At 69.2% G+C, this 55,182-nt stretch carries 59 protein-coding genes, 1 tRNA gene and 1 riboswitch (2 of these 61 cut by a window edge); of the genes, 37 read left to right on the top strand and 23 right to left on the bottom strand.

The window, feature by feature from the left end:
• Positions 1-116: the 3' portion of a YafY family protein gene (locus HQ308_RS14065; protein ID WP_222646774.1), read on the top strand. Its footprint begins 829 nt before the window's first position; only the last 116 of its 945 coding nucleotides appear in the window; its start codon lies off the left edge, out of view; its stop codon occupies positions 114-116.
• A 32-nt stretch (positions 117-148) separates the two neighbouring features.
• A complete protein-coding gene (locus tag HQ308_RS14060) occupies positions 149-1,681 on the top strand; it encodes an HNH endonuclease signature motif containing protein (RefSeq protein ID WP_222646772.1) in 1,533 nt (510 codons plus the stop codon).
• Positions 1,682-1,699: 18 nt separating this feature from the next.
• On the opposite strand, the gene HQ308_RS14055 is transcribed toward HQ308_RS14060, so the two are convergent.
• Positions 1,700-3,106 carry an amino acid permease gene (locus HQ308_RS14055; protein WP_027506428.1) on the bottom strand — a complete coding sequence of 469 codons (1,407 nt, stop codon included), beginning with the start codon at positions 3,104-3,106 and terminating at the stop codon, positions 1,700-1,702.
• A gap of 118 nt (positions 3,107-3,224) precedes the next feature.
• Here HQ308_RS14055 and HQ308_RS14050 point away from each other — a divergent pair, with 118 nt between their 5' ends.
• Complete coding sequence (locus tag HQ308_RS14050; RefSeq protein ID WP_222646770.1) at positions 3,225-4,094, top strand: hypothetical protein; 870 nt, start codon at positions 3,225-3,227, stop codon at positions 4,092-4,094.
• Between the two features lie 82 nt (positions 4,095-4,176).
• Here the strand turns inward: HQ308_RS14050 and HQ308_RS14045 are convergent, their stop codons facing one another.
• Positions 4,177-9,645, bottom strand: coding sequence for a carboxyl transferase domain-containing protein (locus HQ308_RS14045; RefSeq protein ID WP_222646768.1), 5,469 nt, complete (start codon positions 9,643-9,645; stop codon positions 4,177-4,179).
• 214 nt (positions 9,646-9,859) lie between these two features.
• Here HQ308_RS14045 and HQ308_RS14040 point away from each other — a divergent pair, with 214 nt between their 5' ends.
• From HQ308_RS14040 to pyrE, 4 genes are all read left to right on the top strand, one after another.
• Positions 9,860-10,489, top strand: a complete 630-nt coding sequence (locus HQ308_RS14040) for a hypothetical protein (RefSeq protein ID WP_056444305.1) — start codon at positions 9,860-9,862, stop codon at positions 10,487-10,489.
• A 55-nt stretch (positions 10,490-10,544) separates the two neighbouring features.
• Positions 10,545-11,333, top strand: a complete 789-nt coding sequence (locus tag HQ308_RS14035) for an SDR family oxidoreductase (protein WP_222646766.1) — start codon at positions 10,545-10,547, stop codon at positions 11,331-11,333.
• A gap of 69 nt (positions 11,334-11,402) precedes the next feature.
• Positions 11,403-11,969, top strand: coding sequence for a hypothetical protein (locus tag HQ308_RS14030; protein ID WP_222646764.1), 567 nt, complete (start codon positions 11,403-11,405; stop codon positions 11,967-11,969).
• Positions 11,970-11,993: 24 nt separating this feature from the next.
• Positions 11,994-12,530 carry an orotate phosphoribosyltransferase gene (gene pyrE, locus HQ308_RS14025; protein WP_037186299.1) on the top strand — a complete coding sequence of 179 codons (537 nt, stop codon included), beginning with the start codon at positions 11,994-11,996 and terminating at the stop codon, positions 12,528-12,530.
• A 3-nt stretch (positions 12,531-12,533) separates the two neighbouring features.
• Here the strand turns inward: pyrE and thiD are convergent, their stop codons facing one another.
• From thiD to HQ308_RS14005, 4 genes are all read right to left on the bottom strand, one after another.
• A complete protein-coding gene (gene thiD / locus HQ308_RS14020) occupies positions 12,534-13,322 on the bottom strand; it encodes a bifunctional hydroxymethylpyrimidine kinase/phosphomethylpyrimidine kinase (RefSeq protein WP_222646762.1) in 789 nt (262 codons plus the stop codon).
• Positions 13,323-13,397: 75 nt separating this feature from the next.
• The gene (locus HQ308_RS14015; protein ID WP_222646760.1) at positions 13,398-14,873 is read right to left on the bottom strand and encodes a hypothetical protein; all 1,476 of its coding nucleotides are present in this window, start codon (positions 14,871-14,873) and stop codon (positions 13,398-13,400) included.
• A 205-nt stretch (positions 14,874-15,078) separates the two neighbouring features.
• Positions 15,079-16,320 (bottom strand): MFS transporter, encoded by a 1,242-nt coding sequence (locus tag HQ308_RS14010; protein ID WP_222638856.1) that lies wholly within the window; start codon positions 16,318-16,320, stop codon positions 15,079-15,081.
• Positions 16,317-16,763, bottom strand: a complete 447-nt coding sequence (locus HQ308_RS14005) for a MarR family winged helix-turn-helix transcriptional regulator (RefSeq protein WP_056444311.1) — start codon at positions 16,761-16,763, stop codon at positions 16,317-16,319. Before HQ308_RS14005 ends, HQ308_RS14010 begins: the two co-directional genes overlap by 4 nt.
• A gap of 76 nt (positions 16,764-16,839) precedes the next feature.
• On the opposite strand from HQ308_RS14005, the gene HQ308_RS14000 reads away from it, so the two are divergent.
• Positions 16,840-17,538 carry a lysoplasmalogenase gene (locus HQ308_RS14000; protein WP_222646758.1) on the top strand — a complete coding sequence of 233 codons (699 nt, stop codon included), beginning with the start codon at positions 16,840-16,842 and terminating at the stop codon, positions 17,536-17,538.
• Here the strand turns inward: HQ308_RS14000 and HQ308_RS13995 are convergent.
• The gene (locus tag HQ308_RS13995; RefSeq protein ID WP_222646756.1) at positions 17,459-17,965 is read right to left on the bottom strand and encodes a methylated-DNA--[protein]-cysteine S-methyltransferase; all 507 of its coding nucleotides are present in this window, start codon (positions 17,963-17,965) and stop codon (positions 17,459-17,461) included. The genes HQ308_RS14000 and HQ308_RS13995 overlap by 80 nt on opposite strands.
• Positions 17,962-18,372: a hypothetical protein gene (locus HQ308_RS13990; protein ID WP_222646754.1), complete on the bottom strand. Its 411-nt coding sequence runs from the start codon at positions 18,370-18,372 to the stop codon at positions 17,962-17,964. The genes HQ308_RS13995 and HQ308_RS13990 overlap by 4 nt, the downstream gene beginning before the upstream one ends.
• A 110-nt stretch (positions 18,373-18,482) precedes the next feature.
• Between HQ308_RS13990 and HQ308_RS13985 the strand changes: the two genes are divergently transcribed.
• Genes HQ308_RS13985 through HQ308_RS13975 form a run of 3 tightly spaced genes read left to right on the top strand, consistent with a single transcriptional unit; the run spans position 18,483 to position 21,092 of the window.
• Entirely contained in the window at positions 18,483-19,271 is a 789-nt protein-coding gene (locus HQ308_RS13985; RefSeq protein WP_027506419.1) for an SDR family oxidoreductase, read from the top strand.
• A gap of 1 nt (position 19,272) precedes the next feature.
• Positions 19,273-19,947: an RNA methyltransferase gene (locus HQ308_RS13980; protein ID WP_056443675.1), complete on the top strand. Its 675-nt coding sequence runs from the start codon at positions 19,273-19,275 to the stop codon at positions 19,945-19,947.
• A 47-nt stretch (positions 19,948-19,994) separates the two neighbouring features.
• A complete protein-coding gene (locus tag HQ308_RS13975; RefSeq protein ID WP_222638853.1) occupies positions 19,995-21,092 on the top strand; it encodes a glycoside hydrolase family 76 protein in 1,098 nt (365 codons plus the stop codon).
• A gap of 26 nt (positions 21,093-21,118) precedes the next feature.
• Here the strand turns inward: HQ308_RS13975 and HQ308_RS13970 are convergent, their stop codons facing one another.
• Positions 21,119-21,796, bottom strand: coding sequence for a DedA family protein (locus tag HQ308_RS13970; protein ID WP_051613508.1), 678 nt, complete (start codon positions 21,794-21,796; stop codon positions 21,119-21,121).
• A 15-nt stretch (positions 21,797-21,811) separates the two neighbouring features.
• Complete coding sequence (locus HQ308_RS13965; RefSeq protein ID WP_231476412.1) at positions 21,812-22,645, bottom strand: DedA family protein; 834 nt, start codon at positions 22,643-22,645, stop codon at positions 21,812-21,814.
• A 191-nt stretch (positions 22,646-22,836) separates the two neighbouring features.
• Here HQ308_RS13965 and fbaA point away from each other — a divergent pair, with 191 nt between their 5' ends.
• Complete coding sequence (gene fbaA, locus HQ308_RS13960; protein WP_027506415.1) at positions 22,837-23,877, top strand: class II fructose-bisphosphate aldolase; 1,041 nt, start codon at positions 22,837-22,839, stop codon at positions 23,875-23,877.
• Positions 23,878-23,928: 51 nt separating this feature from the next.
• On the opposite strand, the gene HQ308_RS13955 is transcribed toward fbaA, so the two are convergent.
• Positions 23,929-24,456 carry a hypothetical protein gene (locus HQ308_RS13955; protein WP_222633146.1) on the bottom strand — a complete coding sequence of 176 codons (528 nt, stop codon included), beginning with the start codon at positions 24,454-24,456 and terminating at the stop codon, positions 23,929-23,931.
• A 57-nt stretch (positions 24,457-24,513) separates the two neighbouring features.
• On the opposite strand from HQ308_RS13955, the gene HQ308_RS13950 reads away from it, so the two are divergent.
• The 8 genes from HQ308_RS13950 to HQ308_RS13915 all read left to right on the top strand — a co-directional run bounded on the left by HQ308_RS13950 (position 24,514) and on the right by HQ308_RS13915 (position 30,987).
• Entirely contained in the window at positions 24,514-24,930 is a 417-nt protein-coding gene (locus HQ308_RS13950) for a DUF3151 domain-containing protein (RefSeq protein WP_027506413.1), read from the top strand.
• Between the two features lie 10 nt (positions 24,931-24,940).
• Positions 24,941-26,113 (top strand): aromatic acid exporter family protein, encoded by a 1,173-nt coding sequence (locus HQ308_RS13945; RefSeq protein WP_204869801.1) that lies wholly within the window; start codon positions 24,941-24,943, stop codon positions 26,111-26,113.
• Between the two features lie 559 nt (positions 26,114-26,672).
• On the top strand, positions 26,673-27,140 hold the full coding sequence (locus HQ308_RS13940; RefSeq protein WP_222646752.1) for a hypothetical protein: 468 nt from the start codon (positions 26,673-26,675) through the stop codon (positions 27,138-27,140).
• A gap of 129 nt (positions 27,141-27,269) precedes the next feature.
• Positions 27,270-28,184, top strand: coding sequence for a cation diffusion facilitator family transporter (locus HQ308_RS13935; protein ID WP_222633144.1), 915 nt, complete (start codon positions 27,270-27,272; stop codon positions 28,182-28,184).
• 42 nt (positions 28,185-28,226) lie between these two features.
• Positions 28,227-28,356, top strand: a riboswitch (cobalamin riboswitch).
• A gap of 33 nt (positions 28,357-28,389) precedes the next feature.
• Complete coding sequence (locus HQ308_RS13930; protein ID WP_204869804.1) at positions 28,390-29,073, top strand: energy-coupling factor ABC transporter permease; 684 nt, start codon at positions 28,390-28,392, stop codon at positions 29,071-29,073.
• Positions 29,066-29,392, top strand: a complete 327-nt coding sequence (locus HQ308_RS13925; protein WP_027506409.1) for an energy-coupling factor ABC transporter substrate-binding protein — start codon at positions 29,066-29,068, stop codon at positions 29,390-29,392. The genes HQ308_RS13930 and HQ308_RS13925 overlap by 8 nt, the downstream gene beginning before the upstream one ends.
• The gene (gene cbiQ, locus HQ308_RS13920) at positions 29,393-30,148 is read left to right on the top strand and encodes a cobalt ECF transporter T component CbiQ (protein ID WP_027506408.1); all 756 of its coding nucleotides are present in this window, start codon (positions 29,393-29,395) and stop codon (positions 30,146-30,148) included.
• Positions 30,145-30,987: an energy-coupling factor ABC transporter ATP-binding protein gene (locus HQ308_RS13915; protein WP_222646750.1), complete on the top strand. Its 843-nt coding sequence runs from the start codon at positions 30,145-30,147 to the stop codon at positions 30,985-30,987. Before cbiQ ends, HQ308_RS13915 begins: the two co-directional genes overlap by 4 nt.
• Here the strand turns inward: HQ308_RS13915 and HQ308_RS13910 are convergent.
• The gene (locus HQ308_RS13910; RefSeq protein ID WP_027506407.1) at positions 30,984-31,646 is read right to left on the bottom strand and encodes a hypothetical protein; all 663 of its coding nucleotides are present in this window, start codon (positions 31,644-31,646) and stop codon (positions 30,984-30,986) included. The two genes, HQ308_RS13915 and HQ308_RS13910, sit on opposite strands and share 4 nt — an antisense overlap.
• Positions 31,647-31,938: 292 nt before the next feature.
• Here HQ308_RS13910 and HQ308_RS13905 point away from each other — a divergent pair, with 292 nt between their 5' ends.
• The 3 genes from HQ308_RS13905 to HQ308_RS13895 all read left to right on the top strand — a co-directional run bounded on the left by HQ308_RS13905 (position 31,939) and on the right by HQ308_RS13895 (position 35,226).
• Complete coding sequence (locus HQ308_RS13905) at positions 31,939-33,228, top strand: adenylosuccinate synthase (RefSeq protein ID WP_027506406.1); 1,290 nt, start codon at positions 31,939-31,941, stop codon at positions 33,226-33,228.
• 127 nt (positions 33,229-33,355) lie between these two features.
• Entirely contained in the window at positions 33,356-33,718 is a 363-nt protein-coding gene (locus tag HQ308_RS13900) for an LGFP repeat-containing protein (protein WP_056443694.1), read from the top strand.
• A gap of 44 nt (positions 33,719-33,762) precedes the next feature.
• Positions 33,763-35,226: a PLP-dependent aminotransferase family protein gene (locus HQ308_RS13895; RefSeq protein ID WP_222638846.1), complete on the top strand. Its 1,464-nt coding sequence runs from the start codon at positions 33,763-33,765 to the stop codon at positions 35,224-35,226.
• 32 nt (positions 35,227-35,258) lie between these two features.
• On the opposite strand, the gene HQ308_RS13890 is transcribed toward HQ308_RS13895, so the two are convergent.
• Positions 35,259-35,420 (bottom strand): hypothetical protein, encoded by a 162-nt coding sequence (locus HQ308_RS13890; protein WP_155957078.1) that lies wholly within the window; start codon positions 35,418-35,420, stop codon positions 35,259-35,261.
• Positions 35,421-35,587: 167 nt separating this feature from the next.
• Between HQ308_RS13890 and HQ308_RS13885 the strand changes: the two genes are divergently transcribed.
• Positions 35,588-35,821: a DUF3072 domain-containing protein gene (locus HQ308_RS13885; RefSeq protein WP_027506404.1), complete on the top strand. Its 234-nt coding sequence runs from the start codon at positions 35,588-35,590 to the stop codon at positions 35,819-35,821.
• Here HQ308_RS13885 and HQ308_RS13880 read toward each other — a convergent pair.
• Complete coding sequence (locus HQ308_RS13880) at positions 35,818-36,216, bottom strand: helix-turn-helix domain-containing protein (RefSeq protein WP_222646749.1); 399 nt, start codon at positions 36,214-36,216, stop codon at positions 35,818-35,820. The genes HQ308_RS13885 and HQ308_RS13880 overlap by 4 nt on opposite strands.
• Before the next feature lie 144 nt (positions 36,217-36,360).
• Here HQ308_RS13880 and HQ308_RS13875 point away from each other — a divergent pair, with 144 nt between their 5' ends.
• Positions 36,361-37,218, top strand: coding sequence for an NmrA family NAD(P)-binding protein (locus tag HQ308_RS13875; protein WP_222646747.1), 858 nt, complete (start codon positions 36,361-36,363; stop codon positions 37,216-37,218).
• Positions 37,219-37,227: 9 nt separating this feature from the next.
• On the opposite strand, the gene HQ308_RS13870 is transcribed toward HQ308_RS13875, so the two are convergent.
• On the bottom strand, positions 37,228-39,162 hold the full coding sequence (locus tag HQ308_RS13870; protein ID WP_222646746.1) for an acetoacetate--CoA ligase: 1,935 nt from the start codon (positions 39,160-39,162) through the stop codon (positions 37,228-37,230).
• 207 nt (positions 39,163-39,369) lie between these two features.
• Here HQ308_RS13870 and HQ308_RS13865 point away from each other — a divergent pair, with 207 nt between their 5' ends.
• Complete coding sequence (locus HQ308_RS13865) at positions 39,370-39,732, top strand: STAS domain-containing protein (RefSeq protein WP_222646745.1); 363 nt, start codon at positions 39,370-39,372, stop codon at positions 39,730-39,732.
• 8 nt (positions 39,733-39,740) lie between these two features.
• Here the strand turns inward: HQ308_RS13865 and HQ308_RS13860 are convergent, their stop codons facing one another.
• From HQ308_RS13860 to HQ308_RS13850, 3 genes are read right to left on the bottom strand one after another with little or no spacing between them, the layout of a single operon-like run.
• The gene (locus HQ308_RS13860) at positions 39,741-40,922 is read right to left on the bottom strand and encodes a zinc-dependent alcohol dehydrogenase (protein ID WP_027506400.1); all 1,182 of its coding nucleotides are present in this window, start codon (positions 40,920-40,922) and stop codon (positions 39,741-39,743) included.
• A 35-nt stretch (positions 40,923-40,957) separates the two neighbouring features.
• Complete coding sequence (locus tag HQ308_RS13855) at positions 40,958-41,872, bottom strand: SDR family oxidoreductase (RefSeq protein ID WP_222646744.1); 915 nt, start codon at positions 41,870-41,872, stop codon at positions 40,958-40,960.
• Between the two features lie 45 nt (positions 41,873-41,917).
• Positions 41,918-42,979, bottom strand: coding sequence for an NAD(P)H-binding protein (locus tag HQ308_RS13850; protein ID WP_222638843.1), 1,062 nt, complete (start codon positions 42,977-42,979; stop codon positions 41,918-41,920).
• A gap of 95 nt (positions 42,980-43,074) precedes the next feature.
• On the opposite strand from HQ308_RS13850, the gene HQ308_RS13845 reads away from it, so the two are divergent.
• Entirely contained in the window at positions 43,075-43,779 is a 705-nt protein-coding gene (locus HQ308_RS13845; protein WP_222646743.1) for a GAF and ANTAR domain-containing protein, read from the top strand.
• A 9-nt stretch (positions 43,780-43,788) separates the two neighbouring features.
• Here HQ308_RS13845 and HQ308_RS13840 read toward each other — a convergent pair whose 3' ends face one another.
• Positions 43,789-44,703 carry a DAPG hydrolase family protein gene (locus tag HQ308_RS13840; protein WP_222646742.1) on the bottom strand — a complete coding sequence of 305 codons (915 nt, stop codon included), beginning with the start codon at positions 44,701-44,703 and terminating at the stop codon, positions 43,789-43,791.
• A gap of 227 nt (positions 44,704-44,930) precedes the next feature.
• Here HQ308_RS13840 and HQ308_RS13835 point away from each other — a divergent pair, with 227 nt between their 5' ends.
• From HQ308_RS13835 to HQ308_RS13810, 6 genes are all read left to right on the top strand, one after another.
• Entirely contained in the window at positions 44,931-45,515 is a 585-nt protein-coding gene (locus HQ308_RS13835; protein WP_027506396.1) for a TetR/AcrR family transcriptional regulator, read from the top strand.
• Positions 45,516-45,616: 101 nt separating this feature from the next.
• Positions 45,617-46,294, top strand: coding sequence for a methyltransferase (locus tag HQ308_RS13830; RefSeq protein ID WP_308115782.1), 678 nt, complete (start codon positions 45,617-45,619; stop codon positions 46,292-46,294).
• A gap of 49 nt (positions 46,295-46,343) precedes the next feature.
• Positions 46,344-46,517 (top strand): CDGSH iron-sulfur domain-containing protein, encoded by a 174-nt coding sequence (locus HQ308_RS13825; RefSeq protein WP_082544411.1) that lies wholly within the window; start codon positions 46,344-46,346, stop codon positions 46,515-46,517.
• Between the two features lie 46 nt (positions 46,518-46,563).
• Positions 46,564-47,022 carry a Fur family transcriptional regulator gene (locus HQ308_RS13820; protein WP_222646741.1) on the top strand — a complete coding sequence of 153 codons (459 nt, stop codon included), beginning with the start codon at positions 46,564-46,566 and terminating at the stop codon, positions 47,020-47,022.
• Complete coding sequence (locus HQ308_RS13815) at positions 47,019-47,456, top strand: hypothetical protein (protein ID WP_222646740.1); 438 nt, start codon at positions 47,019-47,021, stop codon at positions 47,454-47,456. Before HQ308_RS13820 ends, HQ308_RS13815 begins: the two co-directional genes overlap by 4 nt.
• A gap of 16 nt (positions 47,457-47,472) precedes the next feature.
• Complete coding sequence (locus tag HQ308_RS13810; RefSeq protein WP_027506392.1) at positions 47,473-47,697, top strand: hypothetical protein; 225 nt, start codon at positions 47,473-47,475, stop codon at positions 47,695-47,697.
• 110 nt (positions 47,698-47,807) lie between these two features.
• Here the strand turns inward: HQ308_RS13810 and HQ308_RS13805 are convergent, their stop codons facing one another.
• From HQ308_RS13805 to HQ308_RS13795, 3 genes are all read right to left on the bottom strand, one after another.
• Positions 47,808-49,136, bottom strand: coding sequence for a lipase family protein (locus HQ308_RS13805; RefSeq protein WP_222646739.1), 1,329 nt, complete (start codon positions 49,134-49,136; stop codon positions 47,808-47,810).
• Positions 49,137-49,209: 73 nt separating this feature from the next.
• Positions 49,210-50,016 carry a transglutaminase family protein gene (locus HQ308_RS13800; RefSeq protein WP_027506389.1) on the bottom strand — a complete coding sequence of 269 codons (807 nt, stop codon included), beginning with the start codon at positions 50,014-50,016 and terminating at the stop codon, positions 49,210-49,212.
• A 172-nt stretch (positions 50,017-50,188) separates the two neighbouring features.
• Positions 50,189-50,262 (bottom strand) — tRNA-Gly (locus HQ308_RS13795).
• A 71-nt stretch (positions 50,263-50,333) separates the two neighbouring features.
• On the opposite strand from HQ308_RS13795, the gene dcd reads away from it, so the two are divergent.
• The 4 genes from dcd (at position 50,334) to HQ308_RS13775 (ending at position 54,798) form a co-directional block, all read left to right on the top strand.
• Entirely contained in the window at positions 50,334-50,900 is a 567-nt protein-coding gene (gene dcd / locus HQ308_RS13790) for a dCTP deaminase (RefSeq protein WP_027506388.1), read from the top strand.
• 98 nt (positions 50,901-50,998) lie between these two features.
• Positions 50,999-52,552, top strand: a complete 1,554-nt coding sequence (locus HQ308_RS13785; protein ID WP_222646738.1) for an Hsp70 family protein — start codon at positions 50,999-51,001, stop codon at positions 52,550-52,552.
• 63 nt (positions 52,553-52,615) lie between these two features.
• Positions 52,616-53,740, top strand: coding sequence for a hypothetical protein (locus tag HQ308_RS13780; RefSeq protein ID WP_222646737.1), 1,125 nt, complete (start codon positions 52,616-52,618; stop codon positions 53,738-53,740).
• 113 nt (positions 53,741-53,853) lie between these two features.
• Positions 53,854-54,798 carry an Hsp70 family protein gene (locus tag HQ308_RS13775; RefSeq protein WP_156380600.1) on the top strand — a complete coding sequence of 315 codons (945 nt, stop codon included), beginning with the start codon at positions 53,854-53,856 and terminating at the stop codon, positions 54,796-54,798.
• Between the two features lie 3 nt (positions 54,799-54,801).
• On the opposite strand, the gene HQ308_RS13770 is transcribed toward HQ308_RS13775, so the two are convergent.
• Positions 54,802-55,182, bottom strand: partial view of an ATP-binding protein gene (locus HQ308_RS13770; RefSeq protein WP_222646735.1) — the 3' portion only. The gene runs 63 nt beyond the window's last position; only the last 381 of its 444 coding nucleotides appear in the window; the start codon falls outside the window, past its right edge; the stop codon is at positions 54,802-54,804.

Below are 55,182 nucleotides of genomic sequence, written 5' to 3'. Positions count from 1 at the left end.
TCGAGGGGGTACGGCAACTGCTGCAGTTCGCCGATCACCTCGAGGTGGTGGAGCCGCACGAGGCGCGGACACGCATCGCGGAACTGGCGGCAGACCTCGCTCGTCGACATTTCTGACGGTGTCGGTGGCTCCTGTTATCTTCGCACACATGTTCGAGTCGGGGTGGGCGCAGCAGAATCCGGAGGCCATGGGCCTTCCGGTGGCGCTGACCGATGCGTCGATCGAGGAGGCTCTGGACACCGTCGTTCACGCGACCGCCGGCCTCGGCTTCCTGGAGTGGACTCGCTACCGGGCGGCCGCGCACCTCCACGCCCTGATCGTCGCGCCGGTCGAGGCCTCGGACCGCCGACGCCTGGACGCGGCGACGCAGTGCGCCGCCCGCATCGCCACCGTGCTGTCCGTCAGTCAGGGTGCCGCCGACGGCATTCTCTTTCGCGCCCTCGTGTTGCGCGATCGCCTGCCGCGTGTCGCAGAGTGCCTGCGGGACGGGCTGCTCGCGCCGAAACACCTGCACACCATCGTCACTCGTACCGATCTGGTGGACGGCCGCGACTACGCCGACGAGGTCGACGCCGAGATCGCTGCCGCCCTTCGGCGTCGCCGTTCGTGGTCCGACACCCGGCTGCGGGACATGGTCGACTGCATCGTTCATCGTCATGATCCTGATGCGGTGCGCGAGAGGCGCATCAAGGCCAAGGAGAATCGCTCCTTCTGGGTCGAGAACGCTCCCGACGGCATGGCGGCCGTCGGTGCCACCCTGGCGGCCGAGGACGCGCTGCTCGTCGCAACCCGTGTCGAGGCTCTTGCTGCGAACGTCTGCTCGCGCGATCCGCGCAGCCGCAACGCTCGCGCGTCCGACGCACTGTTCGCACTCGTCACCGGCACCGGATTCGGTTGTCAGTGCGGCGATCCCACGTGCACACACACGGAGACCGACCCCGACTCGATCAGCGCGACCACCGTCGTCGTGCACGTGGTCGGTGACGCGGCCACCCTGGATGCGGCCACCCCAGCTGCAACGAGCCCGGAAGGTGCAGCCCCCGACACCTCCGGCCGCTCCGGCTTCCTGCACGGTCACGGTGTCATCTCGCCCGACCACCTGCGGGATCTGGCGAACCGTTCCGATGCCGTGCGTCGACGGATGGACGCGACGCCCGCAGCCCATCAGCCGGCCGACCCGTACCGGCCCAGCGCGGCACTCGAGACGTTCGTCCGTGCCCGCGACCAGTACTGCACGTGGCCTGGATGCAACAACCCGGCGGTGACGGCGGACCTCGACCACGTCACCGAGTACGACCACGACGACCCGGCCGCCGGTGGACAGACCACGGCGGTGAATCTCAACGGCAAGTGCCGCTTTCACCACACTCTGAAGACGTTCACCGACTTTCTCGACGATCAGTACCCCGATCCGGAGCTACCCGGCAGAGTCCTCTCGACCGTCACCACCCCGGAGGGTCGCACCGTTCCCGGTCCGGCTCACAACGGATACGACCTCCACCCGGAACTGGCCGACGTCACCTTCGGCGACCCAGTGGTGCACCCGCCGCCCGGGACCGAGTCGCCACCGACGAGACGACGCACTCGCCTTGCGGCCGTTCATGCGCGGCGACGCGCCGAACGGGCACGCAACCGCCGAGCTCGAGAAGCCGCAGCGATCGACGACCCGCCACCGTTCTGAACGACGGTGGCGGGGCTGTCAGACGCGCGCGGATTCGGCGGCGGTCACGCGTCGCTGACGCAGGACACCGGCCACGACGGTGACCGCTGCCAGCACCGCGGAGAAGCCGATGGCCGTCCGCTGCTCCGGCATGATCACCATCATGACGAGGACGACGACGATGAAGCCGATCGCCAGATACGTCAGCCACGGATACAGCCACATGCGCACTGGAGGTCGGCGACCCTCCCGGTCGAGCGTGCGCCGCAACACCAACTGGCTGGCCGCGATGGCGAGGTACACGAAGAGAGCCACGGCGCCGGTGGTCGCGAGCAGGTACCCGAACAGTTTCTCCGGCAGCGCGTAGTTGCCGACGACGGCCACGAATCCTAGTGCGGTGGAGGCCAGTACGGCGACGTAGGGCACGCCGCGGCTCGATACCTTTCGTACCGCCGCGGGGGCGTCGCCACGCTCGGACAGCGAGAACAACATGCGGCTCGCCGTGTACAGCGCGGAGTTCAGGCACGAGGCGACGGCGGTGAGGATGACGACGTCCATGATGCGGTCCGCGTGCGGAATGTTCATCTGCCCCAACACGAACTGGTACGAGCCGGTCTCGGCGTCGAGCTCCGCGGCCGGCACCAGGGCGACGACGATGAAGATCGAGCCGAGGTAGAAGATCATGATGCGCCAGATCACCGAGTTGACCGCGCGGGTGATGCCCTTCTTCGGATCGGGCGACTCCGCGGCGGCGATAGTGACGATCTCGGTGCCCATGAACGAGAACATCGTCGTGAGCATGGCGGCGATGACGGCACCGAAACCGAAGGGCATGAACCCGCCGTCCGACCACAGGTGCGATACCCCGCTGACGTCGCTGCCCGGCAGCAGACCCAGGATCGCGAGCACGCCGAGCGCGATGAACCCGATGATCGCGACCACCTTGATGAGCGCGAACCAGAACTCGAACTCGCCGTAGTTGCCCACGCTCAGCAGGTTGGTGACGGTGAGGATCAGCGTGATGGCGAGCGCCCAGATCCACTGGTCACCGCCGATCCACGACGACATGATCAGCGCACCGGCCGTGGCCTCGACCGGGATGACCAGCACCCAGAACCACCAGTAGAGCCACCCGACGGAGAACCCGGCCCAGTGGCCGAGCGCGCGGGTCGCATACGTGGAGAACGATCCGGTGTCGGGGTTGGCGGTCGCCATCTCCCCGAGCATGCGCATCACCAGGACGACGAGGATGCCGGCGAACAGATACGACAACAGCACGGCGGGGCCGGCCAGGTTGATCGCGGTCGCGGATCCGACGAACAGTCCGGCGCCGATGACACCGGCGATCGAGATCATGGTGATGTGGCGTGGTTTCAGGCTGGTTCCCAGAGCGCCGGGTTGTCCGGTCGCGCTGACTGGGTCCGCGTCCTTGTTGTCGATCGACATGGCAGTTCTCCTCGTGAGATGCGAACCTTCCGAGTCGATCACAACGGTCGGTTCGGTGCCCGGCGCACGGCACATCTCGTCCGATTTGCCCGGTCTTTTCGGGGACTATCCTGAGGTCATGACGACGCCGACCGGACCGCGCGACAACGACGACTCGGCTCGCGACCGCGACCGCGACCAGCCGACGGAGTACTTCGGCACTCCCGGTCACACGTCGGATCCGGGCCAGGCCTACGGGCAGTCCGGCTACAACCCGACCGAGGCGCTCCCGGCAGGCGACTGGTACGCCCAGCAACCGCCGTACGAGCAGGGCTACCCCCAGCAGCAGCAGTATCCGACTCAGGGCTACCCGACTCAGGGCTACCCGACACAGCAGGGTCATCCGCAGCAGCAGGGCTACCCGGCACAGCAGGGCTACCCGACGCAGGGCTATTCCCCGTACCAGCAGCCCCCGTACCAGCAGAACCAGTACGGCGAAGCGCCCTTCCTCGAGAACGGCGACAGCAAGCCCCCGCGCGGTCCGAAGACCGCACTCATCGTCGTGGCGGCGCTCGTCGTGATCGCACTCATCGGCACCGGGGCCTATCTGCTGTACGACTCGACGTCGTCCTCGCGCACCGCGGCGCCGGCCATCACGCCGCGCTCCGCCCCGCCCACGACCACGGCGCCGCCGTCGACGAGCGTCCCGCCGCTGGGCTCGCTGCCGGGTCTGGAGCAGATTCCCGGGGGAGTGGGGGAGGCGCTGGGGTCCCAGGGGGCCTCCGTGGGCACGATCATCTCGAACGACGGCACCACCATCGTCATGGACGGGATCGGCGGGTCCACCGTCACCGTGGTGACGAACGCGAACACGCAGATCCTCGCGCTCGGCGCCGCCACGGTGGCGGACCTCGCGCCCGGTACCTCGATCGTGGTGCAGGGCACCCCGCTGGCCGACGGGTCCATCACCGCCGAGGTCATCGTCAGCGCCGGTATCGGCTTCAACTGACGCCGGGGCGTCGACCGACACCACCGAACGAGAGACACCCTCCCCCGCACACGCGGGGGAGGGTGTCTCTCTGTCGATCAGGTCAGGCCTGGCGGGCCATTCCGCGCTCGATCGCCGCGACGATCTGCGGGCGCAGTTCGGCGGCCGCCACGATGTGGTGCACCGAACCGACGGTCCGCGCTCGCTCGATGTTGTGCACCGCCTCGAACTCGGACGCCACCTCACCGAGCTTCTCCGAGCGCACCGCGGTGCGGGTGGCCGACAGCTCCACCTGCAACCGGGCCCGCTCCGTGTCGTCCTCGGAGGAGTTCATGCGTGCCTCCAGATCGCGGACGGACGGGTCGGATGCGGTGCGCTTGTTGACGTCTCGCGTGAAGACCACTGCTGCGGCCGGTGCACCACCGAGGACGGACGCGAACGATCCCTCGACGGCCAGCACCTCCATGTTCTCGTTGAGCGCTCCGGAGAACACCACGAACGCGCCGCCGTGATACCGGGAGACCACGCAGAACACGATCGGTCCGTCGAAGTTGACGATGGCACGGCCGATCTCGGCGCCGTACTCGAGCTGCAGGTTGCGCAGCGACTCCGGTGACCCGTCGAAGCCGGACAGGTTGGCCAGCACCACCAGCGGGCGGTTGCCGCTGGCGGCGTTGATCGCACGGGCCGTCTTCTTGGACGAGCGGGGGAACAGCGTTCCCGACGTCCACTGGTCGGGGCCGTCGGACGGGAACCATCCCTTGCGCGAGATGGCACGCGATTCGATGCCGATCACCGACACCGGGTAACCGGCGAGGTGGGCGTCGAAGACGACGGACGTGTCCGCGTCGGCCATGTCGGCCCACCGCTCGAGCACGGCGTGGTCCTGATCGACCACGGCGCGCATGACGGTGCGGATGTCGAACGGCTTCTTGCGCTCGGGGTTGGTGGCCGAGGAGAAGATGTCGCCGACGGTCTTGAAGTCGCTCGACGGGTGGACGTGCGGGTAGGTCCGCACGTCGCGGTCGACCGGGTCGACGGTCGTCGTGCGGCGCGGGAAGCGTTCTCCCGGTGCGCGATACGCGTGATCGTAGTGCGCGAAGAGGACGTCGCACGCAGCTCCGAGGTTCGGAGCCCAGTACTGCGCCTGCCCGTTGGGGCCCATGACGCGGTCGTAGCCACCGATGCCGAAGTTGTCCTCCGCGGAGACGCCACCGGAGTAGTCCAGGGACTGCTTGCCGGTGAGCACCATCGCGCTCTCCGGCGTCATCACCAGGATGCCCTTGGTGTGCATGAGCATCGTGGCCTCGGCGTTCCAGTACGGCTGCGCGCCGACGTTGATGCCCGCGACGATCACGTTGATCTCGTGACCGGCCTGCGTGAAGGTGATGATGCGGCGCAGAGCCCGCGACACCCAGTCCATGTTCTCCGTGCCGCTGCCCATGGAGATGGTCGCGCCGGAGGAGAGCGCGAACCACTCGACAGGGACGTTCATCTCCTCGGCCAGGTCGATCGCGGCGACGACGCGCGCACACTCGGCCTCGGCCACCGTGCCCAACGCCTTGGTCGGATCGCCGAACAGGGCGACGCGGGTCATGCCCTCCGGGTACAGCGCCGTCGGCGTGGACACCAGGCCCACCATGATGCCCGCGGTGTTCTGACCGTACGGCCGCGAGATGGGTTGCAGCGCACCGGACTCGTCCAGGTCGTACTCGACGAAGGAACCGTCGCGCTTGGTCAGCACGGGGATCAGCTCGTACGGGTACACGGTGCCGCGTGCCTGCGAGCGCTGCACGTTCTGGGTGTACGTGTCCAGCGGGCGCATGGGCTCGGTGGGCGGGTCGGTGATCTTGGTGACCACTCCGGTACCGGGTCGGTACGAGAAGCGCAGGGCCTGCATGGTGGGCTCCGCGCCGGGGCGCACCACGACGCGGGCCATCATGGTGATCTCCTCGAGACCGGCGGCCACGGTGAGCGGCGCGAGATGCCGGGCCACGATGCGCAGCTTGTCGAGCGGCAGGTTCAGCACCGGCCACACGTAGAGGACGACGCGATTGTGGTCGAGGCGGCGGTTGCCGCGGCGAGCCTGGGCGCGGCGGATGCCGTCGAGGCACGCGGAGAGCGTGCGCTCGATGGCGGGAACCGAGACCACGTTGCCCTGGGCGTCGAACTGCACTGCGGCGTCGCGGATCTCGGCCAGGGCGACCAGTCGCTCGTCCTTGGGGTTGTCCTTCGCCACCAGATCGAACAGGTACGTGCCGGGTGCGGAGGGGATGCGGGTGCCGTCGAAGTTCTTGAGGCGCCACAGGTCCAGTCGCTGACCGGTGAGCGGATGCAGGTCGCGGAGCGAGACGTCCTCTGTCAGAACGCCTGCCTGCGGCCGGAACGTCACCTGGCGCGAGATGCCGGTGCCGCGTCCGAAGACGGTGACCGTGACGCGACGCCACGACGTGGTCGCCGGGTGTGCGGCGATCTCGGTGCGCAGCTCCTCGACCACCTGGTCGCCGTCCTCGGGAGCTGTCGGCCACGAGAGGTACAGATCCACCGCGAGGTTCTCGGGTGCCGGCCCCGCGGTCTCGGTGAGCGCCACCAGCGTCGACGAGAGGCCCGCGCGATCGGTCATCGTCGAGAGCAGGTTGACCTTGCCGCCGACGAGGGTGAAGGTGCCCGAGACATAGTGCTGCCCTTCGCGATCGAAGGCCTTCACGTCCTCGAAGTCACGGATCTCGTAGTACTGGCGGGTGATCACCTCGAGCAGGGCACCCGGATCGGACATGCGCTGGGAGAGCAGCTCCACGAGCGGCTCCTCCGTGGCGACCAGGGCGTCGATGCGCTCCTGGTGATCGTCGGCGTCGGGCCGCTCGGCCAGGTACTGCAGACTCCCGCGGACACCGTCGTAGACCTGCTCGCGCGCCTTGCGGATCTGCGGCTCGTCGAACAACTGGAAGCGGAGGTTGCGGGCGACGTCGCCGATCACCGGGTACCGCACCTGGGTCGCGACGACGAGGCGGTCAAGCACCTCACCGACGGCGCTGTCCGCGTCGGGGGCGACCGACGGGTCGGCGATCCACCGATCGAGGAGTGCCGCGATGGCCGGGACCTGGTTCTCGATGCGCTGCTGCGCCAGGAAGAGTCGGTAGACGGCCTCCTCGAGATCGGTGCCGCGATCGAGATCGTTCTTGTCGTAGTGCCGCAGTGCGCGAGCCAGCTTGTCGCGGAACTCGTCCGGCAGGCCCTGGACGTCGGCGTCGAGCGACTGCAGGAACGCGTGGAAGTGCTCGCGCGGACTGTGGACGCGCTCGTCGGTGCCCTCCTCGTCCATGGTCGGACGGTTACGCGTCAGCTCGCACATGTCGGCGAAGGTGGTGAGCAGGTCCAGCTCGGCGCGGACCAGCTCGCCGTCCTTGCGCGGGAGCGCTCCGCGCAGGGCGTCGTACTCGGCGATGGTGGCGAGCGCACGGGACGCGCTGACGTCGAATCCGCTGAGGAGAGCGCGCAGTTCGTCGAGACGGGCCAGTGCGTCGATGCGGTCGTCGCGGTCGGCGTCGCCGCACGGTGAGCGGAACTCGACCCGGGCGGTGGTGGAGGCGGCGGCCGTCTCACCGATCGGGTCGACGCGCAGCAACGCCGCGCCGTTGTCGACCTGTGCGTTGACGACGGCGAGCACCTCGCTCACCCGGCCGGCCGAGGCGGCGCGCACCGCGGTCTCCATCTTCATGGCCTCGAGGACCACGAGCGTCTGTCCCGCCTCGACCTCGTCGCCCACGGCGACCGGCACGGCGACGACGACAGCGGGGGCAGGTGCGCGCACCAGGCCGGCCTCGTCCTGGCTGATCTGGTGGCTCACGCCGTCGACCTCGACGAGATACCCGGCGGGGCCGGGCACGGTGACGACGGAGTAGCGGGTGCCGTCGATCTCGGCGCGACGCTCGAAGGTGCCGAGCCGCTCGATGTCGATGGTGATCTCGTGGTCGTCGACCGCGACCAGGTAGCGGTGCGGTCCCACCTGGCCGACGGTCAGGCGGTAGCCCTGGCCCTGGTAGTTGAGCTCGACCGTGCGGCCGATGTCGTGGCTGGCGCGGGGACGGCCGCCGCGGGCGGACAGCAGGAACTTGGCGCGCTCACGGGCCTCGTCCGCGTCGTAGGCGTCGACGGCCGCGGCGATCAGTGCGACGTCGGCGACGCGGGTGGGGCCCTCCGCGGTGCCCGCGCCGGTGCGGTCGAGCCAGCCGGTGTCGGCAGTGGCGTCGATGAGCTCCTCGCGGTCGAGCAGGTCGAGCAGGAACGACTTCGTGGTGGTGCCGCCGTCGATGACGACTGTGGTCTCGCGGAGCGCGGTGCGCAGCCGGGCGAGGGCCTCGGAACGGTCACGGCCCCAGGCGATCACCTTCGCGACCATGGAGTCGTAGTCGGGCGGGATGACGTCGCCCTGGGCGATGCCCGTGTCGACGCGCAGGCCCGATCCGAGCGGGAACTTCAGCAACCGGACGGTGCCGGGCGCCGGTGCGAAACCGTTGTCGGCGTCCTCGGCGTTGAGTCGTGCCTCGACGGCGTGACCGAACTCGGTCGGGCAGTCGCCCTCGAGCACGTGGCCGCCCGCGACGAGGATCTGCAGCTTGACCAGGTCGAGGCCCGTCGTCACCTCGGTGATGGGGTGCTCGACCTGCAGGCGCGTGTTGACCTCGAGGAACGTGAAGATCTTCTGCTCGGGCTGGTAGAGGTACTCCACCGTGCCGGCGCCGTGATACCCGGCGGCGCGGACCAGCTCCGCGGAGGCGGCGCGGAGCTCGTCGGCCTGCTCCCGGGTCAGGACGGCCGAACTGGACTCCTCGATGACCTTCTGGTTGCGACGCTGGATCGAGCAGTCGCGGACGCCGGGTGCCCACACGTTGCCGTGGGTGTCGGCGATGACCTGGACCTCGACATGGCGCGCCTCGGTGACGAGCCGCTCGAGGAAGACGACAGGGTCGCCGAACGAGCGCTCGGCCTCACCCTGGGTGCGCTCGAGTGCGAGCTCGAGCTCGTCCTCGGCGAAGACCTTGCGGATACCGCGACCGCCACCGCCGCTGCGCGCCTTGATGATCAGGGGATAACCGATGGCGGCGGCGTGCCGACGTGCATCGGCGCGGGTCTCGACGGGACCACCGCTCCACGGCGCGACCGGGACGCCCACCTTCTCGGCGAGGATCTTGGCCTCGACCTTGTCGCCGAGCAGGCGCATCGAGGCAGCGGACGGGCCGATGAACGTGATGCCCAGGCGAGCGCAGATGTCGGCGAAGGTCGGGTCCTCGGCGACGAAGCCCCAGCCGACCCACACGGCGTCGGCGCGGGCCTCGACGAGTGCGCGCTCGAGTTCGACGTAGTCGAGGTAGGGGTTCTGCACGCCCGTCTTGCGGAGCGTGACGGCCTCGTCGGCCTGGCGGACGAACATCGCCTTCCGCTCGGCGTCGGTGTGCAGAGCGATGACGCGCAGAGGCTCGGCGGACCGCGATTCGTTGTTCAGCTCGCGTACCGCTCGGATGAGGCGAACAGCTGCTTCGCCTCGGTTGACTACTGCTATGCGTGTGAACATGCGCTCCGCCGTCTCGAAGGGAAAGTGTCTTCCGAGCCAGTGTGACGGTCCACGAGCGTACTGGCGAGTACATCTCACCAACGCCCGAAAGGGTCGTGATCGGTCACTGACCTGTGGCGATGCGCTACCCACGGGTATACCGGCGGGTAATGACACGATGGGCCGACGACGGCGCCGTGCCCCGGGAAAAGTACAGTGGAGAGCGATGACAGCGATGTGGTTCGGCCTTGCTCTGATCGCACTCCTCGGTGCGGTGGCACTGCTGTACATCGATCGCGCCCGCCGCGGACAGCAGGGCCGGGTGCGTCAGATCTGGGCGAAAGCGCAGGGCTACCACTACGTTCCCGCCGATCCCGACCTGCCGTCGACCTTCTCGCGCGCGGCCATGGCGAACCAGGAGTTCCTCGGTGCCGTCGACGTGGTCGAGGGTGTGCGACGCGGCGAGGAGTTCGTCCTGTTCGACCTCGAGGACGCCGCGACCGTCGTGGCGGTGCGCCGCGAGGTGGGATCCGACGTCGACCTCGATCTGCGGTCCCGCACGACGCCGCCGCCCAAGGAGGCCGACATGCAGCTCCTCGGCTCGCTGGGTCCGCGCATCATCTTCGCGACCGACCTCGACGTGGCACGGCGAGTCTGTGACCAGCGCATGGTCGCATTCACGCACTCGGTGCCCGATGTGGTGCAGCTGCTGTGGAGCGAGGGTCCGTGGACGCTGGGCACCGTTCCGGTGGGCAGTTCGGGACGCGACTGGGACGCCGCGATCGACGCCGTCACCCGCCTGTCCGGCCTTCTGCACGTGTTGCCGCCCTCGCGGCGCCGCGCAGCACCCGGACGCGACGACTGATCGTTTCATCAGCCACGTGCTGCCGTGAGGAACCTCACCCGTTAGTCTCGTGCGCATGTCGACTCCAACACCGCGGCCCATCGCACTCGTCACCGGTCCGACGTCCGGCATCGGCGGCGGGTTCGCCCGCCGTCTCGCCGCCAGTGGCCACGACCTCGTCCTGGTCGCCCGCGACACCGTCAGGCTCGAGGCACTGGCCGACGAGCTACGCGCGTCGTACGGCACCTCGTCGGAGATCCTGGGCGCGGACCTCGCGACCGAGGAGGGCCGCGCTGCCGTGGTCGCCCGACTGCAGGAGGGCGTGCAGGTCCTGATCAACAACGCCGGCTTCGGCACGTCCGGCGAGTTCTGGACGGCGGATCCCGCGCTGCTGCAGTCGCAGCTCGACGTCAACGTCACCGCCGTCATGCAGTTCACCCGCGCGGCGCTGCCGTCGATGATCGCGGGTGCGGAGGGCTCGGTGATCAACGTGGCCAGCGTCGCCGGCCTGATGTCGGGTCGCGGCTCCACGTACTCCGCGTCGAAGGCGTACGTCGTCTCGTTCAGCGAGGGTCTCGCGGGCGGTCTCGCCGGCACCGGCGTCCGCATCCAGGCTCTGTGCCCGGGCTTCGTGCGGACCGAGTTCCACGAGCGCGCCGGCATCGAGATGTCGTCGATTCCGTCGTTCATGTACCTCTCCGTGGACCAGGTCGTCGACGCCTCGCTCGCCGACCTGGAGAAGAACACCGTGCTGAGTGTGCCTGGGCTTCAGTACAAGTCACTGACTTCGGTATCGCGTCTGGTGCCCCGTACCATCGCTCGCCGCGTGGTCTCCCTGGTCGGCAGCGCGCGCGGTCGCACGTAGGCTCCGGCGGCCGGGGCGAACCCTCGACCTCGGGTCGACGTTCATACTCGACGGCGCTATGTTTCTGGTGTGACTGTTGTGGCCCTGGTGGCGTTCGTGATGATCATCGGTATCGGCTGGATCGTGTCGGTCGTCCGGCGGACACGTCGGTCGGCCGACTCCGTCGCTGCCGGACTGAACCTGCTCGAGATCGAGCTCGATCGACGACGGGCCGTGATCCCCGATCTCGTGCGCGCTGCCGTCGACGCCGATCTCGACCGCGCCGCCGTGAACCAACTCGTCGGAGCGCGGTCGCTGTCGGCCATGATGCGGGATCGGCGCGCCGAGCTCGGCGCCCGGGCCGGCGCCGAGAACGCGGTGTCGGTCGCGCTGCACGAGGTGCTCTTCGACGGTCGGGCCAGTGGGCCTCTCGGGTGGGACTTCAGCTCGCCCGCAACGGAACTCGATCGCATCGAGCATCGCGTCGCCGGGGCCGTCCGCGTGTACAACACGCAGGCCTCGTCGTTGGCCTCGCTCGCCGACTCGCCGCTGTCCGGACCCGTCGTCCGGCTGCTGGGCGTCCGGGCGCCCGAGGTGTTCGCCGAGACCGCGGACGCCGACACGGCGTGGTTGCGGGCGCCGCAGCACGCCGCCTGAGCGCACCCGATAGATTCACTGCTCGTGGCAGCTACCGAGAAGTCCGAACTGGCAGAACTGGTCCGCGAGTTGGCCGTCGTGCACGGGAAGGTGACGCTGTCGTCGGGCACGGAAGCCGACTACTACGTCGACCTCCGCCGTGCGACGCTGCACCACCGCGCCGGTGCCCTCATCGGGCAGCTCATGCGAGAACTGGTGTCGGACTGGGATTTCGACGCCGTGGGCGGACTCACCATGGGTGCCGACCCCGTCGCCTTGGCGGTCATGCACGCGCCGGGCCGTCCCATCGACGCGTTCGTCGTCCGCAAGGCGGCCAAGGCCCACGGCATGCAGCGTCAGATCGAGGGCCCGGACATCGTGGGCAAACGGGTCCTGGTCGTCGAGGACACCACCACCACCGGCAACTCCCCGCTCACGGCCGTCGCGGCTCTGCGTGACGCCGGTGCCGTCGTGGTGGGCGTCGCGACGGTGGTGGACCGCGCCACCGGCGCCGACGCGGTCATCGCGGCCGAGGGTCTCGAGTACCGGTCCCTCCTCGGTCTGGGCGACCTGAACCTCTGAGCTCTACTGCCAGCCGACGGCGGTGAAGGGCGCGTTCGTCGTCACGCGGCTGACGATGCCGGCGTGCGCGAAGTCCTTGGCCGTGGCCACTGCGTCCTGGACCGAGGAACCCTTCGCCAGCTCGGCGGTGATGGCGGCGGCAAAGATGCAGCCGGCTCCGGAGACGCGCTCCTCGCCGATCTTCGGCGCACGGAACACCGAGACGTCGGTGCCGTCGAACAGGACGTCGACGGCCTCGTCGCCGGGCAGACCCGCGCCGCCCTTGACCACCACGTAGCGCGGTCCGAGGTCCGCGATGCGGCGGGCGGCCTCCGACAGATCGTCGACGGACTCGATCGAGTCCATTCCCGACAAGGTCTGCGCCTCGAAGAGATTGGGCGTGACGACGGTCGCGAGCGGGAGGATCTCGGCGCGCAGGGCGTTGTCCGTGTCCAGCGCCGCGCCCGGCTCCTGGCCCTTGCAGATGAGGACGGGATCCACGACGACGTGTCGCCACGGCTGCTGACGGAGCGACTCGGCGACGGTGGCAACGGTCTCGGGTGTGCCGAGCATGCCGATCTTCACGACGTCCAGTGAGTGGGCAGCCGTCGCCGCCTCGATCTGGTCGGCGATCACCGGTCCCGCGATGGGGACGAAACGGTGGCCCCACCCGGCCTTCGGATCGAACGAGACGATGCAGGTGATGGTGCCGACGCCGTAGACCCCGAGCCGCTCGAACGTCTTGAGGTCGGCCTGCAGGCCGGCGCCTCCCGTGGCTTCGGATCCGGCGATGACGTAGGCGAGTGTCGGCATGTCTTCATCATCCCAAAACGCCGAGAGCGCGTGGGTGCGGGGCCGAGAGAGCCCCCGCACCCACGCGCTCGGTCGTCAGGAGCGAGTGCCCTTGCGACGCGAGAGTGCGAACGCACCGACACCCGCGACGGCGACGACGGCCACGCCGGTGCCGATCGCGGCGACGGGCAGTCCGCCCTCGTCGTTCGAGGCACTCGCCTGATCCGACCCCGCGAGGCTCGACTCGGACGACACGAGACCGATCTCCGGCAGTTCGCCGGCGACGATGACGTTGCCCTCCTCGTCGTCGGTGAAGTAGTCGACCACCTTGAACGTGCGCGTCGGGCCGTCGACGTAGAAGCCGATGAGACGGATTCCGGAGGCGGTGACCTCGACCGTGGTGGAGTCGATGGTCGCGACCTCGACGTCCTCCTTCTTCTCGTCGCCGACCTCGACCGTGACGGTCTCCTCGGCGGCGTTCTCCGCGGCAGCCTCGTCGGCGGCCTTCTTGTCCGCGGCATCCTTCGCAGCTGCGTCGGCCTCGGCCTTCGCTGCTGCGGCGGCCTCGGCTGCTGCTGCCGCCTCGGCGTCACCGGCTGCTTCGAGCCGCTTCGCGTTCTCCTCGGCGACCGTGGCGGCCACCTGCGTCGTCGCTGCCTTGACGACAGCGGCGAAGAGCGTCGACGCCTTCGCATACGCGGCCTGGATCGCCGTGGTGACCTTGGCGGCGTCGAGCGTCGCGAACGCGTCACCGACGGCCTTCAACGACTCCTCGGCAGCCTTCGTGGCCTCCTCCGCGGCGGTGCGCGCGGCGGCTGCGGCCTCGGCCTTCGCCTCGGCGTCCGCACGCGCGGCCTCTGCCTCGGTCGGATCCGCGGCAGCGTCGCCCTCGAGCTCGTCGGCCTTGTCCTTCGCAGCGTCGGCCTCGGCCTGAGCGGCGTCCGCCTTGCTCTTCTCCTCGTCCGCTGCAGCCTTGGCGGCGTCCGCCTCTTCCTGCGCCTTGGCGGCGACACCGGCGGCGACGATGCTCTCCTGCTCGGCGACCGACGCCGATTCCTCGGCCTTGGATGCCTCGAGCTCGGCCTTCGCTTCGTCGACCTCGGCCTCGGCAGCGGCGTCGCCGCCCTGCGCTGCGGCGATGGCGTCGTCGAGGAATGCCTGCGCCTTCTTGATGGCGTCGACGGCGGCCTTGGTAGCGTCCTTGGCCACCTGCAGTGCCTTCTTCTCGTCCTCGGTCAGCTTCGCGTCGATGTCGACCTTGATGGAGGAGTTGCCCTCGTCGTCGACCACGACGGAACCGGTGACCTGCGGCAGCGGCCGGGCCGGGGGAGCGGTGGTGGGCACGGTGGTGACCGGCGGCGCATCCGTCGCCGAGGGTGCCTGCTCGGTGCTCGACGTGGCGGGAGCCTCGGTGGTGGTACTCGAGGAGGACTCGCTGCTCTCCGAGCTGTCCGGCTGATCCTGCTGGGCGACGGCCACGGCGGGTGCGGCGACAGCCAGCGACACGGCGAGCACGGCGCCTGCTGCAGCGAGCCGCGTCCTGCGGGCACGGGTGATGGACTTGTCCGACATGAATGGCCTTTCGATACCGAAGACGGCATTCCTGCCGTATCCGAGAAGCGGTGAAGAATGGTGTACGCGTCCCCCGACCGAACAGAACGTACCTTCCGGTCCGCCTAGACCTTTACTTCAGAGTTACTTCGTCATCGAAGTGTGACCTTTGGTGCAGATGGTGTTCATGCGGTGAATGTGACTGGTGTGATTCGGTTTTCCCTGGTCAGTCGCCGACGGTGAGCGCTGTCGCCTCGTCGACGCTGTGCGGTGCCGGGTCGTGATCGTCGACGTGTGCGAGGACCTTCCGGCCGGTCGCGAGAACGCCGATGGCCAGGAAGGTGCAGGCGGCGCCCACCCAGAACGGCACGTGCACATTGGATTCACCGAGCTTGCCGGCGAGGTACGGGGCGGCAGCGCCGCCGGCGAACCGCACGAAGCTGTAGGCCGCCGAGGCGGTCGACCGTTCGACCGGCGCCGAGATCATGACGGTCTCGGTGATGAGGGTGTTGTTGACGCCGAGGAACAGTCCGGCAAGGACGACGCACACGATCAGAACCGGCTTGCTCTCCGTGAACAGAGCCATCGCGGCGAGGTCGGCGGCGAAGAGGAGCAGCGCGAGCATCATCATGTTCAGCGTCCCGAACCGGCGCTGCAGGCGCGGTGCGAGGAACACCGAGGCCACCGCGAGCGCGAGTCCCCAGCCGAAGAAGATGAAGCCGATCGCGTAGGTGCCGAGGTCGAGCGGGAACGGCGTGTAGGCGAGCAGGGTGAAGAATCCGTAGTTGTACAGCAGTGCCGTGATGCCGACCGTGAGCAGCCCGCGGTGCCGCAGTGCGCGGAAGGGGTCCGCGAGAGAGGTTCGGTGCGTGGGCTTCTCGCCCTCCGGCAGCATGACGACGAGCAGCACGACGGCCACGGCCATCAGGACGGCGACGCCGAAGAACGGGCCCCGCCAGCTGATGCTGCCCAGGACGCCGCCGACCAGCGGGCCGGTGGCGATGCCGATGCCCAGTGCGGCCTCGTACAAGATGATGGCCCGCGCGACGCCACCGCTCGCGGCGCCGACGATCGTCGCCAGGGCGGTCGCGATGAAGAGTGCGTTGCCCAGTCCCCAGCCGGCGCGGAACCCGACGATCTGGGTGATGGTGCTCGACGAGCCTGCGAGCGCGGCGAACACGATGATGATCGCGAGACCGGCCAGCAGTGTCTTCTTCGGGCCGAAGCGCGACGAGACGACGCCCGTGACGAGCATCGCCACGCCCGTCACCAGCATGTAGGACGTGAACAGAAGAGACACCTGCGACGGTGTCGCGTTCAACTGTTCGCCGATGGGCTTGAGAATGGGATCGACGAGGCCGATCCCCATGAAGGCGATGACACTGGCGAACGCCACTGCCCACACGGCCTTCGGTTGCTGCAGAAGGCTCGGCTGGGACGCGTCCTTCTTCTCCTCGATCGTCGTCACGGGTGTTCCTTTCGTGCTGTGTTCTTGAGTACCGAGCGCAGGTCGTCGAGGCCCTCGACGATGCGTCGGAGTTGGTCGGGATCGGGCTCGCCCAGGTGGCGGAGCAGTCCGTCGCCGATGGCGCGACGCGAGTCGGCGAGCCAAGTGCGTCCGTGGTCCGAGATCGACACGACCACGGCGCGGGAGTCGGTCGGATCCGTCATGCGGTCGACGAGACCGTTCTCGTGGAGCGTGCGCAGCAGGGCCGTCGCCGAGGGTTGCGAGCATCGGTCGAGGCGGGCGAACTCGCTGATCCGGATCGCGCCGTACTCGTCGAGCAGGGAGAGCGCGCGCGACCACGTACGGGGATGCTCCGCGGGCGCGACCGAGGCCGCGAGCCGGGTGAAACGCGAGGTCGTGGTGACCAGTTCGGACAGCAGTGTCCGCAGTTCGTCGGTTCGCATCGCCGTGGTCTGCACTCCCTTAACGTTACATAAGCTAACTATCGAAATCCAGTGTGGGGTCGGTTACGGTGTCCGCATGCCGTCCGGGTCGTCCGCCACGCTGGTCCGCAGGGCCACGACCCTGGCCTACGCCGTCGCTGCGGCGGGCACCATCGTCGGTGCCGCCACGCATCGACCCGTCGTGCAGGCGGTGTGCAAGCCGCTCCTCATGCCGATTCTCGCGGTGCGGTCCGGCGCCCACCGCTCGCCACTGCTGGCTGCGGGGCTCTCGGCGGCGACGCTCGGCGACGTCGCGATGATCGATCCGGACGACGATCGCCGGTTCACTGCGGGGGCGTCGTCGTTCGGCGTCATGCAGGGGTGCTGGTCGGTACTGTTGCATCGCAACGGTTCTCGCGTGCGGCCGCACCATGCTCTGCTTCGAGCGGCGGGATGGGCGGGCGGCGCCGTGCTGGCCACGAGACACGCCCCGACCATTGCACCGATCTCCATGGCCTACGGCGTTGCCCTCGGTGCCATGTCCGTTCTCGGTGCGGACGGCGACACCCGTGCCGTCGTCGGATCGACGCTGTTCACCGTCTCCGACGGCATGGTGCTCGTGCGGCGGACCACGGCCGACGCGCGCCTGCGCGACGTCCTCGAGGTCGCGGTGCTCGCGACCTACATCGGCGCTCAGTACGCGCTCGTCGACTCCCTCACGGGAACAGCGTCGGGGTTCCCGACTCGAGATCGAGCAGCAGGCGTTTGCGCTCGACGCCGCCGGCGAAACCCGTGAGGCTGCCGGACATTCCGATGACGCGGTGGCACGGCACGACGATCGACAACGGATTGCGGGCGTTGGCCGACGCCACCGCTCGCACCGAGGTGGGCCGGCCGACGGCGACTGCCAGAGCGGAGTACGTCCACGTCTCGCCGTAGGGGATCGTCCGGAGCGCAGCCCACACCTCGTTCTGGAATTCGGTGCCCACCGGGGCCAGCTCGAGATCGAAGCGGCGCCGCCGGCCGCCGAAGTACTCCGCCAACTGATCGCGGATCTCGTCGAACCCGTCCGCCCGGGCGGTACCGATCCGGCCGGGAGCCGGTGCCGGACGGTGACCGGGAAAGTAGACGCCCGACAGCGCCGTCCCGGTGCGCACGACGGTGAGAGGACCCACCGGGGTGTCGAGAACGGTGTGGTGCCGGGTCGAGCCGGTCGGTGTCACAACCGAATCCGCGTCCGGTCGTCGGGATCGACGACGACGGGAACGGTCGCGCCGACCTCGTACCGAACGGACCCCGTGCGGCGGACGGTGCCCGGGTAGGACCCCGACCCGGGCACGGTGATCGTGAGGTCGACCTCCGTCTCGGCTCCGATCTCCCGTACCTCGTCGACGACGGCCCACCCCTCGAGCCCGTGGTCGCGCATGCGGCGTTCGTCGGCGGTCGGGCGCCCGGCAGCCATCATCGCGAGTCCCAGTGCCGCGCCGAAGCCCGCGACCAGCGCAGCGATCTGATACGGAACGGTGCCGTCCGGGGCCTTGGGCAGGAGCACGAGCGCCCAGACCGCCAGCACGACGACGTAGATGGCGGTGACCACGGCCACCGCCCGACCCACTCTCTCGTGGTCCATCGACTCGGATCCCTCCCGTGAGCGCCTCCGAGGACACCGGAAGCTACTCGGCGGTAAGTTTTCGGCTCACCGCTCTGTTGCAGCTCAGCCCGACCCTTTACTCTTCAGACATGTCTCAACCTACTGTCTTCATCACCGGCGCAGCAGCCGGCATCGGGCGGGCCACCGCACTCACGTTCGCCGCCGCCGGGTACCACGTCGGTGCGTACGACATCGACGAGACGGGACTGGCCTCTCTCGCGAAGGAGATCGCGGCGAAGGGCTCGACGTCGACGACGGGAATCCTCGACGTCACCGACACCGCGCAGTTCACCGAGCGACTGAAGGAGTTCGACGAGGCGGCGGGCGGGCGACTCGACGTGCTCATCAACAACGCGGGCATCCTCATCGCGGGCCAGTTCGCCGAGCAGGCCATCGAGACGCACCGCAAGCAGTTCGACATCAACGTCGGCGGCGTGCTGAACGGGCTGCTCGAAGCGTTCCCGTACCTGAAGAAGACGCGCGGCGCCCAGGTGGTGAACCTGTGCTCCGCCTCCGCCATCTACGGCCAGCCCGAGCTCGCCACGTACGGCGCGACCAAGTTCGCGGTGCGCGGGCTCACCGAGGCGCTCGACCTCGAGTGGCACAAGCACGACATCGCCGTGAAGGCCATGTGGCCGCTCTTCGTCCAGACCGCCATGACCAAGGGGATCCAGACCGGCACCACCGGCTCGCTGGGCATCAAGCTGACCGCGCAGGACGTCGCCGACGCGATCTTCAAGTCGACGCAGCCCGCCAAGCGGATCTACCACAAGGTGCACTTCCCGGTGGGGCTCCCGTCCAAGGCACTGTCCATGGGCTCGCGGTTCTCCCCGGTCTGGCTGACCCGCGAGGTCAACCGCCGTCTGTCCCATTCCTGAGTTGACCGAGAACGACCGCAGCGACGAGGCGGGTGCCACCGAGTGGGGTGAGCACCCGCGCGGCGTACCCGCCTGGGACGTCGAGCGTGACGGGCCTCGGCCCACCGATCCCCGCTACGACCCGGAACTCCTCGACGAGGGGGATCGGCGCAACGTCGTCGACGCGTACCGGTACTGGACGCGCGAGGCGATCGTCGCGGACCTGGACACGCGCCGGCATCCGATGCACGTGGCCATCGAGAACTTCGCGCACGACGCCAACATCGGGACGGTCGTCCGTACGGCCAACGCGTTCGGCGCCGCCGCGGTGCACATCGTCGGGCGTCGACGGTGGAACCGTCGCGGTGCGATGGTCACCGACCGCTACCAACACATCGAGCACCACGCCGACGTCGGCGGACTGATGGCCTACGCCGCCGAGGCGGGCCTGACGGTGGTGGCCGTCGACAACGTGCCCGGGTCCGTCCCGCTCGAGACTGCCGTTCTCCCGCGGAATGCGCTGCTGCTCTTCGGTCAGGAGGGCCCGGGCGTGACCGACGACGCGCGCGCCGCCGCGTCGATGACGGTGTCCATCGCGCAGTTCGGCTCCACCCGCAGTATCAATGCCGGTGTCGCAGCCGGGATCACGATGCACGCCTGGATCCGGCAGCACGCGGATCCCGACCTGGCCTGGTGACCGTGCCCGACGGCTCCCGAGCCGAGGGGTACTGGCAGGATCGAATCATGCACGACACGTGGTCCTCCAGGGCGGACGCCGCCGAGGAGGCCGTCTTCTCTCGCCACGTCCGCCGTCTGTGGGGACTGCCGGGGACGGCTCTGGGTGTCGTGGCGTGGCCGCCGGTCCGACGGGAGCGGTTGTTCTTCCGCTGGCACTACTGGTGGCAGGCGCACCTCATCGACTGTGTGGTCGACGCCGAGGAGCGGGCGCCGTCGGCGCGCCGCCGACGACGGCTGGCCCGGATCGCGCGCACCCACCGGCTGCGCAACCTCACCGGCTGGACCAACTCGTACTACGACGACATGGCGTGGCTGGGGCTGTCCCTCGAGCGAGCGCAACGTCTGCACCTCGTCGACAATCGCACCGCGATCGCGGCCCTGGAGTCGGAGCTGTTCGACGCCTGGGATCCGGCGCACGGGGGCGGTATCCGCTGGTCCAGGAAGAGCGACTTCTTCAACGTGCCGGCCAACGGCCCGGCGGCGGTGCTGCTCGCACGGACCGGCAAGCTGTGGCGCGCCCAGGCCATGGCCGACTGGATCGACGCGACTCTCGTCGATCCGACGACCCATCTCGTGCTCGACGGCATCCACGCAGACGGCCGCGTCGAGACGCCGATCTACTCCTACTGCCAGGGCGTCGTGCTCGGCGCCGAGACCGAACTCGCGATCAGCCTCGGTGACGACAAGCACCGCGAGCGCGTGCATCGACTCGTCGCCGCCGTGCAGCAGCACCTCACGAAAGACGGCGTGATCATCGGCGGCGGGGGAGGGGACGGTGGCCTGTTCAACGGGATCCTCGCCCGGTACCTCGCACTGGTGGCGACGTCGCTGCCCGGAGACGACGACGAGGACCACGAGGCGCGCTCGGTCGCCGCCGACATCGTGCTGGCGTCGGCGGAGGCCGCGTGGGACAACTGCCTGTCCATCGAGGGCCTGCCGCTGTTCGGGAGCGACTGGTCCGCCATCGCCAAGCTGCCCTCGTTCGGTGCGTCGATCGCCCGGTTCAGCGCCGGCACCGTCACGTCGTCGTCCGTGCCGGAGCGCGACTTCTCCGTCCAGCTCGGCGGCTGGATGTTGATGGAGGCGGCGCACAGCCTCGGCTGAACGTCAGCCGTCAGAGATCGTGCACGTCAGAGATCGTGCACTTCAGTGGTCTCCACCGGCTTCTTCATCTCCTTGCGGTACTGGTACAGACCGAAGATGGTGCCGACCACGATCGAGACGATCATCAGCGTGAGCACGGTGGGGAACAGCCACGACACCTTGTCGAGCACCGCTCCGAAGTAGAACCCGATCAGCAGCAGCACGGGTGCCCAGATGAGCGCACCCAGCGTGCTGGCGATGGTGTAGCGGCGGTGGTTCATCCCGCCGGCACCGGCGACCATCGGGCACAGGGTCCGCACCCACGGGATCCAGCGCGCGACGAGCACCGCCCAGAAGCCGTGCTTCTCGAGAAGTCGGTTGACCTTCTCGAGATTCGCGGTGTTGACATACTTGCCGTTCTTGCGCGCCACGAGGCGATGACCGGTGCGTTTACCGATCATGTACCCCACCTGATTACCGGCGATGGCGGCCAGGAACGCGCCCGCGGACAGCGCCCACACGTGCGAGGTGCCCGAGGCGTGGGCGGCCAGTCCGATACCGGCGGTGATCAGCAGCGAGTCGCCCGGAAGGAAGAGGCCCACGATGACGGCGCACTCGAGGAACACGAAGGACACCACGATGAGCCAGACCAGGGTGGGCCCGGCCGATTCGAGGAATCCCATCGCGCCGCCTTCGGCGAGCACGGTGCTACCGGCGAGAAGCATGAACGGGGGACCGATCTACGAGGACGAGTCGCGCGGAGCGGGCTCGGTGCGCTGGACGGGCTCGGACCACTGAGCTGGTTCCGACCGCTGAGCAGTGTCCGACCTCTGGGCCGGCTCGGACCACTTGGACGGCTCGACCTTGCCGTCGAGCTTGCCGTCGAACGCGTCGACGGCCTCACCGAGCGGGGTGCGGCGCGAGGAGACGATCCGCTTGCCGACCTCCCAGGCGATGGGCAGGACGGACACGGCGACGATGAGCAGGAAGATGATGTCGACGTTGTCGCGGATGACGGCGATCTGGCCCAGCAGGTAGCCGAGCAGCGTGACGCCCGAGCCCCAGACGATGCCGCCGACGACGTTGTAGGTGATGAACGTGCGGTAGCGCATGCCCGAGGCGCCGGCCACGACCGGCGCGAACGTACGCACGATGGGCACGAAGCGCGCCAGGAAGATGGTGATGGGTCCGTGCTTCTCGAAGAACGCGTGCGACTCGTCGATGTAGCGCTTCTTCAGGAAGCGGGCGTCGTCCGTGAACAGGCCCGTGCCGGCCTTCTTGCCGATCAGATATCCCGCCTGATCACCCAGCACCGCGGCGATCGGAATGGTCACCAACAGCACCCACAGCGGCGCGAACGGCTCGATCTCCGCGCTCTTCGACGCGGCGATCAGACCGGCCGTGAACAGCAGCGAATCGCCCGGGAGCAGCGGGAACAGCAGGCCCGACTCGATGAACACCACCAGCAGCAGACCGACCAGGACCCAGGTGCCGAACGAGTTCAGCAGGTTGACGGGATCGAGGAACCCCGGCAGCAGGGCGAGGTCGGTCACGGAGGCGGCCACGGTAGTCACAAGCGCCCACAGTACCGGCGAGAGCAGCCGATACCCGCACGCCGAGTGGCGGGTAGTACAACTCACGAGCAACTCTCAGCAACTACCGGCGAGTAGATCGGGCAGGGCGCGACCGGCGTCACCTCGGTTGACATACTGCTAGTGACCGCACCTGATCGGGTGCCCCGTTCGCTCACCGTGGAGGTTTCTTCGTGCCGATCGCAACTCCCGAGGTGTACGCCGAGATGCTCGGCCGCGCCAAGGAACACAAGTTCGCTTTTCCCGCCATCAACTGCGTGGGATCCGAGTCCGTCAACGCGGCCATCAAGGGCTTCGCCGACGCGGGCAGCGACGGCATCATCCAGTTCTCCACCGGTGGCGCGGAGTTCGCGTCCGGCCTCGGTGTGAAGGACATGGTCACCGGCGCCGTCGCGCTCGCCGAGTTCGCCCACGTCGTCGCCGCGAAGTACGACGTCACCATCGCGCTGCACACCGACCACTGCCCCAAGGACAAGCTGGACACCTACGTGCGTCCGCTCCTCGCGGTGTCGCAGGAGCGCGTCGACGCCGGGAAGAACCCCCTCTTCCAGTCGCACATGTGGGACGGCTCCGCGGTGCCGATCGACGAGAACCTCGAGATCGCCAAGGATCTGCTGGCCCGGGCCGCCGCGGCGCGCATCATCCTGGAGATCGAGATCGGCGTGGTCGGCGGCGAGGAGGACGGCGTCGAGGCGGAGATCAACGACAAGCTGTACACCTCGAACGAGGACTTCCTGAAGACGGTCGAGGCGCTCGGTGCCGGCGATGCCGGATCGCGCTACCTGTTGGCCGCGACGTTCGGCAACGTCCACGGCGTCTACAAGCCGGGCAACGTCAAGCTCAAGCCGTCGGTGCTCGCGGACGGCCAGCGCGTCGCCACCGAGAAGCTCGGACTCGCTGCCGGCTCCAAGCCCTTCGACTTCGTCTTCCACGGCGGCTCGGGCTCGGCCAAGAGTGAGATCGAGGAGGCCCTCGAGTACGGCGTCGTGAAGATGAACGTCGACACCGACACCCAGTACGCGTTCAGTCGGCCCATCGCCGGCCACTTCTTCAGCAACTACGACGGCGTGCTGAAGGTCGACGGCGAGGTGGGTAACAAGAAGGCCTACGACCCGCGCAGCTACCTCAAGAAGGCCGAGGCCGGTATGACGGCGCGCGTCGTCGAGGCGTGCAACGACCTGAAGTCCGCCGGTCGGAGTGTGTCAGCGGGCTGACCCGTGAGCCTCTTGCGCATCCCCGGATGCGCAAGAGGCGCACGAGCGCGGTCAGGCGCAGACCTTCCAGGTCTCGCCGTCCAGCGCGAGGTCGAACGTGCGCGCCGAGGGCTCCGCGCCCTCGGTGCGCGCGGTGACCTGTGCGATCGCCGTCGTCTGATCCGGCGGTTCCGCTTCGGTGATCTGAATGGTGTCGACGCTCTGTACCACCGGCACCGTTCCGGATGCGACGGCGGCGTCGTGCGTCGCGGCGAAGTCGACCTCGGAGATGCCGCCGTAGAAGGACGCCAGCGCGCCGCACGTGACGCCGCGCAGAGCGGTCAGGTCGCCGTCACGCAACGCCGTGGTGAAGGTGTCGATCGAGGTGCGGATCTTCTCGTCGTCACTCGGACCCGTGACGCTCGTGCCGCCGCGCAGCAGTGCGAACGCCACGACACCCGCGATCGCCAGCAGGGCCACGAGGGCCGCCGCGATCCACGGTCCGCGCCGCCGTCCACCGGAACGTGTCGACACCTTCTTCGGTGCGGCGCTGGGTTCGATGCGGCGCGGTGCGGCGGGGCGCGAGTTATCCGGGGACACGCGTGCACCTTATCCAGCGCCCGACGTCTCCCGCGCGCTCCGTGGGAGACTGTCGTCATGACTTCCTTCGGTGATCTCCTCGGTCCCCAGCCCACCCTGCTGCCCGGCGACGACGAGGCCGAGTCCGCTCTCCTGAACCACACGGCCCCCGAGGAGGTGGCCGCGGCGCACCCCACCGCGTCGATCGCGTGGGCCTACCTCGCCGAGGCCGCCCTGTCCGACGGCCGCACCATCACCGCGTACGCCTACGCACGCACCGGCTACCACCGCGGTCTCGACCAGCTGCGTCGCAACGGCTGGAAGGGCTTCGGACCCGTGCCGTACAGCCACGAGCCCAACCGCGGCTTCCTGCGCTGCGTGGCCGTCCTGGCCCGCGCCGCGCAGTCGATCGGGGAGACGGACGAGTACGCCCGCTGCCTCGACCTGCTCGAGGACTGCGATCCGCGCGCCGCGGACGAACTCGGCGTCGGCTAGCACCAGCTTGATGGGCCGATTCGGGAGCTACCCACGATTCACGGCCCCGCATCTCGGCCTGCGCACCCGCGGCTCCGCGCGGATCGACGCCTCGTTGCGGCGACTGAGTGTCTCCGGGTTGCCGATCATCCAGTGCGCGCTCGCCGCGGGCATCGCGTGGTTCGTGGCGACGGACGTCGTCGGGCACGTCACGCCCTTCTTCGCACCGATCGCGGCCGTCGTCTCGCTCGGTGTGTCCCTCGGGGCGCGGATGCGACGCTCGGCCGAACTCGTCGTCGGCGTCACGGTCGGTATCGGTGTCGGTGACGCGATCATCGCCCTCATCGGGACCGGCCCGTGGCAGATCGCCCTGGTCGTCGCGCTCGCGATGTCGACCGCGGTCTTCCTCGACAGCGGCGCCATCATCGCGATGCAGGCGGGATCGTCGGCCGTGCTGGTGGCGACGCTCATCCCGCCGGGCAACGCCGGCGGACTCAACCGCATGGTCGACGCGTTGATCGGCGGTCTGGTGGGACTCGCCGTCGTCGCCGTCGTGCCGACGCACCCCGTGCGCCGCGCACGCAAGGACGCGGCCACCGTCATCGCCACGTCGGGCCGAGTACTGCAACTCGTCGCGGACGGTCTCCTGGCCAACGACGCGGAACCGATCGCCAAGGCACTGAAGGCTGCGCGCGCCACACAACCGGCCATCGACGCGATGCGCACCGATCTCAAGGGCGGGCGCGAGATCAGCCGCATCTCCCCGCTGTACTGGAACAGCAAGCAGCGCCTGGCCGAGCTGGCAGCGACGGCGGATCCGCTGGACAACGCGGTGCGCAACATCCGGGTTCTCGCCAGGCGCTCCCTGTCCCTGGTGCGCGACGACGAGATTCTCGACCCCCGACTGGTCGACCTCGTCGAGAAGCTCGCGCAGGCCACCGAGGTGGTGCGGAAGATGATGCTCGCTGATCCCGGCGAGCAACCCGACCGAGCAGAGGCAGCGCGGGTTCTCCGGCACGTGGCAGTCGGTGCGAAGGCGGAGCTCATGCAGGACGCCGGCCTGTCCGCGGTGGTGGTGCTCGCGCAGATCCGATCCATCGTCGTCGACCTGCTCCAGGTGGCAGGGCTCTCGCGGATCTCCGCGCTGGCGACCCTGCCCCCGACCGTCGACCACCCCGCCGTGCCGCCGGAGCTCGACTACTAGGTTCCCGCTGCCGTTCCGTGTTCCCGCGGACGCTGCAACCCCTCCTCGAGTACGGAACCCCTGCGGGAGCTGCCGGTACACAGGACGAGGGTGCTCCACAGGCGGGCGACAGGAAGGCGTGTCCCCGTCCGCGCGTGATCGACACTCACCGCCATGGACCTGCACCGCCGCGCGACCGGTGACGTGACCGATGCGGCGCTGCGCGGTCTGGTGAGGCGCGGCGAACTGGTCCGCGTGAGCCGCGGCTCCTACGGCCCCGGCTCGGAGTGGGCGTCGGCATCACCAGACGAGCGCTACCGCCTGCGCGTGCTCGGAGTCATGGCGGGACGCACCGCGGTGGCCGTCGCCAGTCACGAGTCCGCGGCGGCGCTGCATCGGCTCCCCCTTCTCGCTCCCGACCGAGACCGGGTGCACGTGAGCGTCGACGGTCGAGGAGGTGGTGCGTCGACGAGGAGGGTCGCCGAGCACCGGGTCCCGCTGTCCCCGCTGGACGTCACCACCGTCGACGGTGTGCAGGTCACGACGCCGACTCGGACGGCGCTCGACATCGCGTGCAACAGTGGGACTCGATCGTGCGCTGTGCGCTGTCGAGTCCGCACTCCGCACGGAGGCGCCGGATCTGCAGGAGTGCCTCGCACGGCTCGGGCGCCGTCGCGGCATCGCCACCGCCCGCCGCGCGGTGGACCTCGCGAGCCCTCTCACCGAGAGCATCGGCGAATCGTGGAGCCGAGCCCTGATGATGCAGTGGCCCGAGATTGCCTCGCCGAGGCTGCAGCATCGCTTCCTCGACGATCGTGGTCGCATCGTGGCCCGCACCGATTTCGACTGGGACGGTCGGCTGGTGGGCGAGTTCGACGGGCTGATGAAGTATCGCGGCGGAGCACAGTCGGTGATCGACGAGAAGCTGCGCGAGGACGCCCTCCGCGCGCTCGGCTGCCATGTGGTGCGGTGGACGTGGGACGACCTGCGTCATCCCGAACGGCTACGGCGTCTGCTCGCGGCCGGGATGGCCATCGCGTTCCGCTGACGCCGGAGGTCTCTGGGTTCCCGCAGCCGTTCCGTGTTCCCGCGGAGGCTGCAACCCCTCCTCGAGTACGGAAGCCCCGCGGAAAGCGTGACTCACCATATGCACACATTCGCATGTATGGTCTCGATCATGGGAGCGGGGCACGGACATGCGCACACACCGGCGGCTGGTGAGGCCGGCACCGGGCGGCTGCGACGCATGGGGATCGCGTGGTTCGTGCTCGTCGCGTTCTTCGCCCTCGAGCTGACCGTCGGCCTCATCATCAATTCGCTGGGCCTGCTCGCCGATGCCGGGCACATGCTCACCGACATCATCGGCATGTCGATGGGCCTCGTCGCGCTCACGATGGCCCGGCGCGGATCGAGTTCCGCCGCACGGACATTCGGGTGGCACCGGGCCGAGGTCCTCACCGCTGTCGCCAACGCGGTGCTGCTGCTCGGAGTCGCGGTCTTCATCTTCGTCGAGGCGATCCGCCGCATCGGGGACCAGCCGGACATCCCGGGCCTCGCGATGGTGCTGACGGCCGCCGCGGGACTCGTCGCCAACATCGTCGTCATGCTGCTCATCCGCGCCGACGCGAAGGACTCCATCGCGGTACGCGGGGCCTATCTCGAGGTGCTCGCGGACACCGTGGGCAGCGTCGGGGTGCTCGTCGCCGGTGTGCTGCTCCTGGCGTTCGACTGGACGTGGGCGGACATCGTCGTGGGTATCGCCATCTCGCTGTGGGTGGTGCCGCGGGCACTCTCGCTCGCCGGCCAGTCGTTGCGCATCCTCACGCAGGCCAGCCCGTCGTCGGTGGACATCGGTGCGCTCGAGGCCGATCTGCGGGCGCTGCCCGGAGTCGTCGACGTCCACGACCTGCACGTCTGGACCCTCACCACCGGCATGGACGTCGCCACGGTGCACATCACGTCGGACGGTTCCGGATCGGTGATGCTGGCCCGCGGGAAGGAAGTGCTCTCGGCCTACGGCCTGGACCACGCCACCGTGCAGGTCGAGCCCGCGGTGCACGGTGCCACCTGCCGCGACGAGCTCACCTGGTAGCAGGCCGGTCGGGATGGTGACAGGCATCGGAACACCTGTGCGACCATGACACGGCAGGTCAGTACCTGCGACGTGCTGGCGAGGGGAATCCGGTGAGAATCCGGAACGGTCGCGCCACTGTGAGCGGGCCTCGTCGTCCGTGAGTCAGATCGCCGATCCGGCACGTGAGACTCGAATCGGACGCGCAATCTGAGGAGTTCCACTCGTGCACATCGCCGAGGGTTTTCTGCCACCCGTTCACGCGGCAGTCTGGACGTGCGCCGCGGCGCCGTTCGTCGTTCACGGCGCTCGCGCCGTCGTCGTCCAGGTCCGGGAGAACCCCCGCAGCCGTCTGCTGCTGGGTGCTGCCGGTGCCTTCACCTTCGTTCTCTCCGCCATCAAGCTGCCGTCCGTCACGGGCAGCTCGAGTCATCCCACCGGAACTGGGCTGGGGGCGGTGTTGTTCAAGCCGCCGGTCATGGCGTTCCTCGGCACGGTGGTGTTGCTCTTCCAGGCGTTGCTGCTCGCGCACGGCGGCCTGACGACGCTGGGCGCCAACGCGTTCTCCATGGCGATCGTCGGCCCGTGGGTGGGGTACGCCGCGTTCCGTCTCACCGGCCGGCTGGGCGGTGGTCTGTCGCTGTCGGTGTTCTTCGCGATGATGCTGGCCGACCTGTCGACGTACTGCACGACGTCGGTGCAGATCGCGCTCGCGTTCCCGGATCCGCAGAGCGGCGTACTCGGAGCCGTCACCAAGTTCCTGTCCATCTTCGCTGTCACCCAGATTCCGCTCGCCATCGCGGAGGGCCTGCTGGGTGTGCTGGTGTTCCGCGTCCTGCGGACCGTGGCGACGCCGGAGCTGCGGGACCTCGGAGTGCTCCGCCGCGAGAAGGGTGCCGTCGATGCGTAGGAACGTCGTGATCAACCTGCTGCTCGTCCTCGGGATCGTCCTCATCGTCGGCGCCGCGCTGATGCTCGACGCGGGACGCAGCGGCGACGAGGAGCGGTTCGTCGGTACCGATTCGGCCGCCACGTCGCAGATCGAGGAGGACCACCCGGACTACGTGCCGTGGTTCGAGTCGGTGTTCTCGCCGACGTCGGGCGAGGTGGAGTCGGGTCTCTTCGCGCTGCAGGCCGCGCTGGGTGGGCTCGTCCTCGGGTACGTGCTGGCGGCGCTGCGCGGTCGGCGCAAGCTCGACGCGCTCCGCACCGAACTCGAACGGACGTAGGTGCAGGGTCTCGCGGTCGACGACGCGGCCTGGGCCAGTCCGTGGCGCACGCGCGCGGTGGGGGACAAGGCGGCACTGTCGCTGGGTCTCGTGCTGTGCGCGCTGCTGCTCCCGCCGTGGCCCGGCGCGCTGATCGTCACGGTGGTCGCGCTCGGTGCGGCCGTCGGGGCTGCCCGCACACCGCTCCGGCCGGTGCTGCGTGCGCTCACCGCGCCCGCAGCCTTCATCGCCCTCGGCGCCGTCTCCGTCGCCGTCACGGTGACCGCCACGCCGGACTGGAGTGTCGGGGTCACGGCCGACAGCGCGCGACGAGCGCTGGAGGTGTCCGGTCACGCGATCGCCGGGACGTCGGCCGTGCTCCTGCTGGCCGTCACGACACCGATGATCGACATCCTGACCGGGTTGCGACGGCTGCGGGTACCGCAGGCATGCATCGACGTCGCCGCCGTGATGTACCGCTTCCTGTTCGTGCTGCTGTCGTCGGTACGCACCATCCGCCAGTCGCAGACCGCCCGCCTCGGCTACTCGTCGCCGCGCCGGTCGCTGCATTCCGCGGGTCTGCTGACGGCCGCCGTGCTGATCAAGTCGTGGGACAGGGCCTCGCGGCTCGAGGCGGGGCTGGCGGGTCGCGAGTTCGGCGACGCGGTCTCGGCGGATCCGGTCGACCGGCAGCGCAGTTCGCCGAGCTTCCTGGTGACCGTCGTGGCGGTGCTGGGAGCCGTGGTGGCGCTGTCCCTGCTGGGACATCGCGCATGAGCCACCGCACGCTCACCGCCCGCGACCTCGAGGTGCGGTATCAGGGCGGGCCGCCGGTGTTGGCCGGCGCGAGCCTGAGCGTTCCCGCCGCGGCGAGGGTGGCGCTCCTGGGCGCCAACGGCTCGGGCAAGACGACCCTGCTGCGGTGCCTGTCCGGAGCGATCGTTCCCGATGGCGGTCGGGTGGAGATCGACGACGTCGCACTGCGCCACAGCCGGTCGGGCCTGCGGGCACATCGCCAGGAAGTGCAACTGGTGCTGCAGGATCCGGACGATCAGTTGTTCTCGGTCGACGTGTACCGAGACGTCGCCTACGGTCCGGTGAACCTCGGCCTGGGGCCCGACGAGGTGCGCGACCGCACGGAGGCGGCGCTCGAGGTGATGGGCATCGACCATCTGCGGTCTCGGCCGACGCACCAGCTGTCCTACGGTGAGCGCAAGCGCGTCGCGACGGCCGGCGCCGTGGCCATGCGGCCGTGCATCCTGTTGCTCGACGAACCGACGGCCGGGCTCGATCCTCAGGGCGTCGACGAGATGTTCGCCGCGCTGCACCGCCTGGAGAATCACCACACGACCGTGGTGCTGTCGACACACGACGTGGCCCTGGCGCTGGAGTGGTCGCACTCGGTCGCCGTGGTCGTGGACGGCGCTGTGGTGCAGGGGGATCCGGTGACGTTGCTGTCGGACATCGACCTGCTGGGTCGGGCCAGGTTGCGGACACCGTGGCCGTTGGCGCTCGCGGCGGACCTCGTCCGGGACGGCATGCTCGAACCGGGATCGCGACCACGGGACGCGGAAGAACTACGAAAGATGCTGAGCAGCAGTATCAGTCGGCGCTAACGTACGAGCAACCACTGCTTGTCGTGGCGGTAGATGGTGGACCGGGTGGTCTCGCGGGGGATGTCGATGCCGTCCTTCGTCAGACGCGCCGCCGTGGCTCCGAGTTGCATCGCCCGGCCGGTGATCCAGCGGCGGCGGAACAGTCCGCGCTTGCCCTGCACCCGAGCTCGGAGTCCCGGCATCTCGAGCGTCGGGGTGACCTCGATGCCCGGCACCTCACCGGAGAAGAGCTTGGTGTCGTCGACGTAGGCCTCGCCGACGAGGTGGCCCGACGGCCCCGAGACGGTGGCGAGTCCGACGACGGCCGATCCGGCGTCGTCACGGATGAGGGGAGTGGGGGAGGCGGTGCCGGACAGCGCGACCTTGGCGGCGCGCGATCCGGTGCCGACGCGGAAGAGGTGGCTGGCCTCGCTGGCGGTCTCGGCGACGTAGGCGAGCTCGATGTCGAGTCGGTCGCGCCGCATCAACCGGGTGAGGACGGCGGCGAGCGAGGCGTCGGTGCCGAGCACGATCAGCCGGGGGTCGTGCACCGCGTCGAGTTCGGCGAGCAGGGCGTCGCACTCCTCCTTCGACGGCACCTCGGGTACCGCGGTGAGCGGTAGCGAGGACAGCGCGATGGGCAGCAAGGGCCTGCCGCACTGCAAGACGAACGGAGTCACGCGAATTCCTTCTCAGCCGGACGGGTCTGCCCCACCCTAATCAGGACACGGTCGTCGTGGACCGCGGGAAGGCGCTTGCCCGGTCTCGATTTCGCGTCGCTTTGACCGTGCCGCCGCGACAGAAGACCAGGCAGTACGGTGTGCGGTCGGCTGTGAGCGGCACGTGTCGTCTCGGGCGGTACACTGTGTCACCGGTCATGGTCGGTGCGCGTTCCGCACGTCACGAAGTGCGTTCCGACACGTGCCACAGCCCGGGATGGTCCGGCTGTCCACCCGAGTGATGGAGCAACACATGCCGGCAATCGTCCTCATCGGCGCCCAGTGGGGCGACGAGGGCAAGGGCAAGGCCACGGATCTGTTCGGCGAGCGACTGCAGTGGGTGGTGCGCTACCAGGGTGGCAACAACGCCGGCCACACCGTGGTGCTGCCGAACGGCGACAAGTTCGCGCTTCACCTCATCCCGTCGGGCATCCTCTCGCCCGGTGTGAACAACGTGATCGGCAACGGCGTCGTCGTGGATCCGGGTGTGCTGCTCACCGAACTCGACGGCCTCGAGAAGCGCGACGTGGACACGTCGAAACTGCTGCTCAGCGCCGATGCGCACCTGATCATGCCTTACCACGTGGCCATCGACAAGGTCACCGAACGTTTCCTCGGTGCCCGCAAGATCGGCACCACCGGACGCGGCATCGGCCCGTGCTATCAGGACAAGATCGCCCGCGTCGGAGTGCGCGCGGCGGATGTCCTGGACGAGAAGATCCTGACCCAGAAGGTCGAGGCCGCACTGGAATTCAAGAACCAGGTGCTCGCCAAGATCTACAACCGGCGCGCCCTCGAGTCGGAGAAGGTGGTGGAGGAGGTGCTCGGCCAGGCCGAGGGCTTCAAGCACCGCATCGCCGACACCCGGCTCGCGTTGAACCAGGCGCTCGAGCGCGGCGAGACGGTGCTGCTCGAGGGTTCGCAGGGCACGCTCCTCGACGTCGATCACGGCACCTATCCGTTCGTCACGTCGTCCAACCCGACGGCGGGCGGCGCGGCCGTGGGTTCGGGCGTCGGCCCGGGTCGGATCACCACCGTCCTCGGCATCCTGAAGGCGTACACCACGCGCGTCGGCTCGGGCCCGTTCCCGACGGAGCTGTTCGACGAGTCGGGCGAGTACCTGGCCAAGCAGGGCGGCGAGGTGGGTGTCACCACCGGCCGCGCCCGGCGCACCGGCTGGTTCGACGCCGTCATCGCGCGGTACGCCACGCGCGTCAACGGCATCACCGACTACTTCCTCACCAAGCTCGACGTGCTGTCCTCGCTCGACACCATCCCGATCTGCGTCGCGTACGACGTGGACGGCGTGCGTCACGACGACATGCCGATGACGCAGACCGGGTTCCATCACGCGAAGCCGATCTACGAGGAGATGCCCGGGTGGTGGGAGGACATCTCGGGGGCGCGGACCTTCGAGGAGTTGCCCGTCAATGCCCAGAGGTACGTGCTGCGTCTCGAGGAGCTCTCGGGGTCGTACATGTCGTACATCGGCGTCGGTCCGGGCCGTGACCAGACCATCGTGCGGCGCGACATCCTGTCCTGACACGGTCGAGATATCACAAATGGCGTGACGATAACGCCAGGATGGCTCATACTGTGGCTCAGGTTCGCTATGAGGTGGAACAAAACGGATCCCCCTCTCGGCGAGAGCAGGTCAGTGGAGGACCGCTATGGACAGCACCTACGTCGGGCTCGAGGTCTTCCAGTGCCAGTTCGAGCGTTTCAGCTTCGAGCACTCGTGGATCGGTGACCGTGTCGGTGAGCTGATGCTGGGGCCGCGCGGCGGCGGCATGCTCGAGTTCCAGCACGCCACGGTCTTCGCGCTCCCCGAGGGCGGCGCGCACGAGGTGCACGGCGACATCCTCGCCTGGTACCTCGCGCACGGCGGCCCGAGTGGATCGCTCGGCTACCCGCTCACCGACGAGAAGCGCACTCCGACGGGCCACGGCCGCTACAACGTGTTCGAGAACGGCACCGTCGGATGGCTCCCGGGTACCGGGGCATTCCTCATGGGATCCGTCCGCACCGCCTGAACTGGACTGCACCCCGGTGTCCACCGAGGTGGATACTGGACCTCATGGTGACTCGCGTGATCGGTGCCTCGACTCTCTCGCGGGACCTCGGGCACTGGCGGCCGTCGGGGCGGCACCGGCCGGTCTACCGGGCACTCGCCGACGGGATCCGGCTCCTGGTCCACGACGGCCGCATCCCCCTGGGCGTCGCCCTGCCCAGTGAGCGCGATCTGGCGGGAGCCCTGTCGCTGTCCCGCACCACCGTCACCAACACGTACGCGGCACTGCGTGACGAGGGGTACCTGTTGAGCAGGCAGGGTTCCCGCAGCACGGTCGCACTGCCGCGGACCACCCTGGCGGGGCGGCCGGCCCGCGCGGCCGCGTCGGTGATCGATCTGACCCATGCCGCCGTCACCGCCCCGTCCGACGAAGTGACACAGGCGTACGCCGCTGCGCTGGAGGCACTTCCGGCCTACTACACGGGTCACGGTATCGAGCCGGTCGGTCTCGCGACACTGCGGCAGGCCCTGGCTCGCCGGTACGACGAGCGGGGGTTGCCCACGTCGCCGGACCAGATCATGGTGACGTCCGGCGCGCAGCAGGCCTGGCGGCTGCTGCTCGAGGTGCTGGTGTCGCCAGGTGACCGGGTGGTGGTCGATCACCCGACGTATCCCAATGCGCTGGAGGCGATTCGACGAACTGCGGCGCGCGCGGTGCCCGTTCCGTTGAGGCCGCGGGAGTACTCGACCCCTGGATCGGCGCGTTCGTCGAGGCGATGGGACCTCGACGCGATTCGCGACGCGACGGTGCAGACGGGGGCGCGAATGGCGTACGTGCTGCCCGACTTCCACAATCCGACGGGTGCTCTGCTCGATGTCGCCGGCCGCGCGGAACTGGCGTCGAACGCCCGCCGGACCGGCACCACGCTGGTGGTGGACGAGTCGATGGCCGACCTGTGGCTGGACGAGGCGCCGCCCGCTCCGGTCGCGGCGGTGGGGCATCCCGGCACCGTCGTCACCGTGGGGTCCGCGTCGAAGGCGTACTGGGGTGGTCTGCGGGTCGGCTGGATCAGGGCGTCGCCGTCGCTGATCTCTCGCTTGGCGACATCGCGGGCCGCCGTCGACATCGGCACGCCGATCATGGATCAGCTCGCGTGCGCGGCACTGATCGAGCGGCACGAGGAGATCTTGGTTCCCCGCCGCGCGGAACTCCGTGGTAACCGGGATGCGCTGACGGCGGCTCTGGCGCGGCACCTGCCGGACTGGTCGTACGACCCGGCGCCGGGCGGCCTGTCGTTGTGGGTTCAGATGCCTGCCGCGGCGTCCACGGCTCTCGCCGCGATCGCGCCGGCGCACGGGGTGGCGCTGGCGGCGGGGCCGCGGTTCGGGGTGGAGGGGGCGTTCGAGCGCCACGTGCGCCTGCCGTACACGGAGGGTGCCGATCGATTGGAGGCTGCGATCGACCGAATTGCGTTCGCGTACCAATCCCTGAAACCGACCGACGGGGATTATTCCGCCGTCGTGCTGTGAAGTGGGGCGGCCGACGGAGAATGGCCGGACAGTCAGCGGGAGCCGAAGACCTCGTGATCGAGTTCGGCCATGTCCCACTGGAGCTCGGAGCCGAGTTCCTCGTGGTCCGCGCGCGATGCGGCGCGTCCGAGCAGCACTGCGGCACCCGCGGCGACCAGCAGCCACACCACTCCGACGACCACGACGACTATCACGATTCCGTTTGTAGCACCTCGAACTGAAAACATTCTGTGAAACGCGAGACTTGGATCGGTTTCTTACGGAGTAAACCGGAATGAATCTCGATCGGCCCGCTCGGCGGCTGCCCGCTCGCCGATTCGCGTCGGTTTGCGCGGAGGTACTCGTGGGTACAGTCGAACGTATGAGCGATGCGAATGACACCACCAAGACAGGCAATGCGGACGTCGACCAGAGCGCGGAGAAGGATCCGTCCGACTGGGTCACCGGCGACGAGCCGCCCACCGGCCCCCAGTTGAGCTACCTCGAGACGCTGGCCCGCGAGGCCGGCGAAGAGGTGCCGTCGGACCTGACCAAGGCGCAGGCGTCCGAGATGATCGACAAGCTGCAGTCCGAGACGGGCCGCGGAACCAGCTAGACCCCGTCCGTGCCGCGCGCGTCGTACTCGGCGCGCGCGGCCGTCACGGTCGGAAGCGTCGACTCGACGAACTCGATGAGGCCGACGAGCCGGGTCGCCGTCTCGCGCCCGAGGTCGGTGAGTGCGTACTCCACCTTCGGCGGAATCTGTTCGAGCACGGTGCGGGTGATCAGCCCGTCACGCTCCAGCCGCTGCAGTGTCTGCGACAGCATCCTCTCGCTGACCCCGTCCACGCGCCGCCGCAGAGCCCCGAACCGGTACGGCCCCTCGTACAGCGCGGCGAGCGCCAGCAGGCCCCAGCGACTGGTGATGTCCTGCATCGTGTCGCGGGACGAGCAGTGGCGAGAGAACACGTCGGCTTCGAGTGTCGGGTCGGTGTCGGGCACGAGCGCCATCCTACCAGCTGGTCCGTAAGTGGTTACGAGGAATGTTGCACTGCACGAATAGTAAGTGCATAGTGGTGCCGACGGCCGGATCGGTCGCAGCGGCACACCCTCGTGGTGCGCCGGACGACGCTCACTCTCCAGGGAGACATGCTCATGACCACGACAGCGGTGACCGGCGCGACCGGACAACTCGGCAGCGCAGTGATTCGATCGCTCCTCGATCACGGGGTCGCCGCGGGCGACATCGTGGCCGTGGTGCGCGACGAGGCCAAGGCCGCCGACCTGGCGGCGCGCGGTGTCGCCGTCCGCGTCGCCGACTACGCGGATCCCGCTGCGTTGCGCGCCGCTCTCGACGGGGTGGACAAGCTCCTGCTCGTGTCGGGTTCCGAGCCCGGGAGGCGAATCCCGCAGCACACCAACGTCATCGAGGCCGCCGAGGCGGCCGGTGTCTCGCTCATCGCGTACACCAGTGTGCTGAAGGCGCCGACGAGCGGCATCAGTCTCGCGCCCGAGCACGTCGCCACCGAGGAGCGCCTCGCGTCGTCCTCCGTGCCGTCCGTGCTGCTGCGCAACGGGTGGTACTGGGAGAACTACGCGGCGTCGATCGGCCAGGCACAGCACACCGGCGCCATCATCGGGAGCGGCGGGTCGGGTGTCGTGGCCGGTGCTGCTCGGGCCGACTACGCGGCGGCCGCGGCCGCGGTCCTGATCGCCGACGACCAGGCGGGCGCCGTGTACGAGCTGGGCGGCGAGCGTCTGACGTACGAGGGTCTGGCGGGTGCGATCTCCGAGATCATCGGCGCGCCGGTGGAGTACCAGGATCTGAGCACCGACGAGCACATCGGCGCGCTCGAGGGTGCGGGACTGCCCGCGCCCGTCGCGCAGATGCTGGCGAGCGCCGACGCGGGCATCGCCCGCGGCGACCTCGACACCGAGTCGGGCGATCTGACTCGACTGCTCGAGCGTGAGCCGGTCTCGGCCGTCGACGCGCTGCGCGCCACGATGAGCTGAGCCGACAGGTCAGGACCCCGGCGCCAGCGCCGCGAACCAGCGCAGCGCGTCGGGGTCGTCGACCGACTCCGGATCGGCCACCGTCGACGGGTCCGCACCCGACAGGATCTTCTTGACCGGGATCTCGAGCTTCTTCCCGGTCCGCGTGTGCGGCACGGCGCGGATCTCGATGATGTCGTCCGGGACGTGACGCGGCGAGGCCTCCCTCCGCAGCGCCGCCGAGATGCGTTCGCGCAGATCGTCATCGAGCTCCACGTCGTCGGACGTGACGACGAACAGCGGCATCCAGTAGCTGCCGTCCGGGCGTTCGAGACCCACGACGAGACTCTCTGCGATGCCGGGCAGACGCTCGACCACGCCGTAGATGTCGGCGCTGCCCATGCGCACACCGTTGCGGTTGAGCGTGGCGTCCGATCGTCCGTGGATCACCACGCTGCCCCTGCTGGTCACGGTGATCGAGTCGCCGTGCCGCCAGACGCCGGGGAACGTGGAGAAGTACGCGTCGGCGTAGCGGTCACCGCTCGGGTCCTTCCAGAACCCGACGGGCATGGACGGCATCGGCGCGACGATGACCATCTCACCCGGTTCGTCCACCAGCGGGGTCCCGTCGTCGCTCCACGCCTCCAGAGCGACACCGAGATTCACGGCAGGAATCTCGCCGGGGACCACGGGCACCCCGGTGGGCGCTCCCACGAATCCGCTGACGACGTCCGTGCCGCCCGACACCGGCGCGAGGTGCACCGACCGCCCCACGTGCTCCGCCACCCAGCCGTGCGCCGCGGCGGGGAGGACCGACCCGGTGACCCCGAGAATGCGCAGTGCCGAGAGGTCCTGTGCCCGAGCCGGTTCGACCCCGACACTCTCGCAGTGCAGGAGGTACCCGGGACTGGTGCCGAGCACGGTCACGCGGTGCCGCGCCGCGAGCTCCCACAGTGCGCCGGCGTCCGGATGGCCGGGGCTGCCGTCGTAGCAGACGACGGTCGAGCCCACGAGCAGCCCGGCCAGCAGGTAGTTCCACATCATCCAGCTGGGTGAGGTGTACCAGAGGAACACGTCGTCCTCGGTCATGTCCGACTGCAGCGCAGCAGATTTGAGGTGCTCGAGCAGCACACCGCCGTGTCCGTGAACGATGCCCTTGGGGCGCCCGGTGGTGCCGGAGGAGAACAGCACCCACAGTGGGTGGTCGAACGGGACAGGCTCGGGGAGCACCCGTGGGCCACCGCGCCCCTCGTCGAGCAGATCGTCCCATCGGACGGCTCCGGGTACGTCGGTGCCGAGTCGGGAGAAGGCGATCACCGCGCGCAGGGAGGGAATCGAGGCCTGCAGTACCGCCACCTGGTCCCGGCGGTCGCGGTCCAGACCGGCGAAGCGGTAGCCGTCGGCGGTCACCAACACCGTCGGTTCGAGCTGTCCGAGCCGGTCCACCGCGGCGGCCGCGGAGTAGTCCTGCCCGCACGAGGTCCAGACGGCGCCGAGTGCGGCGGTGGCGAGGAACGCGACGGCGGCCTCGGTCGTGTTCGGGACGTAACCGGCCACCCGGTCGCCGCTCCGCACGCCGAGGCGGTGCAGCGCGGCGGCGATCGAGGAGATCTGCTCGGCCAGTTCCGCGTAGGACGATGTGCGGGTGCCGAGCCCGCCCGGCTCGGTGTCGTCGATGATCGCCACGGACTCGGGTGACCGGTCGCACCACGCCAGTACACGATCCACGTAATTCAGGCGGGCACCCCGGAACCACTGCCGCCCGCTGAACACGCGGGGGTCCTCCGAGGGGGACAGGACGGACTCGTGACCGGTGAGCGGCACGTCGAAGAAGGTGCCGACGCCGGCCCAGAACTGTTCCGGCTCGTCGACCGACCAGCGATGCAGCGCGCCGTAGTCGGAAGAAGAGCGTCCCGTGAACGTGGCGACCGAGTCCGAGAACCGGGCGAGAGGGCGGGGGTTCATGAGGACAGTCTGATGAACCCGGTCGGCGAGCCCGGCGCCGTGATCATTCCGTTACCCGCCGTGACCTCATCGTGATGTTCCGGTTCGCCGAATCGCGATGTCGATCGATCAGAGTTGTCTGCAAGGCGGTCCAGCCCAGGGCCCTTCGCTACACCCTCGGTACCGGTGCGAGACACCGCGTCCGAGCAGCGCCGCAGAAGGAACATGATGACCACGGTTGCTCCTTCCCACCACTCCTCCAGCCCGTTCGACGTCGTCGTCCACACAGGCCACGACGGCCGCCGCATCGTCGCCGTCCGTGGCGACGTCGACCTCGTCACCGCGCGCGACCTGACCCGCTGCCTCCGAGCGGCCGTCTCGGACGGCCCCGTCACGGTCGACCTCACCGACGTCCGGTTCTTCAGCTCGGCCGGCGTGACCGCGATCGAGGACGTCCTGTCGGACGCCCCGACCGCGATCGACGTCGTGATCTCGCCGTCACCTCGGGTGCGGCGCACTCTCGGTGTCCTCGGCCTCACCCGTCTCGTGCCGGTCGTGGCTTCGGTGGAACCGGAGCCGCTCGCGAGCTGACCCGCTCGTCACGGACGCAGGATGATCTTCACGGCTCCGTCCTGCTTCTTCTGGAAGATCTCGTAGGCGTGCGGCGCCTGCGTCAACGGCAGGGTGTGGGTCGCGAAATCGTCCACGCCCAACGGATCGTCGTCCGTCAGCAACGGCATGATGTCGTCGACCCACCTCTTGACGTTCGCCTGACCCATGCGCAGTTGGATCTGCTTGTCGAACATGGTCATCATCGGCATCGGATCCGCCGCGCCGCCGTACACGCCGGACAGTGAGATCGTGCCGCCCCGGCGGACAATGTCGACCGCCGAGTAGACCGCGTCGAGGCGGTCCACTCCGGCCTTCTCCATGAACGGTTTCGCGAGGGCGTCCGGGAGCAGACCCGCCACCTGCTGCGCGGCCTTCGCCACCGGTGAGCCGTGGGCCTCCATTCCGACCGCGTCGACGACCGAGTCGGTACCGCGGCCGTCGGTCAGTTCGCGAACGACGTCTCCGACCTGCCCGCCGTGGGCCCGGAGATCCACCGTCTCGATGCCGCGAGCGCGAGCACGCTCGAGTCGTTCGGGTACGCGGTCGACGCCGATGACGCGGTATCCGAGATGGGTGCCGATGCGTGCCGCCATGTCGCCGATCGGACCGAGGCCCAGCACGGTCAGCGAGCCGCCCTCGGGCACCCCCGCGTACTGCACGGCCTGCCACGCGGTGGGCAGTACGTCGGACAGGTAGACGAATCGCTCGTCGCTCGGGCCCTCCGGGACCTTGATGTGGGTGAAGTCGGCGTGCGGCACCCTCAGGTACTGCGCCTGGCCGCCCGGCACTGATCCGTAGAGCTCGGAGTAGCCGAACAGTGCTGCGCCCATACCGGTCTCGCGTACCTGGGTGGTCTCGCACTGGGTGTACAGCGACTGATCGCACATGAAGCACGAGCCGCACGAGATCTGGAACGGGACGACGATGCGGTCGCCCACCGCCAGCGTCGACACGGCGCTGCCGACCTCGCGCACGATGCCCATCGGTTCGTGGCCGAGGATGTCACCGACGTTCATGAACGGCCCGAGCACCTCGTAGAGGTGCAGATCGGAGCCGCAGATGTTGGTGGACGTCACCTCGATGATGGCGTCCGTCGGATCCTGGATCGTCGGATCCGGGACGTTGTCGACGCGGACGTCGCGCTTGCCGTGCCAGGTCACTGCTCTCATGATGTGCCTTTCGTGTCGTGCGGATGCGGGAATACTCAGGTGATCGGGGAACCGCCGGTCACGCCGATGACCTGCCCGGTGATGTAGCTGGACTCGCCCGAGGCGAGGAACACGTACGCGGGTGCGAGTTCCGCGGGCTGTCCCGGACGTCCGAGCGGCACCTGGTCGCCGAAACCGTCGACACTGTCCGACGGCATCGTGGCCGGGATCAGCGGTGTCCAGATGGGTCCGGGTGCCACGACGTTCACGCGGATGCCCTGTCGGGCGACGTCGCTCGCGAGCCCCTTGGAGAAATTGATGATGCCGGCCTTGGTGGTGGCGTAGTCGAGCAGTTCGGGTGAGGCGCTCACGCCCTGGACGGAGGAGGTGTTGACGATGGTCGAGCCCGGATCCATCACGGCCACAGCCTTCTTGGACAGCCAGAACAACGCGTACAGGTTGGTCTTCAGTACGCGGTCGAACTGCTCGGTGGTGATGTCGGCGATACCGCCGCTCTGGGCCATCTGGAACGCCGCGTTGTTCACGAGAATGTCGAGACCGCCCAGTTCGCGCACCGCGGTGTCGATCAGGGCGTCGCAGTGCGCCTCGTCGCGAATGTCACCGGGGACGCTGACGGCCCGGCGGCCGGCCTCCTCGACGAGCCGCACCGTCTCGCGCGCATCGGGCTCCTCGGACTCGAGGTACGACAGCACGACGTCGGCGCCCTCGCGCGCGAACGCCAGGGCGACGGCGCGGCCGATGCCGCTGTCCGCTCCGGTGATCAGTGCCTTCCGGCCGGTGAGCCGCCCTGATCCGCGGTAGGTGGACTCCCCGTGGTCGGGGGTGGTCCGCATGTCCTCGGTCAGCCCGGGATGCGAGATCGGTTGCTGCCCCTCGCGATCCGGCGTCGGGTAGGCGGTACGCGGGTCTCTCTTGGTGTATTGGTCGATCGAGCCGTTCGACGAAGTCATACCGGCCGGGTACCCGCGTTCCCGACCGGGAATCCTGGTCCCGCCTCAGGAACGCGGGTGCAACAGCGCTCGCGAGAATCGTCCGGACACGTCGTGACGCACCCGTCCGTCTCGGCCGATCGACACGACGCCGCCGGCCCACGAGGGGTCGGTGTCCGCCGCGGACTGCGGGTCGGTGGTGCCCTCGGCGTCGGTGCCGTCGTGCGAGCTGACCGTCAGCGACCGCCTGATGGACTCGTCGATACCCACGAGAGAGTCGACGGCGTGCGCGAACGTGTCCGTGGCCGCGTTGCCGCGACGGACGATCATGTCGTGATGCAGGCTGTCCACCAACGAGATCACGGTGCCGGGCGGCATCTGTGTGATGGCGGCGACGGCTCGCCCGACGATCGGTGTGGGAACCAGCGGCACGCGGAACTGGGGCCGCGACAGTTCGGCGATGGTCGCGTAGCGGGTGAGCAACTCGGGGTAGGTGAGCACCTCGGTCCCGCCGATGTCGTACGACCCCGGAATGGGCTCGTCACCGAGAGCGGCGGCGATGATGTGCAGGACGTCGGTCGTCGCGATCGGCTGCACCTTCTTCACCATCCAGCTCGGCACGGGGGTGACCGGGAGCCGTTCGACCATCCTGCGCACGAGCTCGAACGAGGTGGAGCCGGACCCCAGGATGATGGCCGCTCGGAACACCGTCGCCGGAACGGACGAGTTGAGGAACACCTCCTCGACCTGTAGGCGGGACGTGATGTGGTCGGAGAGGTCCTCGTCGTCGTCGGGCACGTGGCCGGACAGGTAGACGATGCGGCCCACGCCGTGCTTCTCCGCGGCGCGCGCGACGGCCTGCGCGGCCTCGCGATCCTTGGTCACGAAGTCGCCGTCGTCCATCGAGTGCACGAGGTAGACGACCGCGTCCGCACCCTCGAGCGCGGCGTCGATGGACTTCTCGTCGGTGATGTCGAAGTGGACCGGCGTCACGTCGTCCTCCCAGCTGAAGGAGGACGCCTTGCTGTCGTCACGCATGGCGGCGAGCACGTCGTGACCGTCGCCCAGCAGGATGGGAACGAGACGTGAGCCGATGTAGCCGGTGGACCCGGTGACCAGGATGCGCAAGACATGCCTTTCGAGTGAGTGGTCGTGGTTTACCCGTCCCCGGTCGCGGTCAATCTGTGCCGAGTGTCATGCCCGCTGCTGCTCGAGGAGGTCGGATGAACGCGACTCGAGAACGGGAGCCGTCGGACATCGCGTCGGCGCTGGCGGCGTTCGCTCGCGACCTGACGGCGCACACCGATCTCGACGACACGTTGCGCAGGGTCACCGAGGCGGCTCTCGATCTGGTTCCCGGAACGGACGCCGCCGACGTGGTGGCGATCTCGGGCAGGTCGTCGTTCACCTCGCACGGGCCCACGTCGTCCCTTCCGCCGCGGCTCGACGCAGCTCAGATCGAGTTCGGGGAGGGCCCGTGCCTGGACGCGGCGACCACCACCGCGGTGGTGCGGGCCGATGATCTGACCACCGATACCCGGTGGCCGAAGTACGCGCCGATCGCCCTGGCGGAGGGCGTGCGGAGCTCGCTCTCCTTTCAACTCTTCACCCACCGCGACACCTTCGGTGCCCTGAACCTGTTCGCGTTCGAGCCCCGAGCCTTCACCGACGACGCGATCATGGTCGGGGAGGCGCTCGCCACCCACGCCGCGATCGCTCTGACAGCGGGTCGGGTCGAGGATCAACTGCATTCGGCCCTGGCGTCCCGGGACGTCATCGGGCAGGCCAAGGGCATGATCATGGAGCGTTTCGGCGTCGACGCCCAGCAGGCCTTCACCCTGCTGACCAGGCTGTCCCAGGACTCCAACACCCCGATCGGCCGGTTGTCGGTCCAACTGGTGGAGAAGGGGTCGGAGTCGGCTCGCTGAGGTGCCGGGTCACGAGAACTCGGCGTGCAGTTCGGGGAGGAACGCCGCGAGGTGGTTCATCTCCTGCCCGCAGTGCATCAGCAGGTCACGACCGAGGTCGAGGCTCAGCTGCAGATCGGTCGGATCGACCGACGCACCACGGGCCACCGCACACGCGGCCTGCGTCACGTTCGGTACGTGCAGGCCGCGGAGGTTCAGGTGGAACCGGCTGCGCATCTCGGCGCCGCCCTCGATCGGGCGGACCTGGTGGGCGAGCCACCCCAGGTCCACGGGGGCGATGCTGCTCCCGACGCGGCCGAAGACGATGGTCTGATCCGACGGCACGGTGAACCCGTGCGCCACCGGGTCTCGGAAGTTGATCCCGAGCTGCTGCAGTTTCGGCCCCACGTACTCGTCGACGTAGGTGGTGTTGCCGATGTACTTCTGCCGGTCCGGGAGGTCGGCGGTGGTGAGGTCGGTGTCCAGGGCAGCGAACTGGTGCGCGTCGGGATGCCACAACTTGTAGCGCGCGGCCTCGCTGGAGTGCCACCCGAACCACCAGTCCCACATAGCCGCAGTGACTCTCGGCATGACGGTGCGCACCGCCACGAAGACCACTCCGTCGGCGCCCTGGCCGTACCCGGTCTCCACGGCGGACGTCCCGGTCGGGCCGAGATCGCGCGTGATGTCCTCGAACCGAGGCACTGCTCCCGCCGGTAGCGCCGGGCCGGCGAAGGCGTCGGCCACGATCTGCGGCGCGGGGGCGGTCCGGGCCTGCATGTAGCGGGCGTACGGGAGCGCGAAGTCGGCGCCGCGGTAGCCGGGATAGCGAACGGCGCAGGCCGCCGAGGGGAGTGTCGGCGCTGCGCGGACGCGCGGGGCGATCCCCACCGTGACCGCTCCCGCGGCGACGGCGGCCGCTCCCAACATCCCGCGACGACTCATGGACCGATTCCTCAACATCTGTACAGAAAAGACGCCGGCGACCCCGGTGTCAAGCACGAGCGGACGTGCCGAGACGGGTGTACCCTCAACGCCTGTCATGACAGTGACGCGGCAGTCGGGGGACGGTGGAGCGGGCTCGATCAGCCCGTTCCGCCGGCGCGATCATCGTGAGCCGACCGTGACCGGTGATGGTGGTACCGGCACGTCAGGGCCGTAACATCTCACCAATGAGTGATGGTGAGACGGTGGAGAAGCCCAGAAGTCGGCGCTCACTCATCTCTGCCGCCGCGGTGCAGGTACTCGCCGAACGCGGTCCCCGTGGGTTCACTCATCGTGCGGTCGATCAGGCCACCGGTCTCGGTGCCGGCGCCGTCAACTATCACGCGCCCGATCGAGCCACCCTGCTCTCGCTGGCGCTCGACGAGGTGTTCCGGAGAGATCTCGAGGTCGCCGGTCGGCACTTCGCACTCGACACCTGGCATCACGACGCCGTGGTCGACGCCGTCGTCGGGTTCGTCCGCGACATGTGCAGCGAGGAGCATCGCGGCCGCGTCGTCGCACGGCACCACCTTCTCGGCGAGGGTCTGGTGCGGCCCGAACTCAAGGCGGCGTTCGACGCCCAGTTGGCCGCGTTCGTCGGCCTGGTGTCGTCCAAGATGAGCGAGGCGGGCTACCCCGCGACCGTGGCGTCGGCGGAACTGTTCGCCATGTCCGTGGACGGTCTGCTCACCCGCCAGGTGGTCATCGGGGTCGAACCGCTTGCCGACGAGGAGATTCCGCGCATCGTCTCCATCATCGCCCGGAGGTGGTGACGCGCCGGTCCCGCGTTTGAATCGCGTCCGTTCGGGAATGCCATTCCTGAAGAAAGGCGGCAGATGCTGCCAGCGCATCTGCGCCGACGGAAGGTTCTCGTGTGACGACGATTCATCGCGACACGATCGGCATGGTGCGTGCACACCCCGGTGTGTACGCCCCCCAGGACGATTCGAGACTGCTCTGCGAGGTCATGCCGGTGGCGGCGTCGCCCCTGGGTGCGCGTGCCCTCGATCTGTGTACGGGTACCGGAGTGCTCGCACTCCAGGCTGCGTGTCTCGGTGCACGTGAGGTGCTCGCCTACGACCTGGATGCTCGCGCTGTCGCGTGCGCCCTGGACAACGCCGAGCGCATCGGTGTCGAGGTCGATGCGCGACAGGGCACGCTCATCGACGCCCTCGCCGAGGCGCCGTTCGACCTCGTGGTCTCCAATCCGCCGTACGTGCCGTCGCCGACCGCGCCGGAGGGGCGCGGTGTGCACCGTGCGTGGGACGCCGGCGCCGACGGTCGCATCGTCCTGGACCCGTTGTGCGACAACGCGTTCGATCTCCTCACTCCGGGCGGAACCATGCTGATCGTGCAGTCCGAGTTCGCCGGTGTGGACCGCACGATCGAGCGTCTGATGCGGTCCGGCACCACGGTCGACGTGGTGGCTCGCCGTCGGATCGCGTTCGGTCCCGTCATGCACGCGCGCGCCGAGTGGCTCGAGGCCACGGGCGCCCTGCAGCCGGGTCGGCGCTCCGAGGAACTGGTGGTCGTCCGTGCCCGACGCGCCTGACGCTGCTCCCGCAGCGCGGCTCGTCCGTGTTGTTCCGGGCGGGCCGGTGATGGTGGAGGGGCCCGTCGACGTGGAGATGGAGGACGGCACCCGCGTGCGGTCCGACCGCTTCATGGTGGCTCTCTGCGCGTGTCGACGCAGCAAGAACTACCCCTTCTGCGACACCAGCCATCGCCGCAAGATCCGTGCGTCCACCACCGAGGACCGGGGTCGCGACGACTGACACGGCCCGGACGTTTCACGGCGCCCTGCGGGGGCACTCCGGCGTCGTGGACACCAGGGAACAGCCGACGGTCGTCTCGTCGGAAGAGCAGTGGCGTCGGGTACTGCGTGAGCGCGGGCTGCGCGTGACCCGCCCGCGCCTGCGCGTGCTGAACGTCGTGGCGCGGCACCCACACGTCGACGCCGGCTACGTGGCCCGCACGCTGAAGAGCCAGGGGATGTCGCGGCAGACCGTCTACGGCAACCTCGACGCACTCGTGTCGGTGGATCTCCTGCGCCGGATCGAGCCCGCCAATTCGCCCGCGCTGTACGAACTTCGGGTCGACGGCGACGACCACCACCATCTGATGTGTCGGCAGTGCCGCCGAGTGTTCGACACGGCCCTCACCTCCGATGTGCGTCGACGTGCTCCCGAGCCGGAGGACGACGACTTCGACATCGACGGCGTCGACGTCTTCTTCTGGGGTGTGTGCCGTGACTGCCGGACGGGTAACCAGCAGGTATGAACGATGATCGCGAGAAGATGCTGACGGACCACCACCGTCCGGACGGGTCCGACGATGCCACGGTGTCCGCCGTCGGTTCGGTCTCGGAGGCCCTCGAGTGGGTGGAACGCGCCCGCGGTCACCTGTACACGTTCCACCAGCTCATGGGCCACGCCGATCTCCAGTTCGGCTCTGCCGCGGACGAGCTCCGCGACGCCGGGCACGGTGACGCAGCGGACGCACTGGAGCGAGAGGTGATCGGCCGCAACGTCATCGAGGGTCGGTGGACGTTCCAGATGGTCGAGGACTTCGACGACGGGTACTGGACCACCGCGCGCGAGCACGAGCGCCGGATCCGCGACGACTTGATGGACGGCCGCCGTCACGTCTTCGAGGCGGAGATGAAGGAGGACCGGCGCACGCACGGCAAGCGCGGTCACGAGGCAACGCCCTGACAGGAGGATCGACACGATGACGATGACGAGCGACACGGTGCGCGGCGTGCTCGACGCACCCGACGGAACGCTGCTGGTGATGCGGGACGGCGAACTGACGATGACCGACGACGATTCGGGTGCCGTTCTGGTGACCACCAAGGCGGCACTCGTCGAGCAACTGGGAGACGACAGGTCACCCGAGCGACTCGAGACGGCGGCCACCGCGCTGAACGACATGATCGACAAGCTCGGGGCGTGATCATGTCGACGTCCGACGAGAAGCACTCGGAGCCGTCCGGTTTCGCGGAGGCGTCGGGGCCACCCGACTTCGGGATCGAGCCGACGCGCCGCGACTCCGGCGACGACCGCCTAGCGGACCCGGCCGAGCAGAGCGCGACCGGTCGAGACGGTGAGCCCGAGCAGCCCTCGGACACCTGACACCGACAGGGCCGAGGACCATACGGTCTCGGTGGTGTTCGGGGGCACCGGGCGGTCGGCGATGCGATCGGCGAGCCAGTTCAGCGTGGCGGGTGCGGCGATGGGATGCAGCGACAGGTGCTCGCTGAGCCGGTCGCGCACGTACGTCACGTGGGCGCCGGCGGTGCGGTACCGCTCCACCTGCCCGTCCACGTCGTCGACGGCGATGATGGGGTCGTGCACCGCCTGCATGATGAGGAGCGGGAAACTCGGTGCGGACTTGCCCGGCTGGATGTCCTGGAAGATCTGCACCAGCTCGGGGGTCGCCATGACGTCGGCGAGCGGGATGTCGGTGTAGCGCTCGAGGTCGTGCATCAGCAGCGTCAGAACGGCGTGCACCGTGGTCTTGCGCTCGAGCGAGGACAGAATGGTCATGCCGGGCTGCGCGACGTGATCGCGGATCGTCCGGTCCAGATCGGGGTAGGTGCGGCGCAGCCCCTCGACCACCATGGTGGGCAACGCGGCGAAGATCGTGCCGTTGAGGCGGGAGAACGCCGATGCCGGATCACCGACGGGCGAGCCCAGCGCGGCACCGACGACGTTCAGCTCCGGCGCGTACTCGTCCGCGGCCTCGGCGGCCCACGACGTGGCCAGCCCGCCGCCCGAATACCCCCACAGTGCGACGGGCGCCGAGTCGTCGAGCTCCAGAGGTGCGAAGGACAGGGCGGCGCGGATGCCGTCGAGAGTGCAGTATCCGGGTTCGATCGGTGCACCCCAGCGGCCGTCCATGCCCTCGTGATCCGGCAGGGACAGCGCCCACCCGCGGCGCAGCGCGTACAGGATGATGAGCAGCTCGAACTGGGGCACGGCGCCGTGGGCGTGTGCTCCGTCCCGCAGCGCGTACGACGGGAAGCAGCGGTCCGAGACGGCGTCGATGGCGCACTGGTAGGACAGCAGCGGCCTGCTCCGACCCGGAACCGCGCCGGCCGGCAGCAGGACCGTGGTGACACCCGTGCGCGGTTCGCCGTGCATGTCGGACGTCCGGTAGAGCAGCTGCCATGCCGACACGCGCTGGCGGATGGTGCCGAACAGGGCGATCTCGACACGGCGCGACCGCAGCACGGCCCCCAGCTCGGCCTTCTCGAACCCGGCGGGGGAGCGGTAGAACGGATCCTTGTTCGGCGTCGTCGTCAGCCGCTCGACGGCATCGTCGGAGTCAGTACTCCGGTCCGCCGCCGTCCCTCGCCCACCCGTGAACGCTGCATCTCGTTCGATGCTCATGTGCGTCTCGCTTCCTGATTCGTCGAGTCACAGTAACCCGACGACGCAGGAGGCGACCGACGCATGCGCCGGATCAGGTGAGGGAGACCAGCTCGTGGATGTCGTCCTTCGGCAGGCCGTCGGTCGCCACGGCCGTGACCGTGGAGCTGTTCAGCGTGATCGAACCCTTGTGGTTGTCGAGGAACGCGGTGTCGGCCGCATCGCGTCCGGTCGCGATCCGGACCAGCGTCGACCGAGGTGCGAGGCACGTCGCGTCCACGACGTGCCAGGTGTCGTTCACCAGGGCCTCCGCGACGGCGTGGAAGTCCATCGGGTCGCATCCGGGTGCATAGACGGCGACCAGACGAGCCGGAACGTTCAGCGCGCGCAGCATCGCGACGACCAGGTGCGCGTAGTCACGGCACACGCCGGCACCGGCGAGCAGCGTGTCCGCCGCACCGTCGATGGGATCGCTGCTCCCCGGGACGTAGTGCAGTCGACGGCCGACCCAGTCGGACACCTCCGACAACAGCACCGCGTCGTCCGACTCGCTGCCGAACTCCGTGGCGGCGAAGCCGAAGAACTTGTCGGCCTCCGCGTACCGGCTCGGACGGAGGTAGACCGAGCGATCGAGATCCGTGACGGGGGACGGCTCCGCGTTCCCGGTGACGGTCGCGTCGTAGTAGACCTGCAGGTTGCCCACCGGCGCCTCGAGGACGTGGATCCGGTTGCCGTGGGCTCCGCTGACCTCGCGGGCCTCGACCGTCTTCCCGTCCAGGACGAACGAGAGGGTCTCGGCGACCTGCGCGCCGGGATGCGGTGCCACGGCGATCTGGAACTCCAGGGTGCTGGCGGCCGTGATGTCGACATCGAGGCGTGCGGAGACGACGCGTTCGGTCATGGAGGTGCTCGTTTCCGGGGGGAGAGGGGGTGTGCGCGGAGGTGTACCCAGCCTGACCAGGAACGACGCGTGTCGCTGGACACAGTGGGACGACCGCGGGCCTGGATCGTGGAATGTGGGCCCCGGAATCCGGGGTCTGGGTTCCACCATCGCCCGGCGGCGAGGGGAGACGTGGAGCCGATGACGGGAATCGAACCCGCGTATTCAGCTTGGGAAGCTGATGTTCTGCCATTGAACTACATCGGCCGGTGGTGCTGCCCTGAAGATTAGCAGGGCGCCCGGGTGGCCTCGGCGGGCTCGGTCGATAGTCTCTGTGCGTGCTGCTCTCCGATCGCGACATCAAGGCCGAGGTGGATGCCGGAACGCTCGGCATCGAACCGTTCGACGAGGCGATGGTGCAGCCGTCGAGTGTGGACGTGCGCCTGGACGGGCTGTTCCGGGTGTTCGACAACTCGCGCTACACCCACATCGATCCGAAGCTGCAGCAGGACGAGCTGACCACCTTGGTGGAGCCCGCCGAGGGGGAGCCGTTCGTTCTGCATCCGGGCGAGTTCGTGCTCGGGTCGACGCTCGAGCTGACGACCCTGCCGAACGATCTCGCGGGGCGACTGGAGGGCAAGTCGAGTCTGGGCCGGCTGGGACTTCTCACACACTCGACGGCGGGTTTCATCGATCCGGGCTTCAGCGGACACATCACGCTTGAGCTCTCGAATGTCGCCAATCTGCCCATCACATTGTGGCCGGGCATGAAGATCGGGCAGCTCTGCTTGTTCCGTCTCTCCAGTCCGGCGATCAATCCTTATGGCAGCTCAGCGCTGGGATCGAAGTATCAGGGACAGCGCGGTCCGACCCCGTCGAAGGCTTATTTGAACTTTCTCCAGTAGACCTACGGTCGGTTTTCGCCGTCGTATACGTTGCTATGCCCGGTTTGACGCTCTACTATCGGTCTGTCTGAAACTCCGACAGCCGATGGTGGTGATCCATGATGCGAACCGAGACGGAAACGTTCGGTGTCTCCATGAGCACCGGGTGCGTGCGCGGAGTCGTGATGGACCCGGAGGGCCGGGTCGTCGAGGCGCGCTCGCTCGCCACCGGATCCGACCATCCTCTGTCCGCGGCAGCTGCGGCAGCGTTCGAGATGGCCGCGGATCTGTGCGTGGGTCCGGACGCGCCGGTGATCGCCGTTGGGGGAGACCCCGAGAGCACCTACGGTCCCGGCGGAGTCCGACTCGTCGCCGAGTGCGACGCGCTGCTGGCCGCCGCACGGATGGAGGGCTGCGTCGACTCGGCTCGCACCCTCGCGATCGTCGACCTCGGTCGGGTCGGCACGCGCGTGCACGTCCTGGACACGCAGACCGGTGACCTGTACTCGAGCGTGGGCATCACGGAACTGTCCGGTGACGCGATCGACGCCGCGGTCACCGATCACCTGTCCACCACCTTCGGTGCTGCCGAGAAGATGAGCCCCGCGGCCGTGCGCACTCTGGCCCGAGACAGTCTCGCGGCCAAGGAGATGTTGTCCGACGAGCGTGCGGTCGACCTGTCGGGGCCGTTCGTCACCGACTCGGTTCGCCTGCGCCGCACCGACTTCGAACTTCTCATCGCCCAGCCCACCGCGATGCTCGTCGACCTCGTGGACGACGCCGTGGCCCGGGGAGCCGACGCCGTGCTCCTGGTCGGCGGCGGTGCGCACATCCCGTCGGTGCGCCGCGACATCGCCGCCCGCGTCGCGGTCCCCGTCATCACGCCGCGCTGGCCGCAGTTCTTCGCGGCGATGGGCGCCGCACATCTCTCCACCGTCGTGCCCCCCGCCGTGGACGCCGTGCCGCTGCCCGTCGTCGCCGCGCCGCCGGCGGACGACGAGGTCACGGCCGCCTTCACCACGGTGGCGGAGCCGGTTTCCACCCCAGCGGCGGAGCCGGCTGACACTCCGGAACCCGAGGTGGCGCCGGAGCCGGAGACCGCTCGACCACCGCTGCCCACGCCGCGCGTCGTCACCGGTGCTCCTCGACGCGCCCGCTCCACGCGGCGACGTCGGTCCCGCGCTGGTGTCGTGGTGGGAACCACGGCGCTCGTCGCCGCGGTCACCCTCGGCGCGGCCGCCGGCGCGTCGGGACGGTCGGAGACCGAGGCCGTGCAGGCGACGGATCGCGTCGTCGTCACGTCGTCCGTCGACGCCACGCCCACTGCCACCACCGTGCCCAGCACTGCCCCGCGCGTCGACGCGGCGCCGGCCTCGCCCTCGGCGGCGTCGTCGAGCGCCACCGCCGCGCCGGCGCCGTCCACGGAGACGCCCGTCGCAGCACCGTCGAGCGTCACGCCGTCGACCTCGATCTCCCAGCGCCCGACGCTCGCCCCGGCACCCTCCACCGCGGTACAGGACGAGCCGGAGGAGACGCCGGCGCCCACCACGACACGGCGGCCGAACTCGAACACCAGCACGACGACGACATCTGCGGCTCCGTCGCCGACGTCCACGACGACTCGGACGACCACGCCCGCGGCAACCAGCGCCCAGCCCACCACGGCGCACTGATCCATCGGGCGGGACCGTACGAGACCACGCATCATCGAGAACGAACAGGCGGACGACGACGACATGCACATCGTGCTGGGAATCTCGGCGACGAGCGACGAGGTGACGGCGGCTCTCGTCGACGTCGAGCTGCCTCGGCTCGGTCCGGTCGACGAGCGCACCATCCCGATGCAGACCGGGTCCCCGGCCGAGGTGGCCGCGGCGGTCGCGACGTCCATCGGTGTCATGCGGCTCCGGGCTGCCCGCGCCGATCTGCTGCTCACCGGTGCCGCCGTCGTCCTCGAGTCGCCGCATCTGCGTGAGCCCGTCGAGTCCGCGCTGCGCGACGGTCACGTTCGCGACGTGGTCGTCGTCGACGCGGTGGACGTCGATCCGTCCCTCGAACCGGCGGTCGCCGTCGCGCTGTGGGCCGACCACGACGCCGGCGACGCGATCACCGGTCCGATCCCGGTGGTGCTGCCCGAGCCGGTCGACGCGTCCTCACGCGAGACGCGCCGAGGGTTCGCCGTCGTGGGTGCGGGAGTCGCTGCCGCCGTCCTGGCCGGATCGTTCGCGGTCTGGGCCGTGACGGGACCCCGGGCTCCCGAGGCTGCCGGTGTCGCGGAACCCCTGTCCACGTCGGCCACCGACTCGGCCGAGGCGGGCACCGGTATCGCTCCCAATCCCGCAGCGCCCGCCGGATCGAGCCCCACGGCCGTTCCGGCACCCGTGCCCGGCGGCACCACGGCCGCGGACGCCCTCACCGGCATCCGCCCCGGTGTCACGCAGCAGAACGGAGCCGTGTCGGTGCCCGCCGCACCCGGTGCCGCGACCACGCGACCGGGAACCTCGTCGGCGGCGCCGTCCAGCGGCGGATCGACGAGCGGTGGATCGACGACGAGTGGTTCCACGAGCGGTGGTTCGACGAGTGGAGGCTCGACGAGTGGAGGCTCGACGAGCGGTGGTTCGACGAGCGGTGGTTCGACCAGCGGTGGTTCGACCAGCGGAGGCTCCACCGGGGGCGGCGGCGGAACCGGCACGGGTGGTACCGATCCCGGCACCGGTACGGGCGGTGGTTCCGGCGGCGACGAGACACCCGGATCGACGGGAGGCTCGTCGTCCGAGCCGCCGACGGATTCCGAGCCGCCGACTCAGCCGTCCGAGCCCGACCCGACGCCGGACACGTCCGGTACCGCGTCGGTCGAGTGACGCCCCGGTTCCTAGTGAAACCAACCAAACTTTGCCAATAGCCACTGAGAACAGACCTTTTCCCTGTTCGAGCGCCTAGGCTTCGTCGCGGAACACCAGGAACGGGGCGGGTCATGCGAGCAGTGGTAGGAATTTCCCTCGGAGCGTCGGCGATACGAGCCGCGGTGATGGATCCCATGGGCCGTGCGTTGCTCGGTACCGAGTCCGTCACGGTGGCACGCGGTCGCGATCGACTGGAAGCCGCTGTCGACGTGGTGGATTCGGTCTGTGCGCGCCACGGCGCCGATCGTGAGACCGCCGTGCTGGTGGTTCCGGACGAGCCCCGGTCACGCGTGGGTACCATCTCCCTGTCCGTGCACACCGGCGGATGTGTCCGTCTCGCTTCGGAACTCGGCGCCCAGCTGATGTATCTGAGGATGCGCGGCCTGGTCGAGTCGGGATCCACGATCGCCGTCGTCGACATGGGGAAGAGCGGTACGTCGGTGTCCGTCGTCGACGTGGCCACGGGCTTCGTCAAGGACGCGACGTGGACCGACCGCTACCGGGGCAGTGCCTTCGCGGACAGTGTCCGCGAGCACCTCCTGGCTGCCTACGGCACAGCGGAACCGCTGTCGCCGAACGACTCTCAGCTACTGACCGAGGGCGTCGAGTGGGCGATGGAGATGATCGCCCTGCACCGCGTCGTGCGCGTCGGCGGACCGTTCGTCGGGGGCACCGTGAACGTCTGGCGGACCACGGTGGACCGGCTGATGCTGGACTACGTCACCGAGGCTGCCGACTGGGTGAGCGATGTGGTGCGCCGGGGTGCGCATCGTGTCGACGCCGTGGTGCTGGCCGGCGGACCGGCGAACCTCCCTCTGCTGCGCGGTGTGTTCGCGCGCGAGTGGGGTTCCGCTCTGGTGATGCCGCAGGATCCGCAGTCCATCGCCGCGACGGGGGCTGCCCTCCTCGCCGCACGGCGGTCGGAGTCTCCGTTCAGCGCGCCGCTGCCGGTGGTACCGACGCGGTCGGAACCGGTGCCCGCGGTGACGACGCAGTCGCGGCACGCACTGGTCTGACCGTCAGGCCGCGTTCCACCGCATCCGGACGGTCGTGCCGTCCTCCGACGAAGCCACCGACGCCTCGTGCGCGAGCGCATGGATGAGGGGAAGCCCTCGACCTCGGCGCGGATCGTTGCCGTTGTCGACCCAGGATCCCCGATCGGTCACGTCGATGGTCACCTCGCCGGCCCGCGGAGTACGCACCTCGAGTCCGACGGTGCGCACCACGGTGTCCGCGGAGCGCTCGTAGGCGTGCTCGACGCTGTTGGCCAGTGCCTCGTACGTGGCCAGGGTGATGTCCTGGCACAGGTCCTCGTCGAGGCCGCGGTCGCGCAGCCACGCGAGCACCGTCGTACGCACACCGGTCAGCGCCCGAGGCTCAGCGGGGATGTCCTGCAGGAT

Source organism: Rhodococcus sp. BP-241, assembly GCF_019836145.1.
Lineage (GTDB): Bacteria > Actinomycetota > Actinomycetes > Mycobacteriales > Mycobacteriaceae > Rhodococcoides.
The sequence above is the reverse complement of the archived record's forward strand: the minus strand, read 5'-3'. Positions and strand labels throughout refer to the sequence as shown.

Excerpts from the sequence above, each read along its gene's own strand:
- HQ308_RS14060 (WP_222646772.1), top strand. The coding sequence starts at position 149 with ATGTTCGAGTCGGGGTGGGCGCAGCAGAATCCGGAGGCCATGGGCCTT.
- HQ308_RS14055 (WP_027506428.1), bottom strand. The coding sequence starts at position 3,106 with ATGTCGATCGACAACAAGGACGCGGACCCAGTCAGCGCGACCGGACAA.
- HQ308_RS14050 (WP_222646770.1), top strand. The coding sequence starts at position 3,225 with ATGACGACGCCGACCGGACCGCGCGACAACGACGACTCGGCTCGCGAC.
- HQ308_RS14045 (WP_222646768.1), bottom strand. The coding sequence starts at position 9,645 with ATGTTCACACGCATAGCAGTAGTCAACCGAGGCGAAGCAGCTGTTCGC.
- HQ308_RS14040 (WP_056444305.1), top strand. The coding sequence starts at position 9,860 with ATGTGGTTCGGCCTTGCTCTGATCGCACTCCTCGGTGCGGTGGCACTG.
- HQ308_RS14035 (WP_222646766.1), top strand. The coding sequence starts at position 10,545 with ATGTCGACTCCAACACCGCGGCCCATCGCACTCGTCACCGGTCCGACG.
- thiD (WP_222646762.1), bottom strand. The coding sequence starts at position 13,322 with ATGCCGACACTCGCCTACGTCATCGCCGGATCCGAAGCCACGGGAGGC.
- HQ308_RS14015 (WP_222646760.1), bottom strand. The coding sequence starts at position 14,873 with ATGTCGGACAAGTCCATCACCCGTGCCCGCAGGACGCGGCTCGCTGCA.
- HQ308_RS14005 (WP_056444311.1), bottom strand. The coding sequence starts at position 16,763 with ATGCGAACCGACGAACTGCGGACACTGCTGTCCGAACTGGTCACCACG.
- HQ308_RS14000 (WP_222646758.1), top strand. The coding sequence starts at position 16,840 with ATGCCGTCCGGGTCGTCCGCCACGCTGGTCCGCAGGGCCACGACCCTG.
- HQ308_RS13990 (WP_222646754.1), bottom strand. The coding sequence starts at position 18,372 with ATGGACCACGAGAGAGTGGGTCGGGCGGTGGCCGTGGTCACCGCCATC.
- HQ308_RS13985 (WP_027506419.1), top strand. The coding sequence starts at position 18,483 with ATGTCTCAACCTACTGTCTTCATCACCGGCGCAGCAGCCGGCATCGGG.
- HQ308_RS13975 (WP_222638853.1), top strand. The coding sequence starts at position 19,995 with ATGCACGACACGTGGTCCTCCAGGGCGGACGCCGCCGAGGAGGCCGTC.
- HQ308_RS13970 (WP_051613508.1), bottom strand. The coding sequence starts at position 21,796 with ATGCTTCTCGCCGGTAGCACCGTGCTCGCCGAAGGCGGCGCGATGGGA.
- HQ308_RS13950 (WP_027506413.1), top strand. The coding sequence starts at position 24,514 with ATGACTTCCTTCGGTGATCTCCTCGGTCCCCAGCCCACCCTGCTGCCC.
- HQ308_RS13945 (WP_204869801.1), top strand. The coding sequence starts at position 24,941 with ATGGGCCGATTCGGGAGCTACCCACGATTCACGGCCCCGCATCTCGGC.
- HQ308_RS13935 (WP_222633144.1), top strand. The coding sequence starts at position 27,270 with ATGGGAGCGGGGCACGGACATGCGCACACACCGGCGGCTGGTGAGGCC.
- HQ308_RS13925 (WP_027506409.1), top strand. The coding sequence starts at position 29,066 with ATGCGTAGGAACGTCGTGATCAACCTGCTGCTCGTCCTCGGGATCGTC.
- HQ308_RS13915 (WP_222646750.1), top strand. The coding sequence starts at position 30,145 with ATGAGCCACCGCACGCTCACCGCCCGCGACCTCGAGGTGCGGTATCAG.
- HQ308_RS13905 (WP_027506406.1), top strand. The coding sequence starts at position 31,939 with ATGCCGGCAATCGTCCTCATCGGCGCCCAGTGGGGCGACGAGGGCAAG.
- HQ308_RS13900 (WP_056443694.1), top strand. The coding sequence starts at position 33,356 with ATGGACAGCACCTACGTCGGGCTCGAGGTCTTCCAGTGCCAGTTCGAG.
- HQ308_RS13895 (WP_222638846.1), top strand. The coding sequence starts at position 33,763 with ATGGTGACTCGCGTGATCGGTGCCTCGACTCTCTCGCGGGACCTCGGG.
- HQ308_RS13885 (WP_027506404.1), top strand. The coding sequence starts at position 35,588 with ATGAGCGATGCGAATGACACCACCAAGACAGGCAATGCGGACGTCGAC.
- HQ308_RS13880 (WP_222646749.1), bottom strand. The coding sequence starts at position 36,216 with ATGGCGCTCGTGCCCGACACCGACCCGACACTCGAAGCCGACGTGTTC.
- HQ308_RS13875 (WP_222646747.1), top strand. The coding sequence starts at position 36,361 with ATGACCACGACAGCGGTGACCGGCGCGACCGGACAACTCGGCAGCGCA.
- HQ308_RS13870 (WP_222646746.1), bottom strand. The coding sequence starts at position 39,162 with ATGAACCCCCGCCCTCTCGCCCGGTTCTCGGACTCGGTCGCCACGTTC.
- HQ308_RS13865 (WP_222646745.1), top strand. The coding sequence starts at position 39,370 with ATGACCACGGTTGCTCCTTCCCACCACTCCTCCAGCCCGTTCGACGTC.
- HQ308_RS13860 (WP_027506400.1), bottom strand. The coding sequence starts at position 40,922 with ATGAGAGCAGTGACCTGGCACGGCAAGCGCGACGTCCGCGTCGACAAC.
- HQ308_RS13855 (WP_222646744.1), bottom strand. The coding sequence starts at position 41,872 with ATGACTTCGTCGAACGGCTCGATCGACCAATACACCAAGAGAGACCCG.
- HQ308_RS13845 (WP_222646743.1), top strand. The coding sequence starts at position 43,075 with ATGAACGCGACTCGAGAACGGGAGCCGTCGGACATCGCGTCGGCGCTG.
- HQ308_RS13840 (WP_222646742.1), bottom strand. The coding sequence starts at position 44,703 with ATGAGTCGTCGCGGGATGTTGGGAGCGGCCGCCGTCGCCGCGGGAGCG.
- HQ308_RS13835 (WP_027506396.1), top strand. The coding sequence starts at position 44,931 with ATGAGTGATGGTGAGACGGTGGAGAAGCCCAGAAGTCGGCGCTCACTC.
- HQ308_RS13825 (WP_082544411.1), top strand. The coding sequence starts at position 46,344 with ATGGTGGAGGGGCCCGTCGACGTGGAGATGGAGGACGGCACCCGCGTG.
- HQ308_RS13815 (WP_222646740.1), top strand. The coding sequence starts at position 47,019 with ATGAACGATGATCGCGAGAAGATGCTGACGGACCACCACCGTCCGGAC.
- HQ308_RS13810 (WP_027506392.1), top strand. The coding sequence starts at position 47,473 with ATGACGATGACGAGCGACACGGTGCGCGGCGTGCTCGACGCACCCGAC.
- HQ308_RS13805 (WP_222646739.1), bottom strand. The coding sequence starts at position 49,136 with ATGAGCATCGAACGAGATGCAGCGTTCACGGGTGGGCGAGGGACGGCG.
- HQ308_RS13800 (WP_027506389.1), bottom strand. The coding sequence starts at position 50,016 with ATGACCGAACGCGTCGTCTCCGCACGCCTCGATGTCGACATCACGGCC.
- HQ308_RS13785 (WP_222646738.1), top strand. The coding sequence starts at position 50,999 with ATGATGCGAACCGAGACGGAAACGTTCGGTGTCTCCATGAGCACCGGG.
- HQ308_RS13780 (WP_222646737.1), top strand. The coding sequence starts at position 52,616 with ATGCACATCGTGCTGGGAATCTCGGCGACGAGCGACGAGGTGACGGCG.
- HQ308_RS13775 (WP_156380600.1), top strand. The coding sequence starts at position 53,854 with ATGCGAGCAGTGGTAGGAATTTCCCTCGGAGCGTCGGCGATACGAGCC.